Genomic DNA, 57,671 nt, shown 5'->3' on the forward strand with positions numbered 1-57,671 from the left:
CTGTTTACACAAATGCCAGGCGGTATCGGTGCGAACGTACGCGATACAGCCCAAATCAATGATATCCTCAGCCGCACGGAAGTACGCGGCATGTTCCCTCCTAACATGAAGTTCCTGTGGAGTGTGAAGCCAATTTCAGGCGATAACCGCCAGGAGTTTGTAGAGTTCTACGCGATTAAAAGAGGACGTGGTGGCGATGCCCCACTAACTGGCGAGGCCATAAACGATGCCCGTCAGGACTTTGACCAGACAGGTCGCCCGGAAATCAGCATGACGATGAACCCAACAGGAGCTAAGAAATGGGCTCGCCTGACAGGTGATAACGTAGGTCGCCAGGTTGCTATCGTACTAGATGACTATGTGTATTCTGCTCCAGTTGTACAAGGTGAGATTACAGGCGGTAGCTCTTCTATCTCCGGTAACTTTACTGTAGAAGAAGCACAGGACTTAGCAAATATCCTGAAAGCAGGTAAAATGCCAGCTCCAACACGCATTGTGGAAGAAGCCGTAGTAGGTCCTTCTCTTGGTCAGGAGGCTATTAACCAGGGTCTGATTTCTACTTTGGCTGGTTTCGCTATCGTGGTTATTTTCATGATTGCTTACTACAGCCGTGGCGGTTTTATTGCTGACTTAGCCCTTCTTTTCAACGTGTTCTTTATCCTGGGTGTGCTGGCACAGTTCAATGCTGCGCTTACACTGCCTGGTATTGCCGGTATCGTACTTACACTGGGAATGGCCGTGGATGCGAACGTACTGATATTTGAGCGTATGCGGGAAGAATCCCTCAAGGGTTTGCCGATGCGTGAGATCATCAACAAAGGATATGACAAAGCTTTCAGTACCATTTTGGATGCGAACGTTACAACATTCCTTGTAGGCTTTATCCTTTACTTCTTCGGTTCCGGTCCTGTGAAAGGCTTCGCTATTACCCTGATGATCGGTATCGCAACCTCTTTCTTTACATCAGTATTCATCTCCAGAGTATTTGTTGAGAATGCGTTTAAGAGAGGTGGCAAGCTGTCGTTCTCGACGCTGCTTTCCGGCAAGATGTTCCGGAATATTAAGTTTGATGTGATGTCGTACAGAAAACCAGCTTATGCCTTCTCTCTGGCCATATTGGCTTTTGGCTTTGTAGCGATGTACATCAATGGCGGTCCTAACCTGGGCGTTGACTTTAAAGGTGGTCGTTCTTATGTGATAGAGCTTGATCAGGCTGTTCCGGCATCTGATGTACGCACTGCCCTGTCAGATGATTTCCAGAATGCAGGTACTGAGGTGAAAACCTACGACACTCCTAACCGCTTGAAAGTTACAACGAGCTGGTTGGCAGATGACGAAAGTATACAGGCAGATGAGCAGGTAAAAGCAGCTCTGATGAGTGGCCTGGAGGAGTATGGCAATCTGAACCCGGAAATACTGAGCTCCTCTAAAGTAGGTGCCACTATAGCCGATGACATTCAGAACACCGCTTTAATTGCAATGCTGCTGGCCCTGGTAGGTATCTTCCTATACGTAATGCTTCGATTTAGAAAATGGCAGTTCTCCCTTGGAGGTGTGGTAGCCTTGTTGCACGACGCTCTGATGATTATCGCTGTATTCTCTATCCTGGAGCTGTTCGGTATCTCTTATGAGATTGACCAGGTGTTTATCGCAGCGGTTCTGACCATTATTGGTTTCTCTATCAACGATACCGTGGTTATCTTTGACCGTGTACGGGAGTACATGTATGATAATCCGCGTGCACATGTAAGGGAAATTGTGAATCCAGCTCTTATAAGCACTTTCAGCCGTACCATCATTACTTCCCTGACGTTATTCCTGGTAGTTGTGATTCTGTTCGTATTCGGTGGTGAAGTACTTCGCGGCTTCTCACTGGCGATGATTATCGGCGTGCTGGCTGGTACTTACTCTTCCCTGTTTATCGCTACTCCAATTGTAGTGGATACTGTTAAAGAAGAAGAGACACCTGCCACTTCTGCGCAAGTTGCACAACCAGCCCGCTAAGGGACAGGTTTCATCATAAAACAGGAAAGCCCGGATCACATGCTCCGGGCTTTCCTGTTTTATGATGAAATGAACTGGCTCCGGCAGGTTAGATATGGTACAAAAGAAGAAGCCAGCTCCGTGAGGGGCTGGCTTCTTCTTTATGCAAATGCTTTATACTTAAACGGTAATACCGTCAGCAACAACTTCTCTCACTTCAGGCACCATGCGCTTCAGCAGGTTTTCGATACCAGACTTCAACGTAACAGTGGCAGACGGGCAGCCGCTGCACGAACCTTGCAGGAATACAGTTACAACGCCATCGTGGTAAGACTTGAAGGTGATGTTACCACCATCCTGCTCAACAGCCGGGCGTACATAATTTTCCAGCAGGTCAATCACTTTTCTGGAGATTGCAGCGTCTTCTGCGGATGCCTCACCGTCAGTTGCAGTAGCTTCTTCGGGCTTATTAACTGTAAAACCTTCGTTGAACGCCGGTCCGCCAGCCTCAATATAAGACTTTAGGAAAGTGCGCAATTCCGGTATCAGCTTCACCCACTCTATATCTGAGCTTTTCGTAACCGTTACAAAGTTGCTTGCGATGAAAACACGTGATACATAGTCAAAGTTGAAAAGCTCCTGCGCCAGCGGCGACTCCAAAGCGCTTTCCAGGTTCGGATAATCCACGCTCTGGCCGTCCGGCAACAGTTGCACGTTCATCACAAACTTCATTGACTCGGGGTTCGGGTTGGCTTCTGCGTATACAGAAACTACTTGTTCTTTATTTTCTATCATGATATTTCTCTGTTTTATATTAAAACCTAAGGCTATACCTTTAAGTTTCCAAAATTAGTCAATATTTCTGAGAACTAGCAAAGCAGCACCTGTTGCCCGAACGGCAGTTAGCAAACTTAAAGCTGCTGTAGCTTCTGCTCGGGTAGTTAATAAAGTTCTCTCTCTTAAAGGCCAAGCGCCATACATGCAGAAAGCAGTACAACTGATGCTGTAGCTTTAGCAGCAGCCTGATAAATACAAATTCCTATTTCCAGCAAAAAAACCTCTGTAGTTTCTTACGTACAAACCCCTGCCAAAAAGGCTGAAGAGCTGCTTTTATATGTATAATTACGTTTGTTTTATGAATTTATTTATTTTAAACTCTTTTTTCAGTACTATTTGTGACACAAAACGTATCTAACACTTTTACATTGAATGTAAGATTTAACGATACAACTATTATGGAAAGAGAAGATAAAAAGAAAGAAGCAGATAAAGAACAGATGAAGGAAACTATCTCTGATGTCCAGAACAAGTTAAACTCATCAGCAAAGCCCTCAGATGGAAAGAGTGCCGATGATGATGTGGTTAAAGACGAAAACATACCTGTGACTTACATTAACACTTCGCCAAATGTGCCCAAGAAGTAATTATTCCTTTAGATAAATTTTCCCGATACGCATAGAAGCCGCTTTAAGGAGTGAATTGTATGCGTATCGGAAAAAAACCTCATCCTGTTCACCGAAAAGCCATCCCGGATCAGGGTACTACAGCCCCCCAAAAGAAATACCTGCAAACCACCATGCCCGCATCCCTGGTTGTAACGATTGATTAGCTAATTCCTTCAGAAAACGTATCTTTGCACCGCAAGCAAATTTGAACTGTCGTAACACCGCATTCTCTAAACATGCTAACTAATTTCATTCTGCTGGCGCAGGCCCAGCATGCGCTTCCTATTTTCCTGATAATACCTTTCCTGATTCTAATCGGCATGATAGCCGCCGGCCCCATTTTCTTTGGGCACTTCTGGGAACACAACTATAAAACCGTAGCCGTAGTGCTCGGCGTAACGGTGCTGCTATACTACCTGTTTGCCCTGGGAGATTATCATATGCCAGCGCACACGCTCGCTGAGTATATTACGTTTGCAACCCTGCTCAGTTCGCTTTACATAGCCGCAGGCGGGATTTACCTGAATATAAATGCCAATGCTACTCCGGCTATGAACGTGGCTCTAGTGGCAGTGGGAGCTGTATTAGCTAACTTTATTGGTACTACCGGCGCCTCGCTCCTGCTTATCCGGCCGTTCATAAGACTTAACGTTCATCGAATTAAGCCTTACCAAATCATTTTCTTCATCTTTATTGTAAGTAATGCAGGCGGCTTGCTTACCCCGCTCGGAGACCCTCCCCTGTTCATTGGCTTTATAAAGGGAGTCCCTTTCTTCTGGACATTACAACACCTGTTTACACCATGGGTGCTGTCTATAGCGCTGCTTTGCTTACTTTTCTTCCTGGTTGACAGACGCAATAAAGAGACAGCCTTTACACCACGCCCGGAAGTAGTAGCGAAAAACGAGGAGAAAACTGAATTTCATTTTAGCGGCAAACGCAACCTGTTTTGGTTGGCGATTATAATCGGTGCTGTATTTCTGGACCCGAACGTAATAGATGGCCTACCTCATATTTACTATGATGGCAACAAATTCTCTTACCTGCGCGAAATCATTCAGCTGGCTGCTGCATTTATGTGCTACCGCTTTTCCAACAAGACGGCGCTGGCTGGCAACAAATTTAACTTTCACCCTATCCTGGAGGTGGTGTTCCTGTTTTTTGGTATCTTCTTTACTATGATGCCCGCCCTGCAGCTTTCTGCTGAGATTGCCTCTGCACCGCAGTATGCACAATTCATCACACCTAACTTCCTGTACTGGGTAACCGGTTCGCTTTCCGGCTTCCTTGACAACGCGCCTACTTACGCTAACTTCCTGTCGCTGGCAATGGCTAAATACGACATGGCCCAGAACATGCCGGCAGATGTAAAACAATTTGCGACGGGTACTTCTGCGGCAGGCTTAGATACTTTAATTGAATTAGAAGCCATTTCTTTAGCCGCCGTACTCTTCGGAGCCTTTACGTATATCGGTAACGGACCTAACTTTATGGTGAAAGCGATTGCAGAAAGTGCAGGTATAAATATGCCAACTTTCTTTGCGTACATCCTGCGTTACTCTATTCCGTTCCTGCTGCCAATTCTGGCACTGGTTTGGTTCCTGGTAGTACACCTTCGGATATTTTAAGAGCTCACGCTCCTAAAGCAAGAACGCCACCCTGGAAACAGGGTGGCGTTCTTGCTTTAGGCGATTTCTGGATTTATACTTATCTTCCCTATACCAACCGCTTGATGTATGACAAAGCTAAAGCTGCTCTTCCTCTATTACAGAAGCCTCCACAGCTTTAACCTGCCCTTTTCGTTGCTGGTTGGGGTATTTTGCATTGCTATTAGTGAAAACAAAGTGGCTGGTCTGATAAATGGCTTTAGCCTGTGCCTGCTTACAGGTGGCTTTGCACTAGCCCTGTACCTGTATGAGCAGCGCCACAGCCAACAATATTACTTTTACCACAACCAGGGACTGAGCAGGCTACAACTGGCTGTAGGTACCTTGTCGGTTAACCTGCTGCTGATTTTCCTACTGTTTCTAGTTAAAATATACCTGCTGCATGGTTAAGCATACACTGGAGGTGGATAGTGTGTTGTATTCCTTCGGGGAAAGGAAGCTCCTGAGCGATGTATACCTGAACTGTGGTACAGGTGAGATAGTGGGACTGCTGGGCCGGAACGGCTGCGGCAAAACAACTTTGCTCAAGATTATCTTCGGCACCAAACACACCGACAACAAGCACATCAGCATTGACGGGAAAGTCTACACAAAGCCTTATCTGCATGCTGGCCTACTTGCTTACCTGCCCCAGCAGGGTTTCCTGCCCAAAAATATCCCGCTATCCGAAATACTAAATCTGTACCTTCCTCAGCAGGACAAGCGGAACATAGTAAAACAGAACATACGAATAAAGCAGCACCTTACGAAGCGAGCAGATGAATTGTCAAAAGGAGAGCTGCGGTATTTTGAATTGCTCCTGCTCTTGCAGTTAGACGTAAAATTCCTGCTGCTTGATGAGCCATTCTCCGGGGTAGAGCCGCTGTATGTAGAGCAGATAGAGGAACTGCTTCAAAGCCACCTGCCCACCAAAGGCTTTCTCATTACAGACCACGATTACCGGGCAGTGCTCCGGGTAAGCCAACGGCTTATCTTGATTACAGACGGTGCCTGCAGACCCATTACCCATACCGATGAGCTCATAGACTGGGGATATATGCCGGCAAGCACCGCTACGGAGAGTTAGCTCCCTTTAAACAAAGCCGCTGTTCGTTACCTATACCCGTTATACTATAAATACGATATATAACGTTTATATATAATAGTATAGCTATGTGGATAAATACAGTCCCTGCGAGTAAAGCCCTATCGCCAAACTATGAAAACACACTTCAAAGGGCAAGGTATGCTGATACCCTTGCTACTATTCACACTTTGCCTGCATGTCGCCACATTGCAGGTACACGCACAACAGCAGGTGGTACAATTCTCCGGCCTTGTTACCTCTTCAGACAGTCTGCAAAATATGGCAGGCGCATCGGTGTATGTCCCCAACACTACCAGGGGAGTACAAACGACAGGTAATGGTTTTTTCTCTCTGCCCGTCCTGCCCGGCGACAGTGTTGTCATTAGCATGCTGGGCTATCAGAAACAGTACATCATCATTCCGTTAGACTACTCAAACCAAAGCTATGCTACGCACATACAACTACAGGAAAGCGCTACGGAACTGCCAACCGTGGATGTAATGCTGGGCAACGGAGCAGGAGCTTAAAGCAGCAGTAACCAGGGTGAAGCTTCCAAAAGAGCAGGAGTTAAAGGTTGACCTGGGGCCGTTGCAGTATAAATCTATATTACATGGACCGCTGATGGATGCAAACGACAATGCCCGGCATGGCGTACAGCAACAAATGCATCAACTGAATGGCAGGCACATGTTCATGAACAACATCAGGCTTTTTGGGGTACCTATCAGATGAAGCTTCTAAAACGCGCAAAAGCCTCCTGCAGGCAAAAACACCGTGCAGGAGGCTTCAAATATTTCCTTAGAAGTGCCTACAGCTATACCTTATTTGCCTGCTGCCGCATCAGGAAGTCTGCCAGCACGAGGGCGGCCATGGCGTCTACAATAGGCACAGCGCGTGGCAACACGCAAGGGTCGTGGCGGCCTTTACCTTTCAAGGTAATGTCTTCTCCTGTATCATCAATGGTTTGCTGCGGCTGCAGGATAGTGGCGACAGGTTTAAAGGCTACATTAAAGTAGATGTCCTGCCCATTGCTGATGCCGCCCTGTATGCCGCCGGAGTAGTTCGTACGGGTACGGATGTTGCCTTGCTCATCGGTGTAAAACTGGTCGTTGTGCTCTGAGCCGCGCATCTTCACGCCTTCAAAACCGCTGCCATACTCAAAGCCTTTTACAGCGTTGATGCTTAGCATGGCCTTGCCTAACTCCGCGTGCAGCTTATCGAAAACAGGCTCTCCTAAACCGGCTGGCACACCCTGTACCACGCAGCTTACTACGCCGCCAATCGTATCCAAGCTATCGCGGGCTTCTTCTATCAGGCCTATCATGCGGGAAGCTGTGGCACCGTCCGGGCAGCGCACGATGTTGGAGTCAATCTGGTTCAGGTCGAGTTCGGTATATGGCTTTTGCAGCTTTATCTTGCCCACCTGCGACACGTACGACTTCACGCTGATGCCGTGCTTCTCCAGTAATTTGGCTGCCAGGGCGCCTGCGGCCACACGCGCCACGGTTTCGCGGGCTGAACTGCGTCCGCCACCCCGGTAGTCGCGGGTGCCGTATTTAGCAGTATAGGTATAATCGGCGTGCGACGGGCGGAAGGCGTGCTGTATGTGGCTGTAGTCGTGGCTGTGCTGGTCTTTGTTGTTCACCACCATCGAAATAGGCGTGCCCTGCGTCCTGCCTTCGAAAATACCAGACAGTACTGTTACCTTGTCTTCCTCCTTGCGGGGTGTTGTAATGGCAGACTGTCCCGGGCGCCTGCGATCCAGTGCATGCTGAATTTCCTCCAGGTTCACCTCCAGGCCAGCGGGGCAGCCATCTATAATAACGCCCACAGCCGCGCCATGCGACTCACCAAATGTTGTTATGCGGAAAAGCTTTCCGTACGTGTTGCTCATGTTCTATTTCTTTAGGAAAACGAAGGCTGTTATAAGAAGTAATACTAGCAGAATAATGTTTGTGTAGCGCTTGATCGTGTCGAAAAAGTGTACATCCACCAGTGTATTGTCTTCGTTCTCGATGATATTATAAAAAGACCCTAAATCTCTGGTCAGGACTAATGCATCGCTGCCGCGGGCACCCGTAATCCGTACCTGTAGCGAAGGCCGCAGCGTATCGTAGGCTGCCGTTGTTGGGTTAAAGTAAATCCAATGCAGCATGTTGCCCATGTTGTATTGCCCCGGCTCCCGTGGCAGCACGGCATAGGCAAAGGTTTTGGACCCCATCACTCTACCGGAGCGCTTTGTTACATCCTGCCGCACATCGGGAGGGTAAAACTCCAGCCCTGGCGGCACTTCCGGCGCAGGCGGCATAATGGCAGCAAGGTTCCCTTCCCCGTTTACTTCGAAAAGATAAGTAAAACTTTTGTTTGCAGCCACTCTTTTCTTCGACAGGCTCTCGGTTAAGCTGTAGTTACCAACCGGCACCACATCGCGCAGCGGGTGGGGAGGCAGTTCCTTCACCGGTATCACGCGCTCACGTGAGTAAAATATCTTATAGCCTTCCTGCCGGTCTTCTGCCAGCAGGCTCGGATTCTTCGCCACCCTGTACTTGATCATCTGCAGCTTCAGTTGCGGAAACCGGAGTGGCTCCAGGTTTAGCGGGTATAGTACTGCCTCGTACAATTTAAAGCGAAGGTAGGGCTCCCCCTGCACAATCACGTTTTCAGGAGTAATCTCTGTGAAATCGAACGTCTCCTCCCAGGTGTTTGGCTGCTTTAGCTGCCGCATGATACCTGTTAGCTGGTTAGCAAAGTCGTAGAAGTCTAGTAGCCGCTGGTCTGTCTCTGCCAGGTAAAAGTACAGCACCACGTTGATGCCTTCCCCCACAAACACTTCTTTTTTATCTGTGTATACTGTCAGGAAGGCATTGTCTTCTTTATCTATAAACTCCGGCTCATCAGCTGCGATGGAATCTTCATCCTCAGCAAGAAGATCAGGCATGTTAAGCTGCTGTGGGGTGTTCAACTGCATCGGAGTCACCTCTATCGGCATCCCTCTGGACTTTAGCGTTTTCCCGTTCACCTGCATGGAGAAAGGCTTCAAAACATACTCCCCCTCCTCCAATGCCGCGTAATTCTGCGTGATGGTAAGAATAGTAGTGGTTTTGCCTCCAGTAATGATTGTTTTGGTGGAGGAGTACTTGTTACTCTTCTTAAAGCCTTCTATTTCCGGAAAAGGCGTGTATTCCTCTAACTGCTGATCCTGCAGTTTAACTGAGATGGTATAGTATTGGTTGAGAGGCAGCGGGCTCTTACCTAGCTCAAGACTGATCTGCTGCGCCCAGGCCGGGCCAGCGAAAGCAACACAGAGAAGAAACAAAAGGACAAAGAGCCGCATAAGCACATGCCGTAGGGGCACAACCAGATTATAAGTCACAAAAGGCAAATTTACTAAATTAAAGCACTTACAGGTAAGTGTCTACAAAAATTACACCGTAGTTGGGTCAGGTGCACCCTGCGTCAGCAGCGTAATTGAGTGGCCATAAATCCGATTACAGAAAATGTTTCCGGCTGATAATGCTTTAAACCTCCTCCCCTTCTTTTGTGGCTCTGCCTCCTGCTGGTTAGCCCTTAGCTTCTGCTGATGTACTCCTGTAATAAAGGCTTACTCTGAAAATTTTCAGCTTTCAGGCAGAAATCTATCTTTCTCTTTATAAGCCGATTAATGCTTAAGCTGCTGCTTCAGATGTTTCTGTTGCTACATCTTATCTAAAAAATCTTACATAAATTTGTAAGTGACCACTTACTTTTGTAATTTTGGGTCGTATAAATAAAGCACCCGATTTAAAAACACGTTAACTTAAAGTTTACAGAAAACAATGCTTGAGTACATTAAGACAATTTTATTGAAAGTAAGTTTTGATAAAATGCTGTTTGAGAAAGAGTTAAGAAAGGCTTTTAAAGTTTTGGCAAAAGAAGAACTGCAGCAACTCAAACAGTGGTGCTACGATCAGTTCTCTGGAATGTATCTCGTTATTCTAAACAAGGTATTCACCAGAGCAAAGGTGGCTTAGGCTAGGAAAAACTTAATCTGGTTGTTGCTCCACAAAGTGGATGTTGCGCAGCAAACCGCTGTAACCAGTGCGCTTTACAGCTGACTTTTTAAACAGCTGCGAAAAAACCTCCTGCGTCAGCTCCTGCCAATCATTTACCTTCATTTCCTTCAGGTGAGGATGCGGCGCAAAGGCGGGCTCGCTATGCGGTTTGCTAAAGCGGTTCCAGGGGCACACATCCTGGCAGATGTCACAGCCAAACACCCAGTTTCCAAATTTTCCATGCATCTCCTGCGGCAATTGGTCTTTTAGCTCAATTGTAAAGTAGGAGATGCATTTACTTCCATCCACCACATAAGGCTCTGTAATGGCACCTGTCGGGCAGGCATCCAGGCAGCGCGTGCAGGAGCCGCAATAATCTTTGATAGGGCCATCCGGCTCCAGTTCCAGGTCAATAATCAGCTCTGCGATAAAGTAAAAACTGCCCACTTGTGGCGTGATAAGGTTGCTGTTTTTGCCAACCCAGCCAAGTCCGCTTTTCTTTGCCCAGGCCTTATCCAGCACCGGGGCTGAGTCTACAAAGCAGCGGCCGCCTACTTCCCCTATCTCTTCGTTTATGTAGTGCAGCAGCTCCTTGAGTTTGTCTTTGATGACGAAATGATAATCCGTACCATAAGCATACTTGGAGATCTTATAGGTATCCTCCTCCGGCTGTGTCTCCTCCGGAAAGTAGTTCAGCAGCAGCGACACTACTGACTTGGCCCCCTCTACCAAAAGGCGTGGATCCAGGCGCTTGTCAAAGTGGCTTTCCATGTAATGCATTTGCCCGTGCATGTTCTGGTTCAGCCAGCGCTCCAGGCGCGGTGCCTCCTCCTCCAGAAATTCTGCCTTGGACACGCCACAATACATAAATCCCAGCTCCTTCGCCTTCTGCTTTATCAGGTGTGTGTATTTCTCTTTATTCAAAACGTATAATTCAAAATGCTACTTCTGTTCCTCAACAAAATTAAGCTAAAATAAATCCATTACCGTCAGACGCTCGCAGGAGCTGCGCACGCTGCGAGCCTTTAGAGTATAGTTAGCTGTTGATGAGAACACGCAACAGTGGCGGGTTGAAGCGTATGCAGCGTAGAAATAAAAAAGCAGGCCCAAAGCCTGCTTCTTAAATAAACGAAATCACAAACAACTTAATTTTCAGTCTGATCAAATAAACTGCCTCCTGTCACCTGCTGCGGCGGTATTTTCCCCAGGTGCCTGTAAGCGGCTTCGGTTGCTTCACGGCCGCGGGCGGTACGCTTAATATAACCTTCCTGAATCAGGAATGGCTCGTACACTTCTTCGATGGTTTCGGCTTCTTCGCCGCATGCCGTTGCGATGGTAGAGATACCAACAGGACCACCTTTATACTTATCAATGATGCAAAGCAGGATGCGTTTGTCCATATCATCGAGGCCGTTGTGGTCTACATCCAGCGCATGCAGGGCAAACTTCGCGATTTCAACGGAGATGGTTCCGTCGCCTTTTACCTGCGCAAAGTCGCGTGTACGGCGCAGCAGGTTGTTGGCTATACGTGGTGTACCCCGGCTGCGGCGGGCAATCTCGAAGGCAGCATCATCGTGTATAGGCGCACCCAGCAACATCGATGAACGCTTCACAATAGAGGTTAGCAGTTCTGAGTCGTAGTACTCCAGGCGGCTGTTAATGCTGAAGCGGGCACGTAATGGCGCTGTCAAAAGGCCGGAGCGCGTGGTGGCACCAATCAGCGTAAACGGATTCAGGCTGATTTGCACAGAACGCGCATTCGGACCGGAATCCAGCATGATGTCAATCTTATAATCCTCCATGGCCGAGTACAGGTACTCTTCCACAATCGGGTTCAGGCGGTGAATCTCGTCTATAAACAGTACATCGTTTGCCTCCAGGTTCGTCAGCAGCCCCGCCAGATCGCTTGGCTTATCCAGCACCGGGCCGGAAGTCATTTTGATGCCGGAGTTAAGCTCCGCCGCAATGATGTGCGACAGCGTCGTTTTACCCAGGCCCGGAGGGCCGTGCAGCAGCACGTGGTCCAGTGCCTCGCCTCTACGCCTTGCCGCCAGCACAAATATCTTCAGGTTCTCCACCACCTTCGCCTGACCGGTAAAGTCGCTAAAGCTCAGGGGGCGAAGCGCCTTGTCTATGTCGCGTTCAACTGGCGACAAATGTTCTTTTTCGCCAGTGAGATAATCTTCTCTCATTGTATATGCTCTAATTTCTTGCAGCTTCTGCTCTGCTTTCTGCTTACAGATAACAGTTTCAGCTATACTTTTGCTCCATTTCAGCCCACTAATTTACTTATTCTTGCTAATATTTTTATAGTATTCACAAGCAATTCTAATTAGATTAGTAAAACCATCTGTTTAGATAGGCAAATTTAGTTTAGAAATAGTTATTGCTCCTGAACCTAGACCTCGCAGTGTGCGCAGCTCCTGCGAGTGTCTGAACGTGAGGCTGTAGCTATATAGCAGTCAGGACACTCACAGGTTTGGAAGACACTATGAGGTCACCACAGCAGCAAAGGCTACTCAAAGGCAATTGACTTCCCTGCTCATTTCCGAACAACGAGAAACCAACAACGAATAACGACTACTTAAACGCCTGAATACCGGTAATATCAGCCCCCGTAATCAGCAAATGTATATCATGCGTGCCCTCGTAGGTTATCACAGACTCCAGGTTCATCATGTGGCGCATGATCGGGTACTCTCCTGTTATGCCCATGCCGCCATGGATTTGGCGTGCTTCGCGGGCGATATGCAGGGCCATGTCTACGTTGTTGCGCTTGGCCATGGATATCTGCTGCGTGGAGGCTTTACCTTCGTTCATCAGAGTGCCTAAGCGCCAGGCCAGCAGCTGCGCTTTTGTTATCTCCGTCAGCATCTCCGCCAGTTTCTTCTGCGTGAGCTGAAATCCGCCAATGGGCTTGTCGAACTGTACGCGCTCTGTGCTGTACTTCCTGGCCGACTCATAACAGTCAATGGCGGCACCGATAGCACCCCACGATATACCGTAGCGGGCAGAGTCGAGGCAGCCAAGAGGGCCTTTCAAACCGTCGATGTTAGGCAGCAGGTTCTCTTTCGGCACCTTCACGTTATCAAATACCAGCTCTCCGGTGGTGCTGGCACGCAGGCTCCACTTGTTGTGGATTTCCGGGGTAGAGAAGCCTTTCATCCCACGCTCCACAATTAAACCTTTGACACGGCCTTCCTCGTTCTTCGCCCACACCACAGCCACCTGGCACTCCGGAGAGTTCGAAATCCACATCTTGGCTCCGTTCAGCAAATAGTGGTCGCCCATGTCTTTGATGTTGGTGACCATGCCGCCGGGGTTAGAGCCAAAGTCAGGCTCTGTTAAGCCAAAGCAGCCCAACCATTCGCCGCTGGCCAGCTTAGGAAGGAACTTCTTCCGCTGTTCTTCCGAGCCATACTTGTAAATAGGATACATCACCAGTGAGCCTTGTACCGAAGCCGTGGAGCGCATACCAGAATCTCCCCGCTCTATCTCCTGCATTATGATGCCGTAGCTGATATAATCGAGTCCGCCTCCGCCATACTCTGTTGGAATCGTAGGCCCAAAGGCTCCCACATCGCCGAACTTCTTTACAATTTCAGACGGAAAGCGCGCTTCCTGCGCCCATTGCTCAATATTTGGGGAGATCTCGCGCTTCACGAAATCGCGCATGGTCTGCCGGATAAGTATATGTTCTTCGGTAAGCAGGTCGTCGATGTCGAAATAATCAGGAGCTCCTGCGGATTCGTATGCCATAGTTCTTGTTATAGTTTATGAGAGTGCGTGCTATGCAAATATAGAATTTTCGCCCAAACCTGCGTCAAGATGAAGGACAAAAGACGCAGGCTAAAAGCAATCCTGTTTCGGGTCCTTAAACTTGATTACTAAGTTTACGCAAATCAGCCTTAGGTCGGTTCTTAGTCCCAGCGGGACGACCTGTTGATAGAAACAAATACCTTTTATCTACAGCTCCGGAGGAGCGACCTGTTCAGATATACGCAACAGGCCGCTCCTCCGGAGCTATAGGTGCTTATGCACCATTAAGCTATCAACAGGTCGTCCCGCTGGGACTGTTGCATCATGTTAGTGAATAAAGGATAGGTAAGCAGTAGTGTAAGCTCAACGTGATTAAAAACCCAAAAGCCCCACCAGAATGGCAGGGCTTTCATAACATAAATACGAAGTTAAAGTTTAGAGGCTAACTCCGATAATATGGGGAAGCGGCATCTGCATTAACCTTAGAACTTAAGGCCTACCGACAGCAGGTAGTTGCGTGTAGCCTGTGGATAGTAGAAATTTTCAGTGATTGGTGCGCCACCGGCAATATAGCTGAAGGTATAGCCATTGGCAGCATACATTTCATTGAAAACGTTATTAACCAACAGTCCCAGCTCCAGATTTTTCAGTACATTTTTGAAACCGATGTTGTAGCGCAGGCGAAGGTCACCTACCTGATAAGCTGGTATAATGCGATTTTCGTTCTCCGTATTATCCAGGTACTGCTTGCTCACCGACTTGTAAATGAAGGCTGCGCGCAACCCTTTTAGCACCTGCACCTCCAACTGGCTGGTTGTTACCCACTCCGGCGAGAAGGCAATGGTTGTTTTGCCATAGTTGTTTTGTGCCTGGTCACCTGTATCATAATCATCTATAAACTCGCTGAAGCCGTCGATCTTATTCTGGCTGTAGGCAAGGTTGGTGGTGAAGGTAGCCTGTTCTCCTAATCGCATCGCTCCGGACAATTCTACCCCCTGGCGGTAGCTGTCGTCGATGTTGGTGCGGGTGTATGCGCCCACATCGTTAATCTGCCCGGTTAGCACCAACTGGTTCTTGTAGTTCATATAAAAGTAGTTCGCCTCCACATCTGCCGTCAGGGGCTTTCCTGCAAACTCTCCCAGACCTATCACGCCACGGTAACCTGCCTCTAAGTTCCGCAGTGTTTCATGCTGCGGCCGACTGTTTGGCGAAGATTCTGTGAAATCATTGCGTACGGGCTCCCGGTTACCCACCGCGAAAGAGGCATACAGCTGGTGTTCGGGCTGCAGTGTATACACAACACCTGCTTTTGGGTTCCAGAAATTATAATCTGCCTCCTGCGTGATATTGGTTAAATCATTATCGAAGCCGAGAAAAGAGTAGCTGACGGTGCGAAGTTGCAAATCCCCGAAAACATGCAGCTTCTCTGTGAGGCCATAGCTTACTTTAGCAAAAATGTTGAAATCCGTTTTAACAGCATCGTTATCGTAGTAGTGTTCCCGGATATTAGAGGTAGAGGCGTAGCGCGCCCAGATAATCTCCCCGAAGTGGCGGCCGTCGTACCTGTTCCAAGCGCCTCCCAGCGTAGCGTTCAGGCGGCTGTTCGGGTTATACTGCAGCGCATAAGTTGCGCCGTAAAAGTCGTTATTCAGCCAGCGGCGGCGAATGAGGTCCGTGGTGGAGATGGTGTCGCCGCCAATCATCACATCTGCCAGTCCGTAATCCGCTAAATCATCGTCGGCCCGGAATTGCTCATAGTATCCCCGCCCATAGGTGTAGTGCAGTGCACCCGAGAAACTCAGGCCCGGCATGAAATCATGGGACAGGTGCAACTGGTAATGATCCTGCTGGTAGTTATCTGTTTCATTGTCGTAAGTGTAATAGTTATAGCGGCGGCCGGAGTTCAGCAGATTCTCACGGTCAGCGCCTTCAATATAGTTGCGGTCGATGTATGCCTGCAGGTCGTCGGCGTTGCCGTATACCAGCGCCTCCGGGGTGCCATACCACGCCTGGTAGGTTTGCTCGGTACCGGAGAAGGTGATAAACTTTAAAGAGGTTTTGTCGCCGTAGTAGCCCCCGGAAAAATAGAACGATTTTAAGTCGGATGAGGCGCGGTCGATATAGCCATCCGACTTAATGCGTGACAGGCGACCATCGAAGGCAAATTTGCCGTTGATCAGGCCAGTTCCGAAGCGCACGTTGTTCCGCCAGGTATTGAAGGAGCCGTAGGTATGGTCTGTCTCGGCGTAGGCCTCGCGGCGTACCTGCTGCGTCTGTATGTTCAGGCTGGCCCCAAAGGCACCGGCACCGTTAGTAGAGGTTCCGACGCCACGCTGCACCTGTATATCCTCTACAGAGGAGGCAAAATCAGGCATGTTCACAAAAAACACGCCATGGCTTTCCGGGTCATTTATCGGGATACCGTTTACCGTTACGTTGATGCGGGTAATATCAGACCCACGGATGCGGATACCGGTATAGCCCACGCCTGCGCCGGCATCAGAGTTCACCACCACCGAGGGCACCTGCTCCAGCAGGTAAGGCAAATCCTGCCCGAAGTTGCGCGCGGCTATCTCCTCCTGGCTCACGTTGGTAAAGGTGGTGCCCGTGCGTGCATCGGCGCGGGTGGCCTGTACTACTACCTCGCTTGTCTGCAGGGCCTGTGGCTGTAACACTACTTCTACCTGAGCATCCTGCTGCAGGGCTACTGTTATTCTTTTCTGCTCATAGCCCAGGTAGCTCACCTTCAGGCTGTAGTTTCCGGCTGGCAGGTTTTGAAATGAGAAAGTGCCATTATCCCCTGCAGACACACCTGTGGCTGTCCGCTCCAGCACGACGTTGGCTCCAGCCAGGCCCGCGCCATTGGCTGCATCGGTTACACGCCCGCTCAGTTGGTACTGGGCAAGCAGTTGCAAAGGCAACAGGAAAGCTGCCACTGCGATAAAAAAATTACGCATTATTGTATTGAAGTGAAAGATGAAACATACAGGACTGCCAGGGGTTAGCATCCCGTTAAATTTCGTTTACCGTTTTCCCTTCGCCGGCATTACCCGGATCAGGTTCAATGGGTATGATCTCAGCCCGTTTTATTAAGGCACCCCCTAAACTGCCCCAAAGGTAAGAGGCTTTTCACTCTCCTGCAAAGTTGAGTTTATCAAGGCGCCGAAAAGTTTTTGACACCAGCTGCTGCACATATGCTTAAAATTTGCTTTTACAGATAACCACAAAGGCCGAAAGTACGTTGTAAAACATACGAAGGCACCTTTCCCCTTACGTATTGAAATTGAAACCTTTGCCGCAGATAAGAGCGGCATAACATTGAATTTTTAATGTATTACCGCGATGATGATTAGCATTATTTATACTGTAGCCCTTTTAACGATACTGGCCTATTATGCATTCGCCCCACGCAATAGATTTAACCGTCCGCCATCTACCGACAACGATGATGACGGAGGTGAACCGCTGGGCGATGACTTACCAGATATTGACCTTCCACCCGGCATTTCGTTGCCCGTCAACGATTTTGAACCGAAGTATGACTTCAGAAATATAAAGGTTCCTAAATTCCCGGAACCTTCCGTGCATTAAGTACCTCTTTAAAAGCAGTGGCCCCAACTGAATAGTGTCTATTCAGTTGGGGCCACTGCTTTTATTTTATCTGTGCTACCGTTAAGAAACACACATGACTTTACCAGTACAGTTCTTATAAAATTTAAAGTACTGTAACAGTAAAAGTACGCTCAAAAACCTGCCCCGGCCTGAGTTCATTTATCCCTTCTTTTTCCTGTAGTTCACCGGTATCTCCTACACTGCTGGCAATGCCACACCAGGGTTCGATGCACACATAAGGTGCCGGCCCCGGCTTTGCCCATATTCCTAAGTACGGAAACCCTTCAAAAGCCACTTCTATCCGGCGCGGGCTTACGTTACTCGCCAGCGTCACTTTCTTAGAGTTCAGGCGCTTCAGCACCACAGCATCTTTGTCGAAAAGGCGGCGGTCCAGGGGCAGTATGTTATTTTGCTCCAGTACGCGTTCCGTATCTCCGTTCAAGAGGCCCTGCTCGTTCAGCAGGTAGCGGCTGGCCGTTTCCTCTTCTTCAAATTCGATATAGTAGTCTTCGTAGCGCTCGCTGGGGTACAGCGGTACGTTAAAACCAGGATGCGCTCCTACTGAGAAATACATTTTCTCATCATCAGGGTTTGTCACCTGGTATGTAATAGAGAGCTTACTCTCCTGCAACTGATAAGCGATCAGCAACCTGAATTTGAAAGGATACTGCTCCAGGGTCTCCTCATCGTGCTTTAGTTCGAACACCAGCTTATCCTGCTTCACATCTACCAGTTTAAACTCTTTGCGGCGCGCAAAGCCATGGCGCTTCATGTGGTAGGTTTTCCCCTCGTAAGTATATTGCTGGTCTGGCAGTTCTCCTATTATCGGGAAAAGATTCGGGGCCTGTCCGCTCCAGACAGCGGGATCACCCGTCCAGATAAGCTCCAGATTCTCGTCTTTTTTCACAAGATGCTGTAGCTCGGCCCCCAGGCTTTCTACACCCACTTTATATTGGTCGTTTTCTAAGGAATATATCATAATCTATTTTTCAGAAGTTAATGTTTTTGAAGCAGGGCATCCACGTGGCGGCAGGCCAGCTGCAAACGCTCCTCCTGCTGCCCGGAGATCTCCACAAAAGGCACTTCCAGCGCCTGTAGCTCACTTTTATACCACTCGTAGAAGTAAGTTCGCAGGTGCGGATGTTCGCGCTGTGGGTCCGGCTCCCAGGGCAAATCAACGCCCATGAGCAGGCAAAGGTTGTAGTTCTGCTGCTTTAGTTTCTCCTGTATCCAGGCGGGGCAGTGGCCAAAAGCATGCTCGCTCCAGATCTTGATCACCAGCAGGTCTGTATCTGAGAAAAAGATATTCTTAGCCTGCAGCTGCATTTCCTGCTCCAGTGCCAGTTGCCCGTGGGCGATGGCTTCTAAATCCTCTGGTGTATACGGCCTGCCCAGGTTGCCTACATAGGTGCGGGCGAACTCCGGCACCCATACCGTACTGTACTGCCGGGCCAGTCGCTCCGCCAAAGTAGACTTGCCCGTAGACTCAGGCCCGGTTATCGAGACTTTCAGCATCAGGCAAAGGTCGTAATTACATCTGTAGGAAGTATAAAAATCTACAGCCTTCTGAAGCAGCAAGGGGTGCCGGGAAATTCCCGGCACCCCTTGCTGCTTGCATATCAAAAAAATGCGCTAATTCTCCGAAAAGCTGTAGTCGTAGAAATTGTACACTTCCACTATCTTCGGCTGCTTTTCGCCATGTTGATTCAAATGAACCTGCTTTGGGCTTTCATCCGGAGATTCATAGCCCCATTTTAAACGATTTTCAAATTTCAACTCTTCAGGTAACTCCAGTTTACGTTGTCTCATATGCTGCAGGATTGGTGGTGAAACATTCTACGTCCAAAGCGGAATCGCAGCAATCATACTCGTTAACTTGTACGTGTGGCCACCACCATAGGTCTTTCACAATAAGACGAATTAGTAGTATTATGCGTTAGCTTCTGCAGGAGCCTGCTTCAGGGCCACCAGGTCTTTTTTCCAGTCGATGTAGCCTTTAATGGATAAGAGCAGGAAAACGAAATAAAGGAAACTGGTCAGGTAAAGGTCTTTATAGGTATACACACCCACATACACTACATCCACTACCAGCCAGACAATCCAGTTCTCCAGCTGCTTCTTGGCCATCATCCAATAGCCAATCAGACTGACGGCAGTGGTGGCAGAATCTGTGTAAGAAAGGTCGGCATCTGTGTAGTTATCCAGAAAATACCCCAAGCTTAATGTAAAAACCAGCCCCAGCGCCAACAGCACGGTCATTTCCTTTTTGCTGACACGCTCTACTTTGCGCTCTGAGTCGTTCTTGCCTCCGTACAACCACATATACCAGCCATACAGGCTCGTGACAAAGTAAAACGCATTCAGCCCCATGTCGGCGTATAGGCGCGCATCGTAAAACACGAATACGTACATGCCCACGCTGATCAGGCCTATCGGCCACGTCCAGATGTTCTGCTTTGCCGCCAACCACACACAGACTATACCTGTCACTACACCAATCAACTCAACTACGTTCATGGCTTGCAAAGCCTCTACGATACTCTGTAACACATTCATCCCTGCAATTTAAGCGCTCGCAGCACTTTACATAAACAAATACCTGCTTAATTTTAAAATTCAGGCGAAGCAAGGCATTATTTGCCGCGCCACACGTATACCATGCTACCCCAAAAAGAAGTTCTATGGATGAAATCACGGCACAGGAACTAAAAGAGCGGCTGTCGCGCAGCTCCAACATACAACTAGTGGATGTGCGTGAGCCTTCCGAATTTGAGATTTGTAATTTGGGCGGAGAGCTGATTCCGATGGGGGAATTGCCCAAACAGGCGAACCGCATCAAGCGCGATGTGCCGGTAATAATGATCTGCCATCATGGCTTCCGCAGTGCGCAGGCCATTAATTATCTCAGCCAGCGCCTCGGCTATGATAACCTCCTCAACCTGAAGGGCGGCATACATGCCTGGGCCACTCAGGTAGACCCGACGATGACAAAATACTAGACAGTCGCCGATATAGATTCTGCAAAAAATAATTACTCTCCTACTTGCAGCATATTCTAAAGAAATTTCCGTAATTTTACGCGGCAAATAACAACCCTTAATTTATTTGCCATGATCTCTGATCAGTCTAAGATATTATTTGAAGCACTCACCTACGACGACGTGCTTTTACTTCCGGCTTACTCCGAAGTACTCCCCAACGAAACAGACACTTCTTCACAACTTACCCGCAACATACGCATCAATATTCCGCTTATATCGGCTGCCATGGACACCGTGACAGAGGCTGACCTGGCGATTGCGATGGCGCAGGAAGGTGGTATCGGCTTTATTCATAAGAACATGTCGATTAAGAAGCAGGCGCAGCAGGTGCGAAAGGTAAAGCGTTCTGAGAGCGGCATGATCCTCGACCCTATTACTCTGAACGAGAAAGCCACGCTGGGTGATGCCGTGCAGATTATGACCGAAAACAAGATTGGCGGTATCCCGATAGTGAACGATGCGGGCATATTAACCGGTATTATCACTAACCGTGACCTGCGTTTTGAAAAGGACCTGACACAAAAGGTGTCTTCTGTGATGACCACCCAAAACCTGGTGACGGCATCCAGAGGCACTGACATGGCTAAGGCCGAGGACATCCTGCAGGAGTACAAAATAGAGAAACTGCCGGTAGTGGATGAGGAAGGCAAACTTGTCGGCCTGATCACTTACAAAGACATCCTGAAGAAGAAAGACCGACCTTTTGCCTGCAAAGACGAGTTCGGCCGCCTGCGTGTAGGTGCCGCCGTAGGCGTTACGCCTGATGTGCTGGACCGCGTGAAAGCATTGGTGGAAGCAGGTGTAGACGTGATAAGCGTAGACACAGCCCACGGCCACTCAAGAGGCGTGCTGGAAGCCGTAAGAAAAATAAAGGATGCTTTCCCTGAGCTAGACCTGATTGCCGGCAACGTTGCCACTGCTGATGGAGCAAAAGCACTGGCTGACGCAGGTGCCGACGCCGTTAAAGTGGGTGTAGGCCCGGGCTCTATCTGTACGACCCGTGTGATTGCCGGTATTGGCGTACCGCAGCTCTCCGCTGTAATGGAAGCGGTTAGAGGTCTGGAAGGAACCGGCGTACCTGTGATAGCAGACGGTGGTATCAAGTTTTCCGGTGATGTTGTGAAAGCCCTGGCAGGCGGTGCCAGCACCGTGATGATAGGCTCCCTGCTGGCAGGCACGGAAGAGGCTCCGGGCGAGATGATTCTTTACGAAGGACGCAAGTTCAAGACCTACCGCGGCATGGGTTCTGTGGAGGCAATGGAAGAAGGCTCGAAAGACCGCTACTTCCAGAGCAACGAAACAAACGCGAAGAAGCTGGTACCGGAAGGCATTGTAGGCCGTGTGCCGTACAAAGGTTTGGTACAGGAGGTAATTTACCAATTGGCAGGCGGCATTCGTGCGGGCATGGGCTATTGCGGCACGCCAAACATTGAGAAGCTGCAAGGCGCTAAAATGGTAAAGATTACGGGTGCCGGCCTTCGCGAAAGCCATCCACATGATGTACAGATTGTACGCGAGGCGCCTAACTACAGCCGCTAATCAGCAGCTGATGCAACAAATAGCGTTCATCAGGTTAACCACCTGATAGCTAACCTGCAGGAGGTGGAACAACAAGTTCCGTACTGCTCTTATATATGAAGCGTAAGCGGCATATAAATTCTGGTTTTTAACTCTTCACTTCATGTGAACCGGAAGGCGCAGACAGGCCAAAAGCTAACCTACGCCTTCCGTTTTACGTTATGCAAGTTGTTTTCCTATAACTCTACTCTCACACTTTGGCCAAAGAGCGGAAATTTTCATTACCTTTCATTGATATTACGTCTACTAAAAACAAGATACTATCGCAGGAAAATAAAACGGCGGATTCCAGTCCTATGCTTTACAAAACGAATGCAAGATCTTTACTGGTTACTACTGCTGTCGTTAGCTGGGCTCTGCTGTTAGCAAACGTATTGTTTTCTGCTCACAGACTTCGTGAGCAGGGTGTGGCGCAATTGTCGCTGCCCTTTTTGAACAACCTGCTGATTGTTGTTTTCCTCGTCTCCGTGTTTCTTTTCCAGCGTCTGAGTACAGAGTCACTGAAGGGAGTAGATTTTATCGGCTATCTCTGGAACCTCTTCTCGAAAGCTGCCGTGGCAGCCTATGTGAGTGTGGCCCTCTTCCTGGGCTACAAGGTGATGACGAATTATGCCGATACGGAGTCCCCTTTGCTGCTGCACCTCGTGTACCAGATTAACTTCGGCTTACTGGTTGTTTTTCTGGCCAAGGCCTTCTACATCTGGCGGCAGTTACTGCTTTACCATAAAAACAAGTTCCTGCAGATAGCCTGGGATTGGTTTGAGTTGCTGTTAGGGGCCATGCTGCTGCTAACCATCTTCAACTTTGACTATAACAGCTACATTTTCATGCCGCTGCTGGCCCTGATAGGCTTTTACATCCTGTTTCTGTGCACCAACCTGAAGTGGGTAGCCTATCTTACGTTCAGCAATAAAAGCCGGTCTTTGGTTTTGCTCGGTGCCATTCTGCTCAGCTGCTACATATTCGTGCGCTTTTTCAGGGGCCTGAAGGATAGCCCGAACCTGGTAATTGACTATACCGATGTAAGCTTCCTGCTGCTGGCCATGATGTTTGTGGGCTCCTATACACTGGCTGCCTTTCTGGTGTCGCTTTTCAGTTTGCCTACGTCCAGTGTATTTGAGCAGAAAAGCGAAGACCTGCTCAATTTCCAGCGCCTGAGCCAATCCATACAGCAAGGGCAAAGCGAGGCGCAGGTATACGACATGCTGTTCGAGAGTACGATTAAAGCCTCTGATGCCAGCGCCTCCTGGTTTGAGCTGATCCGTAACGGGGAGCCACAGGTAACACACCTGCTCAACATCAACATCGACCAGATCAAGCGTATCCGGCACCTGCTGCTTGCTTACAACATCCACAACATCGATTACATCAACAATAACCTGAACCGCAACCCGGGCTTCCGGGACCTGATGCTGCCCTGGAAATCGTTGATCATTCTTCCTATTAAGTCTAAGAATTACCTGTCGGGGGTGCTTTATTTGCTGAAGGATATTGAGCAGGGCTTCGACCGCGAAACGGTGAACGTGCTGCGCACTTTCACCAGTCAGACTATACTTACCATAGAAAACCTGCGGCTGATATCAGAATCGCTGCAAAACGAGCGTTATAAAGAGGAGTTGAAGATTGCCACGCAGGTGCAGGACAGCCTTATTCCGAAGAAGTTCCCTGTCGACAGCTGGTTTGAGATAAGCACGCATGCCTTGGCAGCCAAAGAGGTGGGCGGCGATTTTTACGACTTCCTGCAGCTGAGTGAATCGCGCATCGCCATTATTATCGGCGACGTGTCGGGAAAGGGAATCTCGGCGGCTTTCCATATGGCCCAGATGAAAGGGATTTTCCATGGCCTGATGCAGCAGGATATGCCGCCAAGCGAGTTCATGAAACAGGCCAACAGTGCCCTGAGCCGCTGCCTTGAGAAAACTTCTTTCATTACTTCGGCGCTGTATATTATAGATTATAGCATGAAAGGCTTTATGTTTGCACGTGCCGGCCACTGCCACACGTTATACTATAACGCCATGATGGACGACGTCTTCTACTTCCAGACAGACGGCCTGGGACTGGGCATTATCCGGGACAAGAGCTACGCCAACCATATACGGGAGATGTACTACGACTATAATCCCAGCGATGTGATGGTGATTTACACCGACGGCATTGTGGAGGCCCGGAACGAGGCGAACGATGAATATGGCGAAGACAGGCTAAAGTACATGCTGCAGCAAACATACCATCTCGAGGCTGAAGATATTAAATACGCTATCATCAACGACCTGGAGAATTTCACGGGCCCTGACAATCTTTATGATGACCAGACGCTGCTGGTGATTAAGTTTAAACCCGTTGAACCAAACAAATGAATAAGCCGTAAAGTATGCCGATGAAAATAACGAACGAAATCAAAGATAACACCATCATCATGACGCTTGATGGTGAGCTCGATGCCAGCTCTTCGGTGATGCTGGACGAGGAGCTGTCTGACCCTGAAATAATGGAGTACAGCAAAATCCTGGTCGACTGCAAAAACCTGCACTACATTTCCTCTGCCGGACTTGGTGTGTTTATCTCGCACCTGCAGCGCTTCGAGGATGCTCAAATCAAGCTAATCTTTTACAACATGCAGGATAAAGTGCGCAACGTGTTTGAGATACTGGGCCTCGACCTGCTTATGACCATTGTATCAGATTACGAGGAAGCAAGGAGTATTGCCAATGAATAACTCCATTCGGGTAAACTGTACTAAGAAGAACCTGAAAACAATACGTGACTTCGTCACGGAGTACCTGCATGCCCTTTCCTTAACGGATATTCTGATGAACCAGATTGTGTTGGCTGTAGATGAAATATGCGCCAACCTCATTATCCACGCCAACCACGAAGACCCCAAGAAACACATTGTCCTGACCATAAGCCAGGCGAAAGACATGCTTCAATTTAAGATTTCAGATGAAGGACTGGCTTTTGAGCGCGCCAACTACAAAGAGCCGGACATAGAGGAAAATATCCGGCTCGGCAAGAAGGGCGGCGTGGGCATAGCCCTCGTAAACCGCATCATGGACAAAGTGGAGTTCCAGAGCGATGGCTCCCAAAACACCTGCATCCTTCATAAAAAAATCAAATAAAGCTACTTACACACTTTACCTGCGCATATTCCGTTATCGGAAACGAAACCAATTGCAATACAATTGTGGTTACACTTTTTGACTTATCTGTCAGAAAAAATAACTAAAATTGCATGTTCTGATCCTGATCAGCGAAAGAAAAATTCTGTTTTAAAAACTTATGCGCAGTAATCACCTACTTGTTGCGGCTGCTCTCCTGCTGACGGCTGGCTGCACCGCAACCAAGAAGAATGACAGTAAACAGCCCACCATCGCGACACTTGGCACGCAACCTGTTTCCATTGAAGAGTTCCGCTATGTGTACGAGAAAAACAACAGCGGCAACGAAGACGCCTATACCCGCCAGAGTGTAAGCGAGTACCTGAACCTGTACACTAACTTTAAGCTGAAGGTGCTGGAGGCGCAAGGCCAGGGGCTGGATACCACTACCGCTTTCAGACGTGAACTGGAGGGTTATAAAGAGCAGTTGGCACAGCCTTACCTCACCGAAAAGAGCGTGACCGACAAGCTGGTGAAGGAAGCTTACGAGCGCATGAAGCAGGAAGTAAACGCCTCCCACATTCTTATCAGCCTGACACCGGATGCAGCCCCTGAAGATACCTTAGCGGCTTATAACCGCACTATGGATTTGCGCAGGCGCGCGCTAGCCGGTGAAGATTTTGGTAAACTGGCACAGGGAAACTCCCAGGATCCGTCTGCAGCCGATAACAAAGGAGACTTAGGCTATTTTACGGCCCTTCAGATGGTATATCCGTTTGAGGATGCTGCCTTCAAAACTGCTGTCGGAGATATTTCGATGCCGGTACGCACGCGATTCGGGTACCACCTGATAAAAGTGAACGACAAGCGCCAGGCCAAAGGCGAGGTGCGCGTGGCCCACATTATGGTGCGTGCCACACCGGGCATCCCAAAAGCCGACTCCCTGGCTGCAAAGCAGCGTGCAGACGCTATCTATAAGCGGGTGCAGCGCAACGAGAACTGGGAGAAACTTGCTGAAGAGTTTTCTGAGGATGCCAATTCCGCCAAAAACGGTGGTGAGTTGCCGTGGTTTGGCACCGGCCGTATGATACCTTCTTTTGAGGATGCTGCCTTTAACCTGCAAAACACAGGCGATGTGGCGCAACCGGTTCTAACACCCTATGGCTGGCATATTATCAAGCTGATAGAAAAGCGTGGCCTTCCTGCTTACGAAGAAATGGAGCAGAACCTGCGCAACAGAATCGCAAAAGACTCCCGCTCTGAGCTGAACAAGACCGCCTTCATGAAGCGCATCAAAACAGAGAACAGCTTCACAGAGAATGCCGAAGCCAAGGCAACCGCCATGAGCAAAGCCTCAGACGATCTGCTAAAAGCAAACTGGACCTACGACGAAACTGACAAAGCCCTGAAGCAAACCCTGTTCAACATTCAGGGCAAAGCCTACACTATCGGTGATTTCTGGAAATATGCTAAGGAGGCGCAGCAACCACGTGCTACAAGTTCAGCGGCACATGCCATGAACCTGCTCTACGAGGCCTATATAGATAAGAGCCTGGTGGAATATGAAAAGGCTAATTTAGAAATCAAGCACCCAGACTATAGAATGCTGGTACAGGAGTATCACGATGGTATCCTCCTCTTCCAGATGATGGACGAGAAAGTATGGTCGAAGGCGGTTGAAGACTCTGTTGGCCTGAAAGCATACTTTGCTCAGAACAGGGAGAAGTATACGTGGGGCCCGCGCGTGCAGGCAACCGTTATAAGTGCCGCCAACAAAGAGCTACTGCAGAAAGCACAGGAGCAAATGGGCAAACGCCGCTATCCGGTTAATTTTGCAAAGCTAACCGACATTCTGTTTGAGCAGAACAAGCCCACGCTAACGCAGGAAGGCACTGCCAAACTAAATGAACTGGCCGAGCTACTAAAAGGCAACGAGAGCCTTGCCGTAGATATCAACGGCCACACAGACGCCCGCGAAGCTACTGCCAGCAAAAACCTGGCAACAGAGAGAGCCGACAAGGCCAAAGCCTACCTGATGGCTCAGGGAGTACCGTCTGCTCAGCTAAGCACGAACAACCTTGGGGCAACAAACCAGGCAGGCCCGGATAATTCGGAGACAGGCCGCCGCCGCAACCGCCGTGTGTCTTTTGTGTTGTACACGACAGAACTCAGTGCCCTCGCTGATAACCTGAATGCACTGAGCAACAACCCGCTGGGTGTGCAGATATCAGAGAAGAAATTCCAGAAAGGAGATAACAAGGCCCTGGATATGGTAGCCTGGGAGAAAGGCACTTACAACGTGCAGCAAAATGGCCGAGAGTACCTCATTATTATCGAGGAGGTACTGGAGCCAGGATACAAAGAGCTGGACGAAGTGCGTGGCCTGGCTATCTCTGACTATCAGAACTATTTAGAGCAGCAGTGGGTAAGCCAGCTGCGCGAGAAATACCCGGTAACCGTAAGGCAGGACGAGGTAGACAAGCTGATTAAGCAGTAGTTTATTCTGGTACCTTTTTTGCAACGAGCTGATAAGTCAGTTTATTCAGAATAAAGACGTAAATTGTGCGTTTCACTTTATAGTCTGACTGAAATTTAAGTTTGTACTGCAAGGGATGCTTTGAAAACTCGATAGCTGCTGTTTTTGGTACATAGCTCCGGCTATTCCCCTAAAAGCAAGTCTCTTCAGAATGCAGGTTCATTTCTTTCAGCCATAAAAAATTAAGCAGGCGCTAAGCGCGCACCATCATATCAATTATTACAGCCTTGAAAAAGATACATTGTTTTGCCAGAACGGCCTTTGCGGCAATTTGCCTCATTGTAATTTCTTCTACGGCCTTTGCCCAGGCACCTGTGCAGCGCACGGTGGATGGCATCATAGCGAAAGTAGACAACTATGTTGTTTTACGCTCTGATGTAGAGTTTGGCTACCTGCAATACCTTCAGCAGTCTAAACAGCAGCCAAGCGACGAAATGAAGTGCCAGATATTTACCTCACTGCTGCAGGACAAGCTGCTCCTAGCTCGTGCCGAGATAGACTCTATTGTAGTAGAGGAACCATTGGTGGCCAATGAACTGGACCGCCGCATACAGTACTTAGCCGGCCAGGTTGGCGGTGTAGAGCGGCTGGAGCAGTACTACAACAAAAGCATTACGCAGCTGAAAGAAGAGCTACGCCGCACCGTGCGTGAGCAGATGGTGATGGAGAACATGCAGCGGGAGATTACAGGCAAAGTAACTGTAACCCCTAAAGAAATAAAGAAGTATTTCAACAACATTCCTGCAGACAGCCTTCCTTATTTCTCCAGCGAAGTGGAGATTGGCCAGATTGTAAAACACGCCACCGTAAGCAAGACGCAAAAGCAGGCGGCCAGGGAGCAACTGCAGGCCCTGCGCGAGCGTATACTTGCCGGTGAAGACTTTGCCACACTGGCAACACAATTTTCACAGGATCCGGGTTCGGCACAGGCTGGTGGAGAACTGGGTTTCTTTAAGAAGAAAGAGCTGGTGCCAGAGTACGAAGCGGCTGCTTTGCGCCTGGAGCCCGGAGGGATTTCTAATGTAGTTGAGTCACAGTTCGGCTTTCACCTTATTCAGTTGATTGAGCGCCGTGGCCAGGAATTTAACACGCGCCACATCCTTATTAAGCCAGCCACAGCAACGGTAGACGTACAGGAGGCCATTACCGCATTGGACAGTATCCGGACGAAGATACAGAACGACAGCCTGCTGACGTTCCCTAAAGCAGCCAAGGAGCACTCTGATGATAAGGCCACAAAAGATAACGGCGGCATGATGGCAGGCCGTGACGGCAGCACTTATATTCCGATGGACCAGGTTGATCCATCCATCTTCTTCGTGATTGACACGATGCAGGTAGGGGATATTTCAAAACCGATTCCGTTTACCACAGAGGATGGCAAAGAAGCGGTGCGCATCATTTACCTGAAAGGTAAATCAAAACCGCACCTGGCTAACCTCCAGGACGATTATCAACGGATTTCTAACGCAGCGCTCGCCGAAAAACGCAGCAAAGCCGTAGACGAATGGTTCCGCAAGAATATAGACACTGTATTTATTGAAATTGATCCGGAGTACCAGGAATGCGGTGGACTCCAACAACTAATGCAATAAGAAGAAATGAAGCAGTTCACCTCTGACAAAGAAGCAGCCGATGCGCTACACCACGTTTACCGGGAGTTAACTTCCGAAATATCAAAAGTGATTGTAGGGCAGGAAGAAGTCGTTAAACTAGTACTTACAGCTGTTTTTTGTCAGGGGCACTGCCTGCTGGTGGGGGTACCGGGGCTTGCCAAGACGCTCCTCATCCAAACTATTGCCTCTTCACTGGACATGTCGTTTAACCGGGTGCAGTTTACACCCGACCTGATGCCTTCTGATATTGTTGGTGCTGAGACAATGGACAACGAACGCAACTTTAAGTTTGTAACGGGGCCAGTGTTTGCCAACATTGTGCTGGCCGATGAAATTAACCGCACGCCCCCAAAAACACAGGCAGCACTCTTAGAGGCCATGCAGGAACATGCCGTTACAGTGGCTGGCCACAAGTACAACCTGCCAAGGCCTTTCTTTGTGCTGGCTACCCAGAACCCGATTGAGCAGGAAGGAACTTACCCCTTGCCTGAGGCGCAGCTGGATCGCTTCATGTTTAACATTACGTTAGACTACCCAAGCTACGAGTCGGAGTTGCAGATTGTAAAGAACACGACAGGTGCCGCTGTCAGCTCACTCAACAAGATTCTGCATGCAGATGACATTCTTGCCTTTCAGCAGTTAGTGCGCCGCGTGCCCGTGGTAGACAATGTGGTGGAGTATGCCGTAAAGCTGGTACATAAAACGCGCCCCAACATGCCCATGGCTTCTACGCAGGCAAACCAGTACCTGGAGTGGGGCGCAGGCCCAAGAGCCTCTCAGCACCTGATTGTGGGTGCCAAATGCAATGCCATCCTCAACGGAAAATACAGCCCTGATATTGAAGATGTGCAGGCAGTGGCACTCCCTATTCTCCGGCACCGCATCGTGCGCAATTTCAAGGCCGAGGCAGAAGGCATCACTGTAGAAAAAATCATTCAGGAGTTGCTTTGATTGAATTGTTAAATGGCCGCATTGTTAAATTGTTATCCATATAACCTGAAAACAACAATGTAACCATTGAACAATTAAGCCATACAAATTTCAGCGCATTGCTAGTACGCTAAATTAGTGTATTTTTGCACCCAATCACTTTACCAATATCACCTTATACATATATGGAAGCGGCTGCTTTATACCTACGCTTTAAAGAGAACCTGGCTACCGTAATTGGTATTCTTAACAGTCCTCTTGAATTGCGTTCCATGCCTTACAATACCTCTCTTCCACTGGAAGTAAACCTATTGGCGGATGTGCTGCGCCTGCATGGGCTGGAGTTTAGCTCTACTACACCCGGTGCGAAGCGCGTACAGGATTTCCAGCAGTGGTACCTGCAAAACGAGGAGAAAGTAAACGAAGTGATGCACCGCGTGCTGGAGGATAAAAAAGCCTATATGAGAACGGCTACTGGTGTTGTATTGCAAAAAGAAATGCTGTACCGCAGGCTGGAATACTTCAAGGAAACAGCTCATACACTGCAGGTGATGATGGCCCAGCAGAAACTACACAGCCCAAAGCACTTTAATTACCCGTTCCTGAACGCATAAAGCGGCAGAAACATATCTGATAATATAAACATAAAAGAGCCAGCACTATTCAGGTAGCGCTGGCTCTTTTATGTTTATATCACTCTCAGAAGCAAAGCAGTAAGCTGTAATCACCTGAGGTAATTAAAAACTGCTTACTTCCGGATAGAAGTGTGGCTGTCTTTGGAGTGCTCCAGGTTCAGGTCTTCTTCAGGCTGCTTTTTCATGCTGTCGGCCGCCATGTCACCGGCAGGGCCTTTGGCTATGAGCGTGCCGCCATCAACAGGCCAAACGGCTCCCGTTACGTAGGAGGCTTCGTCAGATGCCAGGAAGAGGTATACATTGGCCACTTCTTCTGGTGTGCCTCTGCGCCCCATCAGTGTGCCCTGCGTCACCATCTGCTCCATCTGGCTGTCCATTGGGCCGGTTTCTTTATGTGTCCAGCCTGTGTCTATCGGGCCGGGGGCCACGATGTTGCAGCGTACGCCTTTTTGCGCCTGCTCTGCCGCCAGCCCTTTCGTGAAAGCGTGGTTAAAGCCTTTGGTGCCACCATACGGCGCATTTTGCGCAATTCCCAGCACACCAGACTCAGAACCGGCTGTCACTATGTTTCCTTTTGTCTTCTGAAGCTCCGGCAAGGCAGACTTACTCATGGCAAAGGTCGTTTTAATATTGTTCTTCAGCAGGTAATCGAACGCCTCTTCTGAATACTCAGACAGCATGTTCGTTTCCGGGAATGTACCGGCGTTGTTAATAAGAATATCCAGCTTCCCGTACTGCTTTACAGCCAGATCTACGCAGCTTTGGGCATTGGCAAGGGAAGACAAATCACCGGTGAACGGAATGGCTGTGCCTCCCTCCTCCTGTATTCCTTTTACTACGTCTTCTACCGGGTCCTCCGGAAATCCGGCTACTACTACGCTTGCTCCTTCTTTGGCGAACTTTTTACTGATGGCTTCGCCTATACCTGCGCCACCGCCTGTCACGATAGCTACTTTTCCCTTAAGTCTGTTTCCCATTTTGTTTTCAGATTTTTGTTTTGTTTACTATTTAGCTTGATCATTTTTAACGGCAAAAACAGCAGCACAGTTGGCACTTGCACCAGTATGGCCTATGGCATCACAATTCTTTTCTTTCACGTATGAACAATTAGGGCACCCTCTCAGAAACTATAACAGGGACAAACCATGAATTTTTTATACAACACTTTACCCGATTCTTATAAGGAGCAGTTAGAAACGCAGCACCTTATATTAAGGCCCTATGAGGAAGGCGATGAAAGCGATTTTATGCGTCTGCTACAGGAGAACACTGCCTATCTGAACCCTGCTTTTGCCGGGCGGCGGGCACGGGTGCGGGCACTGGAAGATGCCCGGACGCAAGTGCGGCAGTTGCGCACTGAATGGGACAACCGCCGCTCCTTTGACTTTGGTGTCTGGCAGAAAGAAGACAATGCCTACATCGGCAGCATTGCACTCAAGAACCTGGACCGCACGATACCCAAAGCAGAACTGGGGCTGTACTTCACGGAATGGCCTAATAACACGGCCCTGGTGCAGGAGGCTCTACAGGCAGTGCTTCAGTTCGCCTTCGACTCCCTAAAGATGAACAGGCTGTACATGCGCTGCACTAACGCAAACGAGAATTACGGAGCACTGGCAGAAAATAACGGATTCTTGAAAGAAGGGGTGCTTCGCAACGACTACCGGGGAGCAGACGCTGATGAGCTACTGGACCTAAGCTACTATGGCCTGATACGCGAGGATTTTGAGGCCACCCGACAGGAGCAGGAGCAGGCAAATGCTACAGCCATGGCATAATTAGTTTTGACTGACAGAACAGCGTAAAGGTCATAAGAGTTACTTCCTTGGCTTCGCCACGAAAAACTCTGTATCAAAAGTAAGGTAAAAGGCGTTGGAAAACTCCAGCTTTGGGTCGTCCAGGTCTACCACCGGTTCCAGGCGTATCGTCAGGTAGAGGTTATCGATAATTTCAATGTCCTTCATCAACCGAAAGATTATTAGCTCCCGCTCCTCCTGAAGATAATCCGGGTGCTTGAAGGTAGTAGAGGCCGATTGATACAGCCTCCCTCCCAACTCCGTCACATAGCTGTCACCGCGCCAGTAACTCAGCATCACGTCTTGGTACTTTGTATCTATACCGGCATTCAGGTAAATGCCATAGCCTTGCGTGTACGGCAACTGAAACTCATTTGAAAAGTCTTTGAAGCCCACAAGGTAATTTTTTGTATACAGCCGGTGCAACACCTTGTGGCTATACCTCTTCTCCAGTTCAAAGCCTATGGCTGCGTTTGCCACAGTTGTCAGCGGCAATGGTGAAGCGTCTATCTGGCCGCCCTTGTGCAGGGCGGTAAACTGTATGGGTAAAGTCAGGCGCAGGCTGTCTGCAGTATTCCCCCTCCCCTCCTGCTCCAGCAGCAGAATATTTGCCGCTGCCCCACCGTTTACCTGCTCCTGGTCATCCTCTCCTCTATACAGCTTATGGTTCCAGTCTATCCAGGCATCCAGTGCTACATGGTGCGTATTGAGCTGGTACTGCAGGCCGTTCTCGAGCCGATTCGTAATCACGCGCTCAAAGTCGTAGAGCGGTTCTATATAACCGTGGTTCAGGTTACCCTCCAGCGTACCGAAGAGCAGGGCCCAGTTCTCCTTCTGTATTTTGGCTGTAAACGTGGGGGCGATGTCCTGATACCCGGTGCTGCCAAAGTCTTTCCAGAGGAAAGCACCAGCCTCCAGGCGCACAAATGGAGCCGGGTAATAGACCAGTTCAGGGTTGAGGTGATAGCCGAATAAAGTATAGCCATCTGCAATCTTATTGAAGTACTCGTTGTTCTTAGAGAAGCCAAAGGCATAGACTCCAATTCTAACCTCATTAGCATTTTGAGCAACTACAGGCATCTGCTGCAGTAGAATACGGTTGTTTAGCTGCGCCTGGGCAAAGCAGCTATAAATCAACATAAAACAAAGCAAAAAGAGCCTACAATAGCTCATAATTAAGTGTAAAGGATGGCACAAAAAGGAGTGATACTGTGTTATAATCAGGCGCCACAGAGCAGCTAAAATATTTAGCAAAATACCTGATGACTTTTTTGCAAGTTGGCTCCAAAAGTAGTAATTTCACCTTCAATATAAAGCTAAATAAAATAACCACATGAGTTTAAGCAACGAAAAACTTAAAGCGCTACAGCTAACCATGGATAAGCTCGACAAGACATACGGCAAAGGCACCGTAATGAAGTTGAGCGACAACAAGGTAGAAGACATACCTGCTATATCCACCGGCTCGCTTGGGCTCGATATTGCTTTGGGTATTGGTGGTTTGCCACGTGGCCGTGTCGTAGAAATCTACGGTCCGGAATCGTCTGGTAAAACTACACTTACGATGCACTGCATTGCCGAAGCACAAAAGAAGGGCGGCATGGCTGCGTTCATCGATGCGGAGCACGCGTTTGACAGAAGCTACGCTCAAAAGCTTGGCATTGACACAGAAAACTTATTAATCTCTCAGCCAGACAACGGGGAGCAGGCACTTGAAATTGCTGACCACCTCATTCGCTCAGGCGCTATAGATATTATTGTAATTGACTCCGTTGCCGCTCTTGTACCGAAAGGTGAGTTGGAAGGTGACATGGGTGACAGCAAAATGGGTCTGCAGGCACGTCTGATGTCGCAGGCACTGCGTAAGCTGACCGGTACCATCAATAAAACAGGCTGTACCTGTATCTTTATTAACCAGTTGCGTGAGAAGATTGGTGTGATGTTCGGTAACCCGGAGACAACAACTGGTGGTAACGCCCTGAAGTTCTACGCATCTGTGCGTTTGGATATCCGTCGTATTGGCCAGATTAAAGAAAGCGCCGATAATATTACAGGTAACCGTACCCGTGTGAAAGTGGTGAAGAACAAGGTAGCACCTCCTTTCAAAGTGGTAGAGTTCGACATCATGTATGGCGAAGGCATCTCTAAGGTTGGTGAGATTCTTGACCTTGGCGTGGAGCTGAATATTGTGCAAAAATCTGGATCATGGTTCTCTTATGACGGCAACAAACTAGGCCAGGGCCGTGACGGTGTGAAACAGATTCTGCTCGACAATCCGGAGTTAAGTGAAGAGATTGAAGGCAAGATCAGAGCCATCGTAAAAGGCGAGCCTGAAAAAGTAGCCGCAGCGCTGGACGATTCAGCCGCCAAAGCAGCTGAAGTTGAATGAACATTATTTCCTGAACAGAAATAGCAAAAAGGGCGTTGTATAAAAGCAGCGCCTTTTTTTATTTATTTTGAATTGACTAGGCACTTAACTATGTTTATCTTAATCCAACAAGAGCAACCTGAAACTCCATAATTGAAGCGGGAATGGGTGGTATCAGATTCTGGAAGCACACATTAGCAAATCAAATTATAAGTTTAAAAAGCTTAAAAGTATAGTTGGTACAAAACTTGAAGTGATCAGGAATCAAGAACTGTTCATCCCAATAAGAAGGAAATTTATGAAGAAGTTTTTCCCTGCGCTCCTTATACTAGCATTGGTAGTAGTTGGCTTCGTCTCTAAAGACAGAATGCGCAGCGTCCCGAATGACAGTTTTTCTACAGGGGAAGTACTGAAGTATAAGGTGCATTATGGCCTTATTACGGCAGCAGATGCAACTATAGAGACAGCCCCTGCCCTGCATTATATTAATAACAGGCCGTGCTACCGCACCACGGTAACCGGAAAAACGAATAGCTCCTTCGATTTCTTTATCCGGGTACGCGATACCTGGCAGTCTTATATAGATACTGCCGCCATAGTGCCACAGCGCTTTTACAGAAACATTGAGGAAGGCAACTACCGCAAGCGTGAAACAGTTGATTTTAACCATTACAGGAACACCGCTTTTGTAGAGACAAAGAAGAGAAACAGGCCAAAGGAAACAGGTAACTATAAAATTCCTGAAAATGTGCAGGACATTGTCAGCGGCTTTTATTACCTGCGCACCCTGAACTACGACAGAATGAATGTTGGCGACAAGTTAAACCTGCAGGGCTTTTTTGACGATGAGACGTTTAATATGCAGGTAACCTATAAAGGCCGAGAGGTAGTGAGCACGAAAGCGGGCGACATAAGGGCTATAAAACTTACCCCAAAGATGCCTAAGAACAAGCTGTTCAATGGTGAAGATGCCATTACCGTCTACCTCTCCGATGATAAAAACAAGATACCTGTGCTGATACAAGCTGAAATGTTTGTAGGCTCCCTGAAGATAAACCTCTACGAGTATAAAAACCTGAAACATAAAACATCCCTGTTAGCGCAGAAGTAATCAGAGCCGGCTATATAGCCGACTTTTTTGTTGCCCATCAAAAGAAAGACCTACCTGTGTTAAGAAAATATTATGATTTGATAAGCAGATGTTAAGTTGACTTTAGGAATGATATATTTACATCAGGAAATGGTAATGCAGCAGGAATCAATAGACTGGTTAAGCAACCAAAAAACTTTACATGGCGCTAATGTCCTTAGCTGCACCACTCCTACTCAAACTCTAATGTTATTGTACCGTGCAAACTGCAACAAACTATAAGATATTAGTAGTAGACGATGATCCGGATATCGTGGAAATGCTACAGTACAACCTGACACGCGAAGGGTACGATGTAACCGAAGCAGAGAACGGCAAGAAAGCCATAACGATAGCACAGGCAATAAAGCCAGACGTTATTCTAATGGACGTGATGATGCCTGTGTTAGACGGAATCTCGGCTTGCCGCCAACTGCGCGAAATGGAGGATTTCCGAAACACGCACATCATCTTCCTGACAGCCCGCGCGGAGGAGTTCTCAGAAGTTGCTGCCTTTGAGGCAGGCGCCGACGACTTTATCACCAAACCCATCAAGCCCCGGGCGCTGTTAAGCAGACTGGCCGCCTATACACGCCGGGACTCGCTACAGGAAGAAGAAAACCAGGTAATAGAAGCGGGCGACCTACGTATAGACCGCACCAGCTTTGCTGTTTACAAAGGCGACGAAAAAATCACCTTGCCTAAAAAAGAATTCCAGCTGCTTTCTTTCCTGGCGGCTACTCCGAACAAGGTTTATACCCGGGAGGAGTTGCTTAACAACGTATGGGGAAATGATGTATATGTAATTGCCCGCACCGTAGATGTACACATCCGGAAAGTACGTGAGAAGATTGGCGAAGAAAACATCAAAACCATAAAAGGCGTGGGCTATAAGTTCAACAACGATTAGTGAATGAATTTTACCTCCCGTACGCTTGCCTTATTAGTTTCACTGGCGGTAGCACTTGTGCTCACCGCCTTTCTTGCTTTAGCCACCTACTTTTCCTGGCAAGGCTTTATCGTTGCACTGGTCATCGTGTTCATCTGTTGCTTTCTGTTGCTTTACTTTTCTTACGAGGCGCTGGTGTTTCGGGAAGTTAAAAACGTGTACTCCAGCCTGGAGAAGCTAAGGCGGCAGGACTTTAAGCAGGTAGCAAGCAGGTCGACCTTCACAGCAGACCCGCTGAGGAAGATCAAAGAAGACATTTACATGATTGCAGCGGGGAAACAGCAGGAAATAGACGAACTGAAACAGCTGCAGTCGATGCGCCGCGAGTTTCTGGCCGATGTGTCGCACGAACTGAAGACGCCGATCTTCGCAGCGCAGGGATTCATACATACGCTGCTGGATGGGGCAGTAGACGACCCGAACGTGCGCGATAAGTTCCTGCAGAAAGCAGCCAAAAGCTTGGATAGCCTCGATGCCCTTGTGCAGGACCTGATCAGCATTTCGCAGTTCGAGAAGGGCGTGGTAAAAATGCAGAAGCGCAACTTTGATGCAGTGCCACTGGTGCAGGAAGTGTTCGAGCAACTGGAGCAAAAAGCCGCACAGCACGAAATTAATTTTCACTTAGAGGTTGCCCCGGATGAAAACATTATGCTGTTTGCCGATCCGAACCGCATACGGCAGGTGTTCATCAACCTCCTGGACAATGCCATTAAGTATGGCCATAAGGGAGGCAATATATGGGTGTACTTCGACGAAGGCCGCAAGAAGTACACTGTAACTGTGAAGGACGACGGAAAAGGCATCGGCCAGGAACACATAAACCGCATATTTGAGCGCTTCTACCGCATTGACAAAAGCCGTGCCCGCGACACAACCAGCACCGGCCTCGGCCTGGCCATCTGCAAGCATATTGTGGAGGCCCACCGCTCCGTGATAGCCGTTAAAAGCGAAATAGGCAAAGGCACCACCATTCGTTTTAAGCTGCAAAAGGCGAAGAAGGATTAATCAGTTACATCCTGCCCCTCCTTTTATCTGCCGGAGCCTGAGCTATACCTGCAACTGCTGCATGTAAGATGCTCCAACAGGCACATAATGCCCCTTCACACAAACCTGATGGCGCTCTATTTTGTCAATCCTGTCTTTAGCCACAATATAGGAGCGGTGTACACGGGTAAACTTATCGGCGGGCAAGAGTTCGCTTAGCTCGTTTATCGTCATCCGCGAAAGCAATTTCTTATCCTCCAGTACAAAGGTTACATAGTTGCCGGCAGCCTCCATGTACAGAATCTCATCATAATGCACCTTTACCTGCTCGTAGCCAGTTTTAAGGAAAACGTAATCTTTGGGGGCAACCAGGTTGCTGCGCAGTTGCAACAGCTCCTGCGCCTTGTTGCAGGCCTTTAGGAACCTGGCAAGTGCGAAAGGCTTTAGCAGGTAATCAATAGCATCCAGCTCAAAGCTGGTAACAGCATGCTCTGAGTAGGCCGTTGTAAAAATAACAAGTGGCTTTTTCTGAAGGCTAGTCACAAACTCCAACCCGTTGATGTCAGGCATCTTGATATCCAGGAAAAGCAGGTCCACCGCCTCATTCTGCAGGTACTCCATCGCCTTGAAAGCATCTGTGAAGCAGGCCTCCAGTTCCAGGAAAGGCACTTTAGCCGCATGAGAGCGCACTACCTCCAGCGCCATCGGTTCATCATCTATTGCAATTGCCTTCATACTACCTGCTTCTGTAATTCATACATAAGATACCTCTTTCCGGAAAATAAACCATACAACTGCCCCTGCTTTACAATTGGAGTGTCAGGTGCACAAAAAACTCCTCCAGCGTCTCTCTAATCACCAGTTCGTGCTTCTCCGGGTACAGCAGGGCCAGGCGCTGCCTTACGTTCTCCAACCCCACTCCTGACTTATCTTTTTCCGGGTCTTGTTCCTGTTTTGCATGCGTGCTGTTATAGACATCAAAAAACAACTTGTCCTGCTCGTAATATAAGGTTACCCTGATCCAGGACTTATGCTTCAGGCTGATGCCGTGCTTAAAGGCATTTTCCACAAAAGGAATGAGCAGCATAGGTGCAATAAATGTCTCGGCCACCACATCTTCTATCTTTGTCTGGATTACAATGTCAGGTGATGTGGAAGTCCGCAGCGACTGCAGTGCAATGTAGTTGCGCATGTACTCAATCTCGCGGGCCAGCAGTATCTTTTGCTGGTGGTTTTCGTGCAGCATAAAGCGCATCATGTCTCCGAGCATCTGTATACCCTGCGCAGTGCGTTCGCTGTTTTCCTGCAGGGCAGTGCCGTAGAGGGTGTTAAGGGTATTGAAGAGAAAGTGCGGGTTAATCTGTGAGCGGAGAAAATCCAGGTTGGCATTAGACCGCCCCAGTTCATTTTTCAAGACATACACCTCTTCACTCCCCCTTATGTGGCGCTTAAACAACACCCAGGAAAGAGGCACTGTGATAAATAACTGGAAGAAAACGTTAAACAGAGAGATGCCAAAAGCAGCGTCTTCATCATGTGTGAGTAGCATGGCTATCAGGCTTATTGGTATTACAGAGATGATCAATATGACCACGGCTTTTAAAAGGTAGGCAATAAAAGGCCTCTTTTTACTCAAGGAGTTCGGAATAAGATCATAGAAGGAATAACAGTATAATAGGATGCCACATGGTCCTGCAGCTCCCCAAAACACAACTATCTCCACGTCTGCGTCTACAATCAATAACAAGAACATACTTACCATCCACAACACAAAAGCGGCAAGGCCGTCCCGGGTTATCATCCTGTATTTAGACTGTATAGCTTCTGAATTAGTCAGAAGATAGACAGCACTATATTTGATAACACAGTAAAACCCAAACATGAGCAGCAGCCAGAAGGCGTGATGGAAGCTATTCTGAAATATATGTTCATAAGTCTGCTGCTGGGTTCCAAACCTGGTAAACAGGTAGTTTTTGGTATAAGTATCTATCGTTCCGATCGCAATCCCCATTACTAGAAACAGGACGACTATCAAGAGGATATTTAGAAACAAAGCTTTCTTCTCTATCAGCTTAGGAACTACAAGAAAATTAAGCACTAAAAAAGACAGGTAAAGTAACGTGTACCGGATGAGCTGAGGAAAGAAGTAGTTCTGATGATAGTAAAAAGAAATGCCTGCCTCATCAAAAAAGACCTTGTTTGGGCTGTCTGCAGTTAAAAGAGAAAGCACCGCAAAAACAAAGATGGTGGTAGCTGCCCAAAATTCTACTTTGCTGAAATGGATAGGTTTATCCACGAAATTTTTCAGAGTAAGATCATTCATATAACAATTATAATTTAATGCCGTGAGGAAAAATAAAAAATGGGATGAAAGCCTAAGAAAAAGTGACAGAACAGGTTGTTCAGTTTTGCGAGCGTGCATAGGTGTACAGACGGATAGCCTCTACCCTCTCGGGATTTGTAACATCAGGAAGCGAAGCCAGCTTTCTGCCGTTAATGGCCACTGATTTCCGGAGCTCCACTTCGCCGAAGCCACCTTCCAACCGCACGCTTGAATAGTGAAGTCCAAGCTTGATCGGCTGAGGCAGTTCTAGCTCCACGATATCATCGTAAGGAGTTCCCGTTACCCTGCCCATAATTTCGCTCAGCAAGTTGTAGGCTATATCATTGTAGTTATGTTTCTCCGCCTGCAGAGAACCGCCATCTGGTATGTGCGCTTGCGAAGCGAGGCCCATTGTTGTTAACACTCCGAGTGAGAAAACAACAATGCCACAGATACTCCCTAACAATAGTCTTTTTAATATAGAAGCTCTCATAATAGTAGTACTTATAGATTCTGTGATACTCAGACTTATTATGAGCAAGGTTAGGCAACGTTCAGAGCAATAGAAACTAAATGTGATGAAGGCCGAAAAAGATGTGACGAAACGAACTATGATTTTCAGGATGAAAGGATGAACAGGATAAAAGGACAAAAAAGGGGAAGAACAGCTTCGTATCAGGGTACATCACCTGCCGTACACGCACACAAAATACAGCACACGCCAAATTTGCGTATCTTTGCAGCTCGCACAGCTGTACACCATAGCTGTACCTGATTTTATAGTATAGCACACATGAAATACCCGGTTTTTAAAGACCTGATTATATTCGAGAACGAGGATTTTATCGTGGTAAACAAGCCGCCATTCCTTTCGACGCTGGAAGACCGCACACCCAATACCACGAACCTGCTCAAGATTGCCCGCCAGTATAGTCCCGACCTGCAGGCTTGCCACCGCCTGGATAAAGACACATCGGGCTGCCTGGCATTTGCAAAGAATCCAGAAGCTTATCGCCACCTCTCGATGCAGTTTGAGGCACGCGAGGTGTACAAAGTATACCATGCCGTAGCCTGGGGCACACATAAGTTTGAGGAGCAGCTGGTAAACCGTTCTATTTCGCCCAGTGCTAAAGGAGTAGCCAGGTTATCGCCAGATGGCAAACCTGCTGAAACGTACTTCAACACCCTGGAAACTTTTAGCCGACATACGCTCATAGAGTGCCTACCGGTAACCGGCCGCCTGCACCAGATACGGGTGCACCTGGCTTATCTAAAGGCCCCTATAGTGAACGATGCATTGTATGGAGGTGAACCTTTGTACCTCAGCAGCCTGAAACCTAAGAAACATTATAACCTGAAGCAGCAAACAGAGGAACTGCCCCTGATCAAGCGCTTCGCCCTGCACTCGTTTAACCTGGGCTTTGTGCTGATGAATGGAGAGCCCGTAAAAGTAGAGGCACCGTACCCGAAAGATTTTGCTGTGCTGGTAAAACAGCTTCGGGCACATTAGTGATAGATGAAGGACTGTTAGACAAAGGACACAAGACTTGAAGTAGCTGTGCCTGGTATAGGTGCACCTACACTTCATATAGTCTTTCGTCCTTCAACTGCCAGTCTTTTATCCTTTTAACAGGCAGTCTTTTGTCTAACTGATTCGCAGCACAATTTTGCCGATGTTCTTGTTCTCTTCCATGTAACGGTGTGCGTCTGCCGCCTGCTGCCAGTCGAAAACAGTATCGATAACAGGCTTTATCTGTCCGCTTACAAAATGTGGTTTGGCAAAGCGCCACATCTCTTCCGTCAGCTTCATCTGGTAGCCGAGTGTGCGGGAGCGCAGGGTGGAGCCCATGATGTGCAGGCGCTTCATTAAGATTTTGCGCAGATCAAGCTCATCTACTTTACCACCTCCCAGGCTGGCAAGCAGCACCAGGCGTCCGTCCAGGCGCAGGCATTCAATGTTAGGTTTAAAGTATGGCCCTGCAATGAAATCTACAATCACGTCTACACCTTCACTGTTTGTATGCGCCAGCACAACATCCTGAAAGTCGGCTTCTTTGTAGTTAATCGCTTTGTTTGCTCCTAAATCAAGGCATGCCTGCAGCTTCTGTTCCGATGCCGTTACCAGCACTTCCGCCTGCAGTGCCCGCGCCAGTTGTATGGCTGCCGTGCCCACGCCACTTGCCCCCGCATGAATCAGTGCCCGTTCTCCGGGGTGTAGCCTGCCCAGCCACACCAGCGCCTGGTAGGCTGTTAAGAACACCTCTGGTATAGCGGCAGCTTCTTCCATGCTTAGGTTCTCCGGCACAGGCATGGCCATTTCTTCGTGTATGATGGCATACTCGGCATAGCCGCCACCTGGCAGCAATCCAAATACTTTGTCACCCTTTTTAAACTGCTTGCAGCTAATACCAGCTTCTACTACCTCACCCGCTATCTCCAGGCCTAGTATAGGACTAGCCCCTTTCGGAGGAGGATATTTCCCCTGCCGCTGAAGGGTATCAGCTCGGTTCAAGGCGGTGGCATGCACACGCACCAGCAGTTCGTATGGGTTTGGCAATGGCTTTTCGTATTCTCCTATGTATAGTTGCTCTGGTCCTCCCGGCTCTTTAACAAGTATTGCTTTCATCGTAAACAGGTTTTTGCAATAATTACTCTCTTCTGATGGCTTCTACGGGATCCAGCTTAGCGGCTCTGGTGGCAGGATAGGTCCCGAATACTACTCCTACGATAATCGCAATGACTGATATAATCAGAAAGGTATCTATTGTGTAAGCCGCCTGAAAAGGAACGTCTGTAAGGGCCTTTATTATAGGTACGATAGCAAGTGTAGCCAATATGCCGACAATAAGCCCCAGCAGGCTACCCAGTAGTGATACCGTAACGGACTCAGCAAGAAACTGCATCAAAATATCTTTCTTCTTGGCACCCGTTGCCTTTCTTACTCCAATCTCTACGGTACGCTCTGTAACAGATATCAACAGTACATTCATCACCCCTACTCCACCCACAACAACAGATATTCCTACAATCAGGCCCATCACTACTCTAAAAAGCATAAAGCCCCTGGCCGCCTGCTCCACTCTGGCTTCATTTGTTATAACTGCAAAATCTGTTGTATCGGCAGGGAACTCTACTTTCAGCCAGTTTTCTGCCTGCTTCTTGAAAGCCTGTACCTGCTCTACATTCTCTACTTCAAACAGCACGCGGGGTGGGACTGGTTTTAGTTCGGTAACTGCAAACAAACTTATTGGTAAATATACTTTTGGCATCTCCATTTGCTCAGACTTCAGTACGCCTATCACTTCTACTCTCTTATCCTGATAAGTAATAGTTTGCCCAAGCATACTTTGTACAGAATCCTGTCCTGTTGCCTGTTTTACGAAAATAGCATTTACGAAAGCAACCGGGGATTTTGCTGCTAACTCATCTGCATTAAACAATCTGCCTGCTTCAATTCTTGCAACTGTAGGATGGATGGTATTTACACCATGTACTGAAGCTCCGACTTTACTGCTGTCAGTCAGCAGCACTTCGCTATTTTGCCTGAATTCGATATAGCCTGTGGCAGGAATTTCCATGGCTCCCGTAAAAGTTTTGAAGCGATCAAAGTCTATATAACCATAATCCTGCTTCTCCAGCATCACGTTGTTCACACGCTTGTAGGTTCTCGTCTCGATCATGACCGCCTTAAGCGAAGTAGTATTAGTTATCTGATCGTGCGCGAATTTCTCCATCCCGTCTATCAGAGAAAGGACGGTGACCAGGGCAGCCACACCTATCACAATACCAAGTATGGACAGCAAAGTATGAAACAAACGTGAACGTATGTTCTGGACTGCCAGCGAGAAGGAGAGGTAGATTTTCTTGAGCATAAGATTTTTCAGCGTCATAGTTATATTCAGAATATTTCTGCTAAAATCCTAATAACCCTTTCGCTCCCGCTTTTTACAATCAACAACCAACTGCTTTTACCTTCTGGAGAATTTTAATTTCCCCCCAATAAACATGGCTGAGGCGCTCTTAAACAAACCTTGGAAAAAAATTAAGTGATTTACCTACTTTTATTACGAAAATTTCGTAAACATACGAAAACATCGTAACCCTATGGAAAAGCTAACGCAACAAGAGGAGGAGGCCATGCAGGTAATATGGACATTGGGTGGCGGATTTATCAAGGACTTTCTGGAGAAACTTCCTGAGCCTAAGCCGCCCTACACAACACTTGCCTCCACGGTGAAAAACCTGGAGAAAAAGGGATACCTCTCGAGTGAAAAGTTAGGCAACACCTACCGCTATGCACCCTTGATTTATGCGGAAGATTATAAGAAAAAATTTATGAAAGGCTTTGTGGGAGACTACTTTGAAAACTCCTACAAGGAACTGGTGGCCTTTTTTGCAAAGGAAAAGCAGATAAGCGCAGATGAACTGAAAGAGATTATTGACATGATCGAGAACAAAAAAGCGGAATGATATGCCAGCGCTAATTCTATATCTCCTGAAAGTAAATATAGCACTGGTGCTTTTTTACCTGGCATACCACTTCGTGTTGCGGCGGCTTACCTTCTACCATCTGAACCGCCTGTTCCTGGTGTTCGGTGTGCTGTTCTCGATCCTGCATCCATTCATTGAGCTGTCTGTGCTGCTCAGCCAGCACGAGGAACTGGCGGTAATCCAAACTTATGCTGCCATACCCGCCTGGGCTCCTACTCCTACCGCCATGCCTGAGCAAACTACAGCTATTGACTACTGGCTTATACCTGTGGTGCTGTTCTGGCTTGGCACCGTTGTAATGGCAGGCAGGTTAATACTGCAGTTTCTATCGCTCTCCGCTTTACACCGTGCTTCTGAACCTGCCTCTTATCAGGGAATAGACTTTAGAAAGATCAGCGGCATCAGGGAAGCTTTTTCTTTCTGGCAAACCATTTACCTGAACCCGGCACAGCATAAAGAAGATGAACTCAAATCCATACTCCGGCATGAGTTAATCCATGTAAAGGGATGGCACACCCTGGATGTGCTGCTGGCGGAACTGAGCACAATGCTTTACTGGTTTAACCCTGGAGGGTGGCTAATGAAAAAGGCCATGAAAGAAAACCTGGAGTTTATTGCCGACCAGCATGTAATGAGCGCAGGAACAGACAGAAAAGCCTACCAGTACCTCCTCCTGAAAGCTGCAGGCACATCTGAACCGCAGCTCGCCAATCAGTTTAATTTTCCATCATTAAAAAGAAGAATCGTTATGATGAACAAGAAAAAGTCTTCTCTGATGCATGTTGCCCGATATGCCGTACTTGTACCGCTTATAGTCACGCCGATATTATTGATAGCCTGTAGTGAAAACGATGCAGACATGATATCGCCTCCTGTTCCACAGCCACAAGTATATAGCGTTGATGTAGAAGATGAAATTCCTGATGTTGAAATATATGCACCTGATGCATCCACTGCCCCTGAAGATTATAAAAACTTCCTGAAACGAAACCCTGAGGTGAAACATGTAAGCTGGGAGGTGGAACATGTGGGCAGGATACATGAGGTTACAAAAGGCATTGCACAAAGATCAATTGTGATAGAATTGAATTCCGGTGACTCAGACATGTATGATTTGGATGATGAAAAAAGCGTTTCCGCTGCTGAAGCCAAATATGGAGAACTTCCAGCTCTGCCGGCGCCACCTGTTCCTTCTAAGCAAGAGCTGCCTCCATCAACTTCCCGCATTGACAATCCCATAGGATTTCCAGACCCTGCTGGCCGAAACAAAGAGTTTTTGAAACGCAACCCAGCGGTAAAATCGATAAGTTGGGTGGCAAGCAGGAATAACAGAGAGGTAGAAGGCTTTGTCATTCACTTACAATCCGGAGGTTTCGAAACTTATCATTTAAGCAATGGCTCTGATACAGCAGCAGCTAAAAGCAAATATGGGGAACTGCCTGCGCTACCGCCTCCACCTCCACCAGTAAGAAGTGACATTCCTGTATACATCCCGGACGCATCTAATATCCATGAAGACCACAGCGCATTTCTGAAGCGGAACCCGGAGGTGAAGCAGTTAGGATGGATGATAGGTGACAGCTTTGGCAGAAAAGTGCGGATGCTTGTAGTTTACCTGAAATCCGGAGACACCGAAACCTATGACTTAGACCACGACTACAATATGGATATGGCCGAAAGCAAGTACGGCACACTGCCCGCGCTGCCACCTCCACCTCCGCCAGTAAGAATAGAAAATTAATAAAACACCACATAAGGCCATCGCCCTTCCGAATCAGATTTTTACTGATTCAGAAGGGCGATGTTATTGACGGAGAGTTTGACTCACTCGTGCATCGACTACTATTTACCTGTTACACAGCTTATTTCTACAGCATCTGTTGCATATACAAATATTAACTTCTATCTTTGTGTCCATTTTTCAATGACTGAAGAATCATAATTAAATAAATAAATCGCTTACAACCACTAAAAATGGATCATTTAAGTTATAAAACCCAGTATGTCAACAAGAAGACAGCCAACAAAGGCTGGGTGATTGTGGATGCTGGGCAAGGAAGCTTGGGTCGTGTAGCATCGGAAGTTGCTAAGATCCTGAAAGGCAAGCACAAGCCTTCGTATACTCCTAACACTGACTGCGGAGACAACGTGATCATCATCAATGCAGATGACACTCGTTTTACAGGCCGTAAGTGGGACCAGAAGTATTACCTGACACACACTGGATACCCAGGCGGTCAGAAGAAAACTTCTCCACGCGAGCTGAAGGCGAAGTCGTCTACACTATTGGTAGAGCGTGCTGTACGAGGCATGTTACCTAAAAGCAGATTAGGCAGCGAGATGTTCCGCAATCTGCACGTATTTGCTGGAAGCGAGCATCCTTTTGCCGCACAGCAACCAAAAGAACTAACCCTCAATATTTAATTTAATGGAAGTTATCAATACATCTGGTAGAAGAAAAACCTCGGTGGCGCGCATATACCTGACGCCTGGGCAAGGGAATATCACTATTAACGGTAGAGATATCAAGGAATACTTCCCGAGTGAAGTACTTCAAACTATTGTGAATCAGCCCTTAAAAACCTTGGATTCAATTGGCAAATACGATATTAAAGCCAATATAAAAGGTGGTGGTGTAAGCGGCCAGGCTGAAGCACTTAGACTTGCTATCTCTAAAGCACTGGTAGAAGAAAACGGCGAGAACAAGCCAGCTCTGAAGGCAGAAGGTTTCATGAGAAGAGACCCTCGTATGGTAGAGCGTAAGAAGTTCGGTAAGCGTAAAGCACGTCGTTCATTCCAGTTCAGTAAACGTTAATTTTAAAGGTGTATCTACAACATGGCTAGTACTAATTATAAAGAATTACTTGAGGCAGGTGTGCATTTCGGCCACCTTACCCGCAAGTGGGACCCGAAGATGGCACCGTACATCTTCATGGAGAAAAACGGTATCCACATTATTGACCTGAACAAAACGCTGGTTGCCCTTGATGAAGCTACTGCTGCTATCAAGAACATCGCGAAGTCTGGTCGTAAGATTTTATTCGTAGCTACTAAAAAGCAAGCGCAGGAAATCGTATCTGAAGAGGCGAAACGCCTGAAGATGCCTTACGTAACTGACCGTTGGTTAGGTGGTATGCTGACGAACTTCGCTACTGTGCGTAAGTCATTGAAAAAGATGTCTACCATCGACAAAATGATGAAAGACCCTGAGCAGTCTAAAGCCCTTGCAAAGCGTGAGAAGCTGATGCTTTCCCGTGAGCGTGAGAAGCTTGACCGCGTACTTGGTGGTATCACTGACCTGTCAAGACTGCCTGCAGCGCTGTTCATTGTTGACGTAAAGCGTGAGCACATTGCCGTAAAAGAGGCTCAGAAACTGAACCTGCCAGTTTTCGCTATCTGCGATACAAACTCTAACCCAGAGCAGGTAGATTTCCCAATCCCTGCAAACGACGATGCTTCTAAGTCTGTGTCGCTTATCGTATCATTGGTAGGTAAGGCGATCGAAGAAGGTTTGTCTGAGCGTAAGGTGGACAAAGAGGAAACTGAGCGTAAGCGTTCTGAAGAAGAAGGCATCAAAGCAAAGCAAGAAGCTGACGAGCAATAAGCTTAAAGTTCATATTGCACTATAATAAACTGAACATTGAGCCCAGCTGCTTCAATGTTCAGTTTGTTTTAGGGGTTCAGGCTCCATCACAGAAATAATTTTAATTACTAATTCATAATTCTTAATTATAAAGATCATGGCTATTACAGCACAAGATGTTAACAAACTCCGTCAGGAAACCGGAGCAGGTATGATGGATTGCAAGAAGGCACTTACAGAAGCTAACGGCGACTTTGAGGCTGCTAAAGATATTCTGCGTAAGCAAGGTCAGAAAATTGCAAACAAGCGTGCCGACAACGCTACTTCTGAAGGTCTGGTTCTGACACAGGTAAGCGAAGATGGCACAACAGGTACAGTAGTAGCAGTTGCCTGCGAAACGGAGCCCGTATCTAAAGTAGAAGACTTCCGCAACTTGGCGAAGCAGGTGCTGGATGTTGCCGTTTCTACAAAAGCAGCTTCTAAAGAAGAACTTTTAGCAACACCACAGGCTGACGGCCGTTCACTGCAAGACCACATCACGGACCTGATGGGTAAAATCGGTGAGAAAATTGATGTTGTTTCTTACGAGACTGTTTCTGCTGAAAAAGTAGTTTCTTACGACCACTCTAACGGTAAGTTAGGTGTGCTGGTAGGTTTAACAAATACTGGCGGCAAAGAAGAAGTAACTGAAGTTGGTAAAGACGTAGCGATGCAGATTGCTGCCATGAAGCCAATTGCAGTTGACAAAGACGGTGTGGATGCCGCTACTGTTCAGCGTGAAATCGAGGTTGGTAAAGAGCAGGCGCGTGCCGAAGGCAAGCCAGAAGCTATGCTGGAGAAAATCGCGCAGGGTAAGCTGAACAAGTTCTACAAAGAAAACACTTTGCTGAACCAGGAGTTCGTAAAAGACTCTTCTCTTTCAATTGCCCAGTTGCTTGACAAGACTAACAAAGGCATGACAGTAACTGAGTTTAAGCGTGTAGCTATCGGTTAATCATAACCTAATAATAACAGAAAAGCCCGCCTTACAGCGGGCTTTTTTTATGGCTATACTTTTTTACGATTTACCCATTCCGCCTGACCGTCGACACAAAGGCATCGCGCATATCTGTAAAGCGATTCATGGCTGCCTCCAAAAAATCCTCATCCAGGAGTTCTTTCGCGCCATCATCACCATTTACGTCCATTTCGCTTATTTTATATGTCTGTTCAAAGTCTCCTTTTTCCAGCTTGATCAGGTATTTCCCGTTCCAGGCCATCAGCGTGACCTTCATGTTCGGATTTGGTATGTCGGCTACAGTTCTCATATTTTGATGTGTTAATTTGGTTAATGTGCTACTAAAGAGGATAAGCCATGGAAAGGTGTTGCCAGTAAAGCCTTTTATCCTTTATAATAAAATCCTTCTTCTAAATTCATTTGTCAGGCTTCAGACTTTCTCTTCTGCTATATCGATGCCCATGAGTTGCATGAGCTTGCTGGCATTAAAACTACGGCAGATGCCTTTCGTTAGCTTGTAATCGAACCTGATTTCATCGCCTATAATGTCACTGTTGAAGCTGTAATTCTGCACGCTTCCCGGTAACTCTTCCTCCATGGCTCCCAATTCCAAATCATGCGTAGAGATGAGGCCGGAGGCATTGCGGTGGTGCAGCTGCCGGATAAGCGACATAGCCCCCAGGTGGCGGTCGCGGGAGTTGGTGCCTTTTAAAATCTCATCCAAAAGATAGAAGACAGGCTGCCCCTTTTCCGTCAGTTCCAGCAGCATGCGCAGGCGCTTTAATTCAGCATAAAAAGAGGACGTATTCTCCGCGAGGTTATCTGCTGTGCGCATGGCCGTGTATACCTGTGCCGGAGCAACAATCAAGCGGTCAGCACATGCAGGAGCGCCCATCAGAGCCATGACCATGTTGATGCCCACTGTACGCAGGAACGTTGTTTTACCAGACATGTTAGAGCCCGTGATGACCATCGTGTGGCCGATACCCTGTGTCTCAAAATCATTGGCAACGGGCCTTACCGAGAAAATCAGGGGATGCGCTAAGGCCACTGCCCTGTACTCGAAAGGCTGCTGACTTAACTGCGGCACTGCATATTCCGGATGTGCATGCTGGAAAGCGGCTATACTTGCTAAAGCCTCTATTTCTGCCAAAATATCTAAAGACTCCTTCAGCTGCGGCAGGAATTTGTCCCGCCAGTTCTCCAGGCGATACATCCATACGAAATCCCACATCAGGATGGTGTTCAGGAAAAAGGCCATGAGCGTGCTGAGGCGCCAGGAGAAATAGTCGATGATGTTAGCCAGTTTATACAGGTTTGCGGAGGACGTACCCGAGCGCTTCAGGCCCTGCTGCAGTTGCTGTAGCCTGGGTGCTGAAAACTGGTGCTGCTCTATATGCTGCAGTTGTTTTGTGTAGCTGCGCATGGCTTCATATATCCCGATGCTTTTCTCGTAGTACTCATCCCGCTCTACCCGAAACTTATACGCCAGCCAGAACTGCGCCAGCAGGAAGGCCACTGCTATCCAGCCGCTGAACCCGTAAAACCAAGCCGCAATGGCCGCCAGCGTCAAGAGCGGAAGCACAAACAACAGCACCTTTACCCAGGGATGCTGCCTGAAAAATGTCTTATCAGAAAACCAGGCAATAAAACCATCAGCCGGCTGCTGGTCGTGCTTGTAGTGCATCGGGAGGGCCAGCAAAGCCTGTAGCCAGTCTAACTGCTCAGGCTGAGCCAGTTCCGCCACGGCCTCCTGCCGCAGTGCCACCTCTGATGGAGAAGCTGCTGCGCGAAACCAGGAGGCTAAGCGGCTTTTCCCAATGTCTGTCACGGAGCGGTTCATCAGCTGGAATAGCGAATTCTGGCCGAATATGTCGAGGTCAGAGGTATACGGATGCTGATCGTTGATGAAAGCATTGCCACCATCAAAGTTCTTTAATTTACCTTGCAGCCGCTCCACCTCCTGCTCGTTTACACGCCGCAGCAGCACCAGTTGCTGGTGCTTAAAGTCGAGGCGGCTATGCCAGCGCAGCACAACTATAAACAGGGCATAGAACAGCAACACGCTGATAGCTCCCTCCGCCATTTGGTAGTTACTGAAAAAATACCATGCTACAGCAACACCGGCTACAAACACAGCTACCCGAAGCCAGGACACCAGGCTTGATTTAGATGCTGCTTTACTCTCTTCTCCGGCGATTGCTTCGGCGCGGGATGTATATAATTCTTCTCTTGTTTTGCTCACAAAATTAAGGGTTATGCTGCCTCTTCCTTCTCCGGTGCACCCATGGTGGCGATGCACTTGAGTTCGATAGCAATAGGAGTTGGCAGCCTGTTTACCTCCACCGTAGTACGGCAAGGTTGATTGTCTTTAAAGTACTCGGCGTAAATTTGGTTATAGATTGTGAAATCAGCCTTCATGTTTGTCAGAAACACAGTCACGTCCACTAAGTTTGCCCAACCGGAACCGGCTTCTTCCAGAATATAACGCACGTTCCGGAACACTGCATGGCACTGCGCCGCAATGTCGTAGGCCACAATGTTGCCTGCCTCATCCAGTTCTACGCCCGGTATCTGCTTCGTACCCCGTTCGCGGGGGCCTACACCCGATAGAAACAGCAGGTTTCCGACGCGGCGCGCATGCGGGTACAAACCTACAGGCTCCGGTGCTTTAGATGATGTGAAGGGCTCTTTTTCATTTGCCATAGTCAAAGATAAAAAGAATGGTGGATTATCCCCTCTGTACGTTTAAAAGCAAAAGAGCTGACATACTGCCAGCTCCTTTCTCACCTTAACAAACTCAATTACAACAAACAATAGGTAAAACTGTTTCAGAACAGCTTATTTCATAAACTTCACATCCCCGTATTTGGAATTTACACTTACCAAACCTTTAGGAGATGTACCTCCATAGGCTCCTCTATACTCTGCTGAGGTATGGCCTTTTTCCAGGGAGGTAATGTTAACCAAAGACTTATCGAACCTGAAATCTCCGAACTGTACGTTCACATCAAAATTGAAGGCGGTATTGGGGTCAAAAGTCAGGCTGATAGGTGTAAAGCCGCTCGACAGCGTAATCTTTCTGATGTTTTTGCTGATATTGTTTACCGCAAATGTGCCATACTTTACATCCATCTCCATTGTCTCTCCCAAGCTGCCAATTTTAAAATCACTGAACTTGGAAGAGCCTTGCAGGCCATTAGCTCCTTCTACATTCATATCCCCGTAAGATACATCCATGCTGCCCCCGTTAAAGTAGCCGCAGGAGCCAGAGCCATAAGCCAGCGTCACGATGTTTCCTGAATTGCTTAGTCTGTCGCACTTGAGCGCACCGTGCTTTACATTGATATCGGCTTTACCTTTCAGAGCAGCTAAATAAACATCCCCAAAAGTATTTTTCACTGTCAGCGCGTTTTCTTCCGGCATACTGATGGTGTAGTTCACTTCGAAGCTCTTGTTGTTATTACCCGAGACGCGCATCGGCTCAATGCGTGTTCTAAAGGATATGGTGCTTCCCTCACGGCTCTCCAGCACTTTTATTTTGTCAAGAATTTCCTGGGCCATGCTTTCAGTGACGCAACGCGCAATAATATCCACCTTTACGTGTACCTCATTTCTATCCCAAGTGTTGATGTGCACTTTGCCAAACTTGTTCTCGATGTTGAGCATGTCTGACCTGCTAACTTTGTACGTCTTATCAATCGTCTTGCGCTTTTCAACATCATAAGCAGCTACTTCTGCCGTTACATCACCTGTCTGGTAGCGTGTAATCTGCTCATTCAGGTCTTCGAGATGCTCCAAACTTTTAAGGCTTTCAAAAACAGTCAATTCAATCTGTTCTGTCAGGCTTTCCATATTTTCCAGCTTTGCAAGCTTTATTTCTGAAAGGGCACTCAGGCCAGAGAGGTCAACCGAGATATCGGGACATGGCCCCTGGGTTTTGCCCTGCGACAAGGCCAGTGTAGGTGCCAGTGCCAACACCAGCGTGTAGCGTAGAAAATTATACATTCGTGGTCTCATCTCTTTGAGGTTCTAAGTCGGGTTGTTCATTTATTTGTTCTAACCGCTGGAGTACTTCCAGTTGTCGGTTCAGCACCCGAATCCGTATCTGCAGGTTCTGGATCAGGGCACCAACTATTTCGTCCGTATTTGGAGTTGTGTATAGTTGCTTTTTAAGTTGAATATAGCTGCTGTCGAGGCGGGCAAGCTCCTGGTCTATCTCCTGCTGGTCATCCAGCCCCAGCACCTTCAGGTCGTACTCGCTCAGCTTGCTTTTCTTCTCTTCTATCTGGCTCACGTAGTAGGCCTCCACCTCAGCCAGTTCAGGCGCGATATTATTTACAGGAGGTGCCGTTGTAGCTGCTATTGTATTGCCGGCCTCCGGCGCATTACTCTTCATCAGGAACAGCGTGAGGCCGCAACCCACCAGCAGCACAATAGCCGCTGCAATGCGCATGAACATGGAGTTGGCGCTGAAACTGGCGCTGTCACCAAACTTAATGCTGATCACCTTTGCTGTGTTGCGCTTCTGTGGCAACTCTTCGCAGATGTTCTGCCACAGCTCCGTCCGGGGCTCGAATACATCGAACTCATCCCGGTGCTCGTCTGCAAACTTTTTCAGTTTATCTTCCATGGTAAAGTTCTCTTCATATATTTTATTTCAGACCACAAACTGCGGCTCTTTCATTATCTCCAGTAATTTCTTTTTAGCCCGGCTGTACTGCGATTTTGAAGTGGATTCTGTTATACCCAGCACTTCGCCAATCTCAGCATGGTCGTAGCCTTCCAGCAGGTATAAGCTCAGCACCACCCGATAACCATCCGGCAATTGCTGTATGGCCCGCCGGACCTTTGCCACCTGCCACTCTGAATCGTCTTCACACACCTCGTCAGCTACCTCGCCAACAACGCGCTCGTCCATAGGCACCAGTTCGGAGCGCCGCTTCCGGATGGCATTGATGGCCGCATTCACCACAATCTTCTTGAGCCAGCTCCCGAATGAAGCTTCTGCTTTGTAGGAGTGAAGGTTCTTAAAGGCACTCACAAAAGCTTCCTGCAGCACATCCTCCGCCTCTGCATAGTCATTTGTGATGCGCATGCTCACGTTGAACATTGCCTTGGAGTAGAGCTTATACAGCTCATACTGGGCTCTGTTATCGCCGCTCTTGCAGCGATCAATCACGTGGTGATTTACGTCCTGATAACTGAGTTTCTCCAAGGTGTTATGTTTTAGCGTTCGCAAACCACTTGCTGCGCCCTTACGACTTTTATTCTTTCATCCTTCTCCTTCCTACTTCTGCACTAAAGACACAGCCAATGGCCCGAGGTTGCATTAAGTTGCAAAATAATTTCAAGTATTTTTCACTTGTCCACTTTTCCACATTATCCACAGCCAGATGTGTATAACACAAAATGAACGTATCTGCTTCATCTTCTTCATGTTGAAAGCAAAAATATAGATTCTATATATTAGGGAGTATACATATGCGGCTTTAACAGCACCTAAAACCTAAGGCTGAATTTTGTTTTTCCACATATCCACATGTAGTATATGCACAATTGTGGATAACTAAGGCTAAAGCTGTTGATTCTTAAATGGAGCAGAAACAGAAAGAGCCAGCTATGTTCCCACAGCTGGCTCTTTTATGCCTTAATATGTATAACAGGTGTATAAACCCTCTTAATCTTTACATCAAATGGAGTAATTACAGGGAAATTATTTCAGCCCGTTGCACAAACTGATTTTATCCACTTATCCACGCCTGTGTTGTGAAGTAAAGTTAATCCTCAGTCCCGCCGGGACTTTGTGTAGCGTGAAATCAATCCATCACCTTAAACTGTATACCCTGTGCCAGTGGCAATTCACGCCCATAGTTGATGGTGTTGGTCTGGCGGCGCATATATACTTTCCAGGCATCGGAGCCGGATTCGCGGCCACCTCCTGTTTCTTTCTCTCCCCCAAAAGCACCGCCTATTTCAGCACCTGAGGTACCGATGTTTACATTGGCAATCCCGCAGTCGGAGCCCCAGTGCCCCAGGAAAGTTTCTGTCTCTAGCAGGTTAGTAGAGAAAATAGCCGATGACAATCCCTGCCGCACACCATTCTGAATCTCGATGGCACTTTCCACCTCACCGCTGTACTTAATCAGGTATAGGATGGGCGCGAATGTTTCTTCCTGCACCATCTCGTAATGGTTTTCTGCTTCTACAATGGCAGGCTTCACATAGGTGCCGGTTTCATAGCCTTCCCCGCTCAGCACGTCACCTCCTGTCAGCAGTGTGCCACCCTCCTGCTGCACTTTCTCCAAAGCATTGTTGAAAGCACTTACAGCATCCTTGTCGATGAGCGGGCCAACCAGTGTGGTGCTATCCAGTGGATGGCCAATCGGCAGGTTGGGATATATCTTCAGCAGGCGCTCTTTTACCTGCTCATATCGGCTCTCATGCACGATCAGGCGGCGGGTAGAAGTGCAGCGCTGGCCGCAGGTACCAACAGCACCAAACACAATAGCGTTTAATGCCATCTCCAGGTCTGCGTTTTCGGTCAGGATAATAGCATTATTGCCCCCTAACTCCAGCAGCGACTTTCCTAAACGGGCTCCTACGGCCTCTCCTACTTTTTTACCCATGCGGGTGGATCCTGTCGCTGAAATCAGCGCCACGCGTTTGTCGTGGCTCATCAGGCTACCAATCTCTGCATCCCCAATAATAAGGTTAAAGACGCCTTCCGGTATTTCGTTTTCGGCCAGGGCATCCCGGATAATATGCTGACAGGCAATAGCCGTCAGTGGTGTCTTTTCTGAAGGCTTCCAGATAACTACATCACCACATACAGCAGCCAGCATGGTGTTCCAGCTCCAGACAGCTACCGGAAAGTTGAAAGCCGAGATAACGCCCACCACACCCAACGGGTGGTACTGCTCATACATGCGGTGCTCCGGGCGCTCAGAATGCATGGTAAAGCCATGCAACTGGCGCGACAGGCCTACCGCAAAGTCGCAGATGTCAATCATCTCCTGTACCTCACCCAGGCCTTCCTGTAGAATCTTGCCCATTTCGTAGCTCACCAGTTTACCCAATGCCTCTTTGTGCTCGCGCAGTTTGTTACCAATCTGCCGCACCACTTCGCCCCGCTTCGGAGCGGGAACTTTGCGCCATACTTTAAAAGCCTCCTGCGCTGCCTCCACCACTTTATCATAATGTTCAGGCGTGGCCATGTGCACGGTAGCAATCAGGTTGCCATCGGCCGGGGAATGGATGCTACGGGTAGTGCCGCCCTCCTGCCCACCCCAGGAAAGGCCGGTGCTGTAGGCGGGGTTCTTATCTTTTACGCCAAGCTGCTGCAGCACGTCAGCTATTTCTTTGTTTAGCGGTAACTGGTCAATTGTCTGTTTCATACGTTTTACCTGTTTTTAATGGAAAGGGGACTAAATAGCTTCTTCAGGCTTTATAAAGTGCCTTTCTAAGATTCAAAAGACAAATCATGCCCTTATACAAAGCTAAAAAATAAAAAAGCTTCTGCAAGATGCAGAAGCTTTCTGTAGGTTTAGGATATGCTGGGCTTACTCTTTCCCGATTGGGTAGTAAGCTCTCAGACCGTCAGGGTAAACACCTTCGATGTATACCACTCCACTGTCAACATTTTTCAGATGTCTTTCAACATCAGCGGGCTCTTTCACCTGGAATCTGTCGATTTTAGTTATGATGAACCCATCTTTCATACCTGTATCGCGGAACTCGCTGTCGCTTACGTCTGTGATTTTAGCACCACCCGTAATGCCCAGTTTGCTTAATTCCTGTCTGCTTACCGGCTCAAATGTAGCACCATCGAACTTAATGGGCTCTGCATTGCTACGCTTTACAAGCTCTACGCTGTTGTTCAGATTTTTCAGCGTTACGTTGGCTGTTCTCTCTTTACCGGCACGCAGGTAGTCAACCTTTACTTTATCGCCAGGGCGGTAACGGGCAATCTGCTCCAGTAATTCAGAAGACTTGCCTACTCTGGCTCCGTTGATGGCAACAATTACGTCTCCACTTTGCAGACCAGCTT

57 protein-coding genes and 1 riboswitch (2 of these 58 running past the window's edge) are annotated in these 57,671 nt (G+C 48.0%); of the genes, 31 read left to right on the plus strand and 26 right to left on the minus strand.

The window, feature by feature from the left end; translation table 11 throughout:
• Positions 1-2,004: the 3' portion of a protein translocase subunit SecDF gene (gene secDF / locus DXT99_RS10675; RefSeq protein ID WP_115565546.1), read on the plus strand. The gene continues 1,014 nt to the left of window position 1, outside the view; only the last 2,004 of its 3,018 coding nucleotides appear in the window; its start codon lies off the left edge, out of view; it ends in the stop codon at positions 2,002-2,004.
• A gap of 159 nt (positions 2,005-2,163) precedes the next feature.
• On the opposite strand, the gene DXT99_RS10680 is transcribed toward secDF, so the two are convergent.
• The gene (locus DXT99_RS10680) at positions 2,164-2,778 is read right to left on the minus strand and encodes a NifU family protein (RefSeq protein ID WP_115565547.1); all 615 of its coding nucleotides are present in this window, start codon (positions 2,776-2,778) and stop codon (positions 2,164-2,166) included.
• A 440-nt stretch (positions 2,779-3,218) separates the two neighbouring features.
• Here DXT99_RS10680 and DXT99_RS10685 point away from each other — a divergent pair, with 440 nt between their 5' ends.
• The 7 genes from DXT99_RS10685 (at position 3,219) to DXT99_RS10710 (ending at position 6,894) form a co-directional block, all read left to right on the plus strand.
• The gene (locus DXT99_RS10685) at positions 3,219-3,407 is read left to right on the plus strand and encodes a hypothetical protein (protein WP_115565548.1); all 189 of its coding nucleotides are present in this window, start codon (positions 3,219-3,221) and stop codon (positions 3,405-3,407) included.
• A 59-nt stretch (positions 3,408-3,466) separates the two neighbouring features.
• Positions 3,467-3,592 carry a hypothetical protein gene (locus DXT99_RS27710; RefSeq protein WP_262511359.1) on the plus strand — a complete coding sequence of 42 codons (126 nt, stop codon included), beginning with the start codon at positions 3,467-3,469 and terminating at the stop codon, positions 3,590-3,592.
• Between the two features lie 72 nt (positions 3,593-3,664).
• Entirely contained in the window at positions 3,665-5,056 is a 1,392-nt protein-coding gene (locus tag DXT99_RS10690) for a sodium:proton antiporter (RefSeq protein WP_115565549.1), read from the plus strand.
• A gap of 108 nt (positions 5,057-5,164) precedes the next feature.
• A complete protein-coding gene (locus DXT99_RS10695; RefSeq protein ID WP_115565550.1) occupies positions 5,165-5,485 on the plus strand; it encodes a hypothetical protein in 321 nt (106 codons plus the stop codon).
• On the plus strand, positions 5,478-6,161 hold the full coding sequence (locus DXT99_RS10700) for an ATP-binding cassette domain-containing protein (RefSeq protein WP_115565551.1): 684 nt from the start codon (positions 5,478-5,480) through the stop codon (positions 6,159-6,161). Before DXT99_RS10695 ends, DXT99_RS10700 begins: the two co-directional genes overlap by 8 nt.
• 132 nt (positions 6,162-6,293) lie before the next feature.
• Positions 6,294-6,689 (plus strand): carboxypeptidase-like regulatory domain-containing protein, encoded by a 396-nt coding sequence (locus tag DXT99_RS10705; RefSeq protein WP_115565552.1) that lies wholly within the window; start codon positions 6,294-6,296, stop codon positions 6,687-6,689.
• Positions 6,690-6,705: 16 nt separating this feature from the next.
• Positions 6,706-6,894: a hypothetical protein gene (locus DXT99_RS10710; RefSeq protein WP_115565553.1), complete on the plus strand. Its 189-nt coding sequence runs from the start codon at positions 6,706-6,708 to the stop codon at positions 6,892-6,894.
• A gap of 82 nt (positions 6,895-6,976) precedes the next feature.
• On the opposite strand, the gene aroC is transcribed toward DXT99_RS10710, so the two are convergent.
• Together aroC and DXT99_RS10720 are read right to left on the minus strand one after the other, a co-directional pair.
• The gene (aroC, locus tag DXT99_RS10715) at positions 6,977-8,056 is read right to left on the minus strand and encodes a chorismate synthase (protein WP_115565554.1); all 1,080 of its coding nucleotides are present in this window, start codon (positions 8,054-8,056) and stop codon (positions 6,977-6,979) included.
• A 3-nt stretch (positions 8,057-8,059) separates the two neighbouring features.
• A complete protein-coding gene (locus DXT99_RS10720) occupies positions 8,060-9,496 on the minus strand; it encodes a BatD family protein (protein WP_181885093.1) in 1,437 nt (478 codons plus the stop codon).
• A gap of 481 nt (positions 9,497-9,977) precedes the next feature.
• Here DXT99_RS10720 and DXT99_RS10725 point away from each other — a divergent pair, with 481 nt between their 5' ends.
• Entirely contained in the window at positions 9,978-10,172 is a 195-nt protein-coding gene (locus DXT99_RS10725) for a hypothetical protein (RefSeq protein WP_115565556.1), read from the plus strand.
• 12 nt (positions 10,173-10,184) lie between these two features.
• On the opposite strand, the gene queG is transcribed toward DXT99_RS10725, so the two are convergent.
• The 4 genes from queG to DXT99_RS10745 all read right to left on the minus strand — a co-directional run bounded on the left by queG (position 10,185) and on the right by DXT99_RS10745 (position 16,909).
• Entirely contained in the window at positions 10,185-11,117 is a 933-nt protein-coding gene (gene queG / locus DXT99_RS10730; protein WP_115565557.1) for a tRNA epoxyqueuosine(34) reductase QueG, read from the minus strand.
• A 221-nt stretch (positions 11,118-11,338) separates the two neighbouring features.
• Positions 11,339-12,385, minus strand: a complete 1,047-nt coding sequence (gene ruvB / locus DXT99_RS10735; RefSeq protein ID WP_115565558.1) for a Holliday junction branch migration DNA helicase RuvB — start codon at positions 12,383-12,385, stop codon at positions 11,339-11,341.
• Positions 12,386-12,773: 388 nt separating this feature from the next.
• Complete coding sequence (locus DXT99_RS10740) at positions 12,774-13,952, minus strand: acyl-CoA dehydrogenase family protein (protein ID WP_115565559.1); 1,179 nt, start codon at positions 13,950-13,952, stop codon at positions 12,774-12,776.
• A 482-nt stretch (positions 13,953-14,434) separates the two neighbouring features.
• Positions 14,435-16,909: a TonB-dependent receptor gene (locus tag DXT99_RS10745; RefSeq protein ID WP_115565673.1), complete on the minus strand. Its 2,475-nt coding sequence runs from the start codon at positions 16,907-16,909 to the stop codon at positions 14,435-14,437.
• Between the two features lie 59 nt (positions 16,910-16,968).
• A riboswitch (TPP riboswitch) is annotated at positions 16,969-17,064 on the minus strand.
• Between the two features lie 230 nt (positions 17,065-17,294).
• On the opposite strand from DXT99_RS10745, the gene DXT99_RS10750 reads away from it, so the two are divergent.
• Positions 17,295-17,543: a hypothetical protein gene (locus DXT99_RS10750; RefSeq protein WP_115565560.1), complete on the plus strand. Its 249-nt coding sequence runs from the start codon at positions 17,295-17,297 to the stop codon at positions 17,541-17,543.
• A 124-nt stretch (positions 17,544-17,667) separates the two neighbouring features.
• Here the strand turns inward: DXT99_RS10750 and DXT99_RS10755 are convergent, their stop codons facing one another.
• The 4 genes from DXT99_RS10755 to pnuC all read right to left on the minus strand — a co-directional run bounded on the left by DXT99_RS10755 (position 17,668) and on the right by pnuC (position 20,120).
• Positions 17,668-18,543 (minus strand): aldose 1-epimerase family protein, encoded by an 876-nt coding sequence (locus DXT99_RS10755; protein WP_115565561.1) that lies wholly within the window; start codon positions 18,541-18,543, stop codon positions 17,668-17,670.
• Positions 18,544-18,560: 17 nt separating this feature from the next.
• Entirely contained in the window at positions 18,561-19,187 is a 627-nt protein-coding gene (locus tag DXT99_RS10760; protein ID WP_317048140.1) for an ATP-binding protein, read from the minus strand.
• A 9-nt stretch (positions 19,188-19,196) separates the two neighbouring features.
• Complete coding sequence (locus DXT99_RS27010) at positions 19,197-19,373, minus strand: hypothetical protein (RefSeq protein WP_181885094.1); 177 nt, start codon at positions 19,371-19,373, stop codon at positions 19,197-19,199.
• A gap of 120 nt (positions 19,374-19,493) precedes the next feature.
• Positions 19,494-20,120, minus strand: a complete 627-nt coding sequence (pnuC, locus tag DXT99_RS10765; RefSeq protein WP_115565562.1) for a nicotinamide riboside transporter PnuC — start codon at positions 20,118-20,120, stop codon at positions 19,494-19,496.
• 125 nt (positions 20,121-20,245) lie between these two features.
• Between pnuC and DXT99_RS10770 the strand changes: the two genes are divergently transcribed.
• From DXT99_RS10770 to DXT99_RS10810, 9 genes are all read left to right on the plus strand, one after another.
• Positions 20,246-20,563 (plus strand): rhodanese-like domain-containing protein, encoded by a 318-nt coding sequence (locus tag DXT99_RS10770; RefSeq protein WP_115565563.1) that lies wholly within the window; start codon positions 20,246-20,248, stop codon positions 20,561-20,563.
• A 111-nt stretch (positions 20,564-20,674) separates the two neighbouring features.
• Positions 20,675-22,144, plus strand: coding sequence for an IMP dehydrogenase (guaB, locus tag DXT99_RS10775; protein WP_115565564.1), 1,470 nt, complete (start codon positions 20,675-20,677; stop codon positions 22,142-22,144).
• A gap of 236 nt (positions 22,145-22,380) precedes the next feature.
• A complete protein-coding gene (locus tag DXT99_RS10780; protein ID WP_246000641.1) occupies positions 22,381-24,543 on the plus strand; it encodes a GAF domain-containing SpoIIE family protein phosphatase in 2,163 nt (720 codons plus the stop codon).
• 14 nt (positions 24,544-24,557) lie between these two features.
• Positions 24,558-24,902 carry an STAS domain-containing protein gene (locus DXT99_RS10785; RefSeq protein ID WP_237143955.1) on the plus strand — a complete coding sequence of 115 codons (345 nt, stop codon included), beginning with the start codon at positions 24,558-24,560 and terminating at the stop codon, positions 24,900-24,902.
• Complete coding sequence (locus tag DXT99_RS10790) at positions 24,895-25,305, plus strand: ATP-binding protein (protein WP_115565565.1); 411 nt, start codon at positions 24,895-24,897, stop codon at positions 25,303-25,305. Before DXT99_RS10785 ends, DXT99_RS10790 begins: the two co-directional genes overlap by 8 nt.
• 160 nt (positions 25,306-25,465) lie before the next feature.
• On the plus strand, positions 25,466-27,781 hold the full coding sequence (locus DXT99_RS10795) for a peptidylprolyl isomerase (protein WP_115565566.1): 2,316 nt from the start codon (positions 25,466-25,468) through the stop codon (positions 27,779-27,781).
• A 266-nt stretch (positions 27,782-28,047) separates the two neighbouring features.
• Positions 28,048-29,415: a peptidylprolyl isomerase gene (locus DXT99_RS10800; protein WP_246000642.1), complete on the plus strand. Its 1,368-nt coding sequence runs from the start codon at positions 28,048-28,050 to the stop codon at positions 29,413-29,415.
• A 6-nt stretch (positions 29,416-29,421) separates the two neighbouring features.
• A complete protein-coding gene (locus DXT99_RS10805) occupies positions 29,422-30,387 on the plus strand; it encodes an AAA family ATPase (protein WP_115565567.1) in 966 nt (321 codons plus the stop codon).
• A gap of 164 nt (positions 30,388-30,551) precedes the next feature.
• The gene (locus DXT99_RS10810) at positions 30,552-30,980 is read left to right on the plus strand and encodes a hypothetical protein (RefSeq protein ID WP_115565568.1); all 429 of its coding nucleotides are present in this window, start codon (positions 30,552-30,554) and stop codon (positions 30,978-30,980) included.
• Positions 30,981-31,114: 134 nt separating this feature from the next.
• Here the strand turns inward: DXT99_RS10810 and DXT99_RS10815 are convergent, their stop codons facing one another.
• On the minus strand, positions 31,115-31,978 hold the full coding sequence (locus DXT99_RS10815; RefSeq protein WP_115565569.1) for an SDR family NAD(P)-dependent oxidoreductase: 864 nt from the start codon (positions 31,976-31,978) through the stop codon (positions 31,115-31,117).
• A gap of 168 nt (positions 31,979-32,146) precedes the next feature.
• On the opposite strand from DXT99_RS10815, the gene DXT99_RS10820 reads away from it, so the two are divergent.
• Complete coding sequence (locus DXT99_RS10820) at positions 32,147-32,779, plus strand: GNAT family N-acetyltransferase (protein WP_115565570.1); 633 nt, start codon at positions 32,147-32,149, stop codon at positions 32,777-32,779.
• A 39-nt stretch (positions 32,780-32,818) separates the two neighbouring features.
• Here the strand turns inward: DXT99_RS10820 and DXT99_RS10825 are convergent, their stop codons facing one another.
• Positions 32,819-33,937 (minus strand): hypothetical protein, encoded by a 1,119-nt coding sequence (locus tag DXT99_RS10825; RefSeq protein ID WP_246000644.1) that lies wholly within the window; start codon positions 33,935-33,937, stop codon positions 32,819-32,821.
• Between the two features lie 193 nt (positions 33,938-34,130).
• On the opposite strand from DXT99_RS10825, the gene recA reads away from it, so the two are divergent.
• The 4 genes from recA (at position 34,131) to DXT99_RS10845 (ending at position 38,248) form a co-directional block, all read left to right on the plus strand.
• Entirely contained in the window at positions 34,131-35,186 is a 1,056-nt protein-coding gene (gene recA, locus DXT99_RS10830; protein WP_115565571.1) for a recombinase RecA, read from the plus strand.
• A gap of 277 nt (positions 35,187-35,463) precedes the next feature.
• Positions 35,464-36,276 carry a DUF3108 domain-containing protein gene (locus tag DXT99_RS10835; RefSeq protein ID WP_115565572.1) on the plus strand — a complete coding sequence of 271 codons (813 nt, stop codon included), beginning with the start codon at positions 35,464-35,466 and terminating at the stop codon, positions 36,274-36,276.
• A gap of 238 nt (positions 36,277-36,514) precedes the next feature.
• Positions 36,515-37,204, plus strand: coding sequence for a response regulator (locus DXT99_RS10840; RefSeq protein WP_115565573.1), 690 nt, complete (start codon positions 36,515-36,517; stop codon positions 37,202-37,204).
• 3 nt (positions 37,205-37,207) lie between these two features.
• Positions 37,208-38,248 (plus strand): sensor histidine kinase, encoded by a 1,041-nt coding sequence (locus tag DXT99_RS10845; protein ID WP_115565574.1) that lies wholly within the window; start codon positions 37,208-37,210, stop codon positions 38,246-38,248.
• Positions 38,249-38,290: 42 nt separating this feature from the next.
• On the opposite strand, the gene DXT99_RS10850 is transcribed toward DXT99_RS10845, so the two are convergent.
• The 3 genes from DXT99_RS10850 to DXT99_RS10860 form a co-directional block, all read right to left on the minus strand.
• Positions 38,291-38,962 carry a LytR/AlgR family response regulator transcription factor gene (locus DXT99_RS10850; protein ID WP_115565575.1) on the minus strand — a complete coding sequence of 224 codons (672 nt, stop codon included), beginning with the start codon at positions 38,960-38,962 and terminating at the stop codon, positions 38,291-38,293.
• A gap of 70 nt (positions 38,963-39,032) precedes the next feature.
• A complete protein-coding gene (locus DXT99_RS10855; RefSeq protein ID WP_115565576.1) occupies positions 39,033-40,550 on the minus strand; it encodes a sensor histidine kinase in 1,518 nt (505 codons plus the stop codon).
• 79 nt (positions 40,551-40,629) lie between these two features.
• Positions 40,630-40,962, minus strand: a complete 333-nt coding sequence (locus DXT99_RS10860; RefSeq protein WP_181885095.1) for a serine hydrolase — start codon at positions 40,960-40,962, stop codon at positions 40,630-40,632.
• Between the two features lie 381 nt (positions 40,963-41,343).
• On the opposite strand from DXT99_RS10860, the gene DXT99_RS10865 reads away from it, so the two are divergent.
• Positions 41,344-42,060: an RluA family pseudouridine synthase gene (locus DXT99_RS10865; protein WP_115565578.1), complete on the plus strand. Its 717-nt coding sequence runs from the start codon at positions 41,344-41,346 to the stop codon at positions 42,058-42,060.
• 135 nt (positions 42,061-42,195) lie between these two features.
• On the opposite strand, the gene DXT99_RS10870 is transcribed toward DXT99_RS10865, so the two are convergent.
• Entirely contained in the window at positions 42,196-43,176 is a 981-nt protein-coding gene (locus tag DXT99_RS10870; protein WP_115565579.1) for an NAD(P)H-quinone oxidoreductase, read from the minus strand.
• Between the two features lie 22 nt (positions 43,177-43,198).
• Positions 43,199-44,440 carry an ABC transporter permease gene (locus DXT99_RS10875; protein ID WP_246000646.1) on the minus strand — a complete coding sequence of 414 codons (1,242 nt, stop codon included), beginning with the start codon at positions 44,438-44,440 and terminating at the stop codon, positions 43,199-43,201.
• A gap of 214 nt (positions 44,441-44,654) precedes the next feature.
• Between DXT99_RS10875 and DXT99_RS10880 the strand changes: the two genes are divergently transcribed.
• The 6 genes from DXT99_RS10880 (at position 44,655) to tsf (ending at position 49,618) form a co-directional block, all read left to right on the plus strand.
• The gene (locus DXT99_RS10880; protein WP_115565580.1) at positions 44,655-45,020 is read left to right on the plus strand and encodes a BlaI/MecI/CopY family transcriptional regulator; all 366 of its coding nucleotides are present in this window, start codon (positions 44,655-44,657) and stop codon (positions 45,018-45,020) included.
• A 1-nt stretch (position 45,021) separates the two neighbouring features.
• Positions 45,022-46,782 (plus strand): M56 family metallopeptidase, encoded by a 1,761-nt coding sequence (locus DXT99_RS10885; RefSeq protein WP_115565581.1) that lies wholly within the window; start codon positions 45,022-45,024, stop codon positions 46,780-46,782.
• A gap of 233 nt (positions 46,783-47,015) precedes the next feature.
• Entirely contained in the window at positions 47,016-47,465 is a 450-nt protein-coding gene (rplM, locus tag DXT99_RS10890) for a 50S ribosomal protein L13 (RefSeq protein ID WP_115565582.1), read from the plus strand.
• 4 nt (positions 47,466-47,469) lie between these two features.
• Positions 47,470-47,856 carry a 30S ribosomal protein S9 gene (gene rpsI / locus DXT99_RS10895; RefSeq protein ID WP_115565583.1) on the plus strand — a complete coding sequence of 129 codons (387 nt, stop codon included), beginning with the start codon at positions 47,470-47,472 and terminating at the stop codon, positions 47,854-47,856.
• A gap of 21 nt (positions 47,857-47,877) precedes the next feature.
• A complete protein-coding gene (rpsB, locus tag DXT99_RS10900) occupies positions 47,878-48,645 on the plus strand; it encodes a 30S ribosomal protein S2 (RefSeq protein ID WP_115565584.1) in 768 nt (255 codons plus the stop codon).
• Positions 48,646-48,781: 136 nt separating this feature from the next.
• On the plus strand, positions 48,782-49,618 hold the full coding sequence (gene tsf, locus DXT99_RS10905) for a translation elongation factor Ts (protein ID WP_115565585.1): 837 nt from the start codon (positions 48,782-48,784) through the stop codon (positions 49,616-49,618).
• 70 nt (positions 49,619-49,688) lie between these two features.
• Here the strand turns inward: tsf and DXT99_RS10910 are convergent, their stop codons facing one another.
• From DXT99_RS10910 to DXT99_RS10945, 8 genes are all read right to left on the minus strand, one after another.
• Positions 49,689-49,931 carry a hypothetical protein gene (locus DXT99_RS10910; RefSeq protein WP_115565586.1) on the minus strand — a complete coding sequence of 81 codons (243 nt, stop codon included), beginning with the start codon at positions 49,929-49,931 and terminating at the stop codon, positions 49,689-49,691.
• Positions 49,932-50,051: 120 nt separating this feature from the next.
• Positions 50,052-51,866, minus strand: a complete 1,815-nt coding sequence (locus DXT99_RS10915) for a MutS-related protein (RefSeq protein WP_246000648.1) — start codon at positions 51,864-51,866, stop codon at positions 50,052-50,054.
• A gap of 11 nt (positions 51,867-51,877) precedes the next feature.
• On the minus strand, positions 51,878-52,327 hold the full coding sequence (locus tag DXT99_RS10920; protein WP_115565587.1) for a RidA family protein: 450 nt from the start codon (positions 52,325-52,327) through the stop codon (positions 51,878-51,880).
• 135 nt (positions 52,328-52,462) lie between these two features.
• Complete coding sequence (locus DXT99_RS10925) at positions 52,463-53,641, minus strand: DUF4097 domain-containing protein (protein ID WP_246000649.1); 1,179 nt, start codon at positions 53,639-53,641, stop codon at positions 52,463-52,465.
• Entirely contained in the window at positions 53,622-54,254 is a 633-nt protein-coding gene (locus DXT99_RS10930) for a flagellar basal body-associated FliL family protein (RefSeq protein ID WP_115565588.1), read from the minus strand. The genes DXT99_RS10925 and DXT99_RS10930 overlap by 20 nt, the downstream gene beginning before the upstream one ends.
• Positions 54,255-54,281: 27 nt before the next feature.
• Entirely contained in the window at positions 54,282-54,839 is a 558-nt protein-coding gene (locus DXT99_RS10935; protein WP_115565589.1) for an RNA polymerase sigma factor, read from the minus strand.
• Positions 54,840-55,440: 601 nt separating this feature from the next.
• The gene (gene amaB, locus DXT99_RS10940; protein WP_115565590.1) at positions 55,441-57,018 is read right to left on the minus strand and encodes an L-piperidine-6-carboxylate dehydrogenase; all 1,578 of its coding nucleotides are present in this window, start codon (positions 57,016-57,018) and stop codon (positions 55,441-55,443) included.
• A 165-nt stretch (positions 57,019-57,183) separates the two neighbouring features.
• A protein-coding gene (locus tag DXT99_RS10945; protein WP_115565591.1) for a Do family serine endopeptidase crosses the window boundary here: on the minus strand, positions 57,184-57,671 show its end. Its footprint extends 1,003 nt past the window's final position; 488 of the gene's 1,491 nt are visible here — the last part of the coding sequence; the start codon falls outside the window, past its right edge; it ends in the stop codon at positions 57,184-57,186.

The sequence above is a fragment of the Pontibacter diazotrophicus genome, assembly GCF_003367245.1.
GTDB classification, from domain to species: Bacteria; Bacteroidota; Bacteroidia; order Cytophagales; family Hymenobacteraceae; genus Pontibacter; species Pontibacter diazotrophicus.

Excerpts from the sequence above, each read along its gene's own strand:
- DXT99_RS10680 (WP_115565547.1), bottom strand. The coding sequence starts at position 2,778 with ATGATAGAAAATAAAGAACAAGTAGTTTCTGTATACGCAGAAGCCAAC.
- DXT99_RS10685 (WP_115565548.1), top strand. The coding sequence starts at position 3,219 with ATGGAAAGAGAAGATAAAAAGAAAGAAGCAGATAAAGAACAGATGAAG.
- DXT99_RS27710 (WP_262511359.1), top strand. The coding sequence starts at position 3,467 with ATGCGTATCGGAAAAAAACCTCATCCTGTTCACCGAAAAGCCATCCCG.
- DXT99_RS10690 (WP_115565549.1), top strand. The coding sequence starts at position 3,665 with ATGCTAACTAATTTCATTCTGCTGGCGCAGGCCCAGCATGCGCTTCCT.
- DXT99_RS10695 (WP_115565550.1), top strand. The coding sequence starts at position 5,165 with ATGACAAAGCTAAAGCTGCTCTTCCTCTATTACAGAAGCCTCCACAGC.
- DXT99_RS10700 (WP_115565551.1), top strand. The coding sequence starts at position 5,478 with ATGGTTAAGCATACACTGGAGGTGGATAGTGTGTTGTATTCCTTCGGG.
- DXT99_RS10705 (WP_115565552.1), top strand. The coding sequence starts at position 6,294 with ATGAAAACACACTTCAAAGGGCAAGGTATGCTGATACCCTTGCTACTA.
- aroC (WP_115565554.1), bottom strand. The coding sequence starts at position 8,056 with ATGAGCAACACGTACGGAAAGCTTTTCCGCATAACAACATTTGGTGAG.
- DXT99_RS10720 (WP_181885093.1), bottom strand. The coding sequence starts at position 9,496 with ATGCGGCTCTTTGTCCTTTTGTTTCTTCTCTGTGTTGCTTTCGCTGGC.
- DXT99_RS10725 (WP_115565556.1), top strand. The coding sequence starts at position 9,978 with ATGCTTGAGTACATTAAGACAATTTTATTGAAAGTAAGTTTTGATAAA.
- ruvB (WP_115565558.1), bottom strand. The coding sequence starts at position 12,385 with ATGAGAGAAGATTATCTCACTGGCGAAAAAGAACATTTGTCGCCAGTT.
- DXT99_RS10740 (WP_115565559.1), bottom strand. The coding sequence starts at position 13,952 with ATGGCATACGAATCCGCAGGAGCTCCTGATTATTTCGACATCGACGAC.
- DXT99_RS10745 (WP_115565673.1), bottom strand. The coding sequence starts at position 16,909 with ATGCGTAATTTTTTTATCGCAGTGGCAGCTTTCCTGTTGCCTTTGCAA.
- DXT99_RS10750 (WP_115565560.1), top strand. The coding sequence starts at position 17,295 with ATGATGATTAGCATTATTTATACTGTAGCCCTTTTAACGATACTGGCC.
- DXT99_RS10755 (WP_115565561.1), bottom strand. The coding sequence starts at position 18,543 with ATGATATATTCCTTAGAAAACGACCAATATAAAGTGGGTGTAGAAAGC.
- DXT99_RS27010 (WP_181885094.1), bottom strand. The coding sequence starts at position 19,373 with ATGAGACAACGTAAACTGGAGTTACCTGAAGAGTTGAAATTTGAAAAT.
- pnuC (WP_115565562.1), bottom strand. The coding sequence starts at position 20,120 with ATGAATGTGTTACAGAGTATCGTAGAGGCTTTGCAAGCCATGAACGTA.
- DXT99_RS10770 (WP_115565563.1), top strand. The coding sequence starts at position 20,246 with ATGGATGAAATCACGGCACAGGAACTAAAAGAGCGGCTGTCGCGCAGC.
- guaB (WP_115565564.1), top strand. The coding sequence starts at position 20,675 with ATGATCTCTGATCAGTCTAAGATATTATTTGAAGCACTCACCTACGAC.
- DXT99_RS10785 (WP_237143955.1), top strand. The coding sequence starts at position 24,558 with ATGCCGATGAAAATAACGAACGAAATCAAAGATAACACCATCATCATG.
- DXT99_RS10790 (WP_115565565.1), top strand. The coding sequence starts at position 24,895 with ATGAATAACTCCATTCGGGTAAACTGTACTAAGAAGAACCTGAAAACA.
- DXT99_RS10795 (WP_115565566.1), top strand. The coding sequence starts at position 25,466 with ATGCGCAGTAATCACCTACTTGTTGCGGCTGCTCTCCTGCTGACGGCT.
- DXT99_RS10805 (WP_115565567.1), top strand. The coding sequence starts at position 29,422 with ATGAAGCAGTTCACCTCTGACAAAGAAGCAGCCGATGCGCTACACCAC.
- DXT99_RS10810 (WP_115565568.1), top strand. The coding sequence starts at position 30,552 with ATGGAAGCGGCTGCTTTATACCTACGCTTTAAAGAGAACCTGGCTACC.
- DXT99_RS10815 (WP_115565569.1), bottom strand. The coding sequence starts at position 31,978 with ATGGGAAACAGACTTAAGGGAAAAGTAGCTATCGTGACAGGCGGTGGC.
- DXT99_RS10820 (WP_115565570.1), top strand. The coding sequence starts at position 32,147 with ATGAATTTTTTATACAACACTTTACCCGATTCTTATAAGGAGCAGTTA.
- DXT99_RS10825 (WP_246000644.1), bottom strand. The coding sequence starts at position 33,937 with ATGTTGATTTATAGCTGCTTTGCCCAGGCGCAGCTAAACAACCGTATT.
- recA (WP_115565571.1), top strand. The coding sequence starts at position 34,131 with ATGAGTTTAAGCAACGAAAAACTTAAAGCGCTACAGCTAACCATGGAT.
- DXT99_RS10835 (WP_115565572.1), top strand. The coding sequence starts at position 35,464 with ATGAAGAAGTTTTTCCCTGCGCTCCTTATACTAGCATTGGTAGTAGTT.
- DXT99_RS10845 (WP_115565574.1), top strand. The coding sequence starts at position 37,208 with ATGAATTTTACCTCCCGTACGCTTGCCTTATTAGTTTCACTGGCGGTA.
- DXT99_RS10850 (WP_115565575.1), bottom strand. The coding sequence starts at position 38,962 with ATGAAGGCAATTGCAATAGATGATGAACCGATGGCGCTGGAGGTAGTG.
- DXT99_RS10855 (WP_115565576.1), bottom strand. The coding sequence starts at position 40,550 with ATGAATGATCTTACTCTGAAAAATTTCGTGGATAAACCTATCCATTTC.
- DXT99_RS10860 (WP_181885095.1), bottom strand. The coding sequence starts at position 40,962 with ATGGGCCTCGCTTCGCAAGCGCACATACCAGATGGCGGTTCTCTGCAG.
- DXT99_RS10865 (WP_115565578.1), top strand. The coding sequence starts at position 41,344 with ATGAAATACCCGGTTTTTAAAGACCTGATTATATTCGAGAACGAGGAT.
- DXT99_RS10870 (WP_115565579.1), bottom strand. The coding sequence starts at position 43,176 with ATGAAAGCAATACTTGTTAAAGAGCCGGGAGGACCAGAGCAACTATAC.
- DXT99_RS10875 (WP_246000646.1), bottom strand. The coding sequence starts at position 44,440 with ATGACGCTGAAAAATCTTATGCTCAAGAAAATCTACCTCTCCTTCTCG.
- DXT99_RS10880 (WP_115565580.1), top strand. The coding sequence starts at position 44,655 with ATGGAAAAGCTAACGCAACAAGAGGAGGAGGCCATGCAGGTAATATGG.
- DXT99_RS10885 (WP_115565581.1), top strand. The coding sequence starts at position 45,022 with ATGCCAGCGCTAATTCTATATCTCCTGAAAGTAAATATAGCACTGGTG.
- rplM (WP_115565582.1), top strand. The coding sequence starts at position 47,016 with ATGGATCATTTAAGTTATAAAACCCAGTATGTCAACAAGAAGACAGCC.
- rpsI (WP_115565583.1), top strand. The coding sequence starts at position 47,470 with ATGGAAGTTATCAATACATCTGGTAGAAGAAAAACCTCGGTGGCGCGC.
- rpsB (WP_115565584.1), top strand. The coding sequence starts at position 47,878 with ATGGCTAGTACTAATTATAAAGAATTACTTGAGGCAGGTGTGCATTTC.
- tsf (WP_115565585.1), top strand. The coding sequence starts at position 48,782 with ATGGCTATTACAGCACAAGATGTTAACAAACTCCGTCAGGAAACCGGA.
- DXT99_RS10910 (WP_115565586.1), bottom strand. The coding sequence starts at position 49,931 with ATGAGAACTGTAGCCGACATACCAAATCCGAACATGAAGGTCACGCTG.
- DXT99_RS10920 (WP_115565587.1), bottom strand. The coding sequence starts at position 52,327 with ATGGCAAATGAAAAAGAGCCCTTCACATCATCTAAAGCACCGGAGCCT.
- DXT99_RS10925 (WP_246000649.1), bottom strand. The coding sequence starts at position 53,641 with ATGAGACCACGAATGTATAATTTTCTACGCTACACGCTGGTGTTGGCA.
- DXT99_RS10930 (WP_115565588.1), bottom strand. The coding sequence starts at position 54,254 with ATGGAAGATAAACTGAAAAAGTTTGCAGACGAGCACCGGGATGAGTTC.
- amaB (WP_115565590.1), bottom strand. The coding sequence starts at position 57,018 with ATGAAACAGACAATTGACCAGTTACCGCTAAACAAAGAAATAGCTGAC.